Genomic DNA, 57,273 nt, shown 5'->3' with positions numbered 1-57,273 from the left:
GATGAGTGACTTCCCAGACGCCCTGCTCTCCGGAGGCCGCGAGTTCGGCGGCGAGGGGGCGGCCGAGCAGGGCGCAGCACCGGTCGCGCTTGCCGTTCGTGCACACCAGCGCCAGCGGGGCGCCCGTGTGCGGTGTGCCGAAGCCGCCGTGGTCGCCCGCGCTGAGCGCCGCGAAGTCCAGGTCGAGCAACTGCCGCGGGTCATCCAGGACGTGGGTGCGCAGCCAGGCGTTTCCGGGGGAGGTGTGCGCCACGTACACCTGGTGCCGCGCGGGCGTGTGGCAGTCGGCGTGGCGCCCGGGGCGCCGGATGAGCGCCACGCGCACTCCGGTGGGCTCCGCGGCGCTCTCCAGGGCGCGGCCGACGTCCGGGTCCAGATGGCTGGATGTGAGCGCTTTGGCGCCCCAGGGGCCGGGCTGTTCCAGGAGTAGCCATGTCCTGGCGGTGGCCGCGGTGCCCGCGAGAGGTTCGTTCAGGTCCCGCGAGGCGGTCGCGCACGTACTCACGGAGGCGAGCCTAACCCGCGTCCGCTCCGGCACGGTTCACGTGGCCGGTCCGGCGGATCCTCAGCTCGGCCGTGCCGGGAGGGTGTCGGCTCACGCCTCGCGGGCGCCGGGGACGTCAGGGGTGCTTGGAACGGCGGGCAGCGGCTGTGGTGGGCGCAGCCCGACGTACTGGCCGACGGGGCGCATCCGCATCGGCCGCTCCTCGTACTCCTCCAGGGCGTGCGCGATCCAGCCCGCCGTGCGGGCCACCGCGAAGATGGTCTCGCCCGCTTCCTCGCGCATGCCGGACGACACGGTCAGGACAGCGAGGGCCAGGTCGACGTTGGCGCGCAGGTCGGTGTGGCGGGCGGTGGTGGCCACCACGTCGCGCGCGGCCGCCAGGGCGGGCCCGGCCTTCGGCATCACTTCGAGGAGACCGAACAGCGCCTGGGCGCGTGGGTCCTCACCGGTGTAGACGCGGTGGCCGAGCCCGGGGACGCGACGACCGGCGCGCAGCTCCTCCGCGACGACGGGGGCGGCGCTGCCGCGTTCGAGGACCTCCAAGAGCATCCGGTGGGCGAGGCCGCTCGCGGCGCCGTGCAGGGGGCCCTCCAGGACGCCGAGACCGGCCGAGACCGCCGCGTACGGGTGGGCGCGCGCCGACGCGGCGACGCGGACCGCCAGCGTGGACGCGGCCAGGTCGTGGTCGACGAGCAGGGCGAGCGCCGTGTCCAGCGCGTGGAGCGACGCCTCGTCGGGCGTGTGCCCGCTGAGGCGCCCCCACAGGCGCCCGGCGAGCGGGCCGCCGTCCCGGTGCGTGGGCAGCAGGGGAGGCAGCGCGGCGACCAGGGTGGGGATCAGGGTGCGGGCCGTGCCGACGACCGCTTCTTCGGAGAGGTCGAACCGCAGCGGGTCGGCGGCGGCCGCGGCGATGGCGGCCACCCGCAGCCGGTCCGTGGGCCCGGCGTGCGCGGGGAGGGCGCGCACAGCCAGCCGCGCCGAACCGGCCGCCTCCGGGGGTGCCGTGAAGTGGATACCGGGGCGCAGGACTCCGGTCCACAGCCATTCGGCCACCTCTTCGTAGGAGTGGGTCAGGGCCAGCTGGGCCGCGTCCACACCGCGGAAGTAGTAGCGGTCCTTGTCGATCAGCGTGATGCGGGTCCGTACGGACAGTTCGTTGGCCGACACCGGGGCGGCGCGCTCGCGGCGGTTCCTGCGGGCGAGGGCCTCGACCTCCTTGGGGTCGAAGGTGCTGCCCCGGCCGCCAGGGCCGCGGCGGCTGCTGAGCTGACCGCGGCTCACATACGCGTACACGGTCTCGGGTTTCACGCCGAGCAGTTCCGCGGCCTCTTTGGTGCTGATCCGTCGGGTGCCGTGGGCGGACGTGCCCGCTGCTTGATCGGTCATGGGCGTCACCGTATCCGTGTCCCGATGCCTGGATTTCCTGGATGCATATATTGATTCAATCAATATTGACAGGCTACGAGTCAAGCATGGACAGTCGAATCAAGTCCAGGGAGGAAGTCGAGGAACACCATGCCGATCAATGGCTCCGCCACCACCCCCAGCGCCCCCGTGGAGGTCCCCCGCGGCCTCGCGGGTGTCGTCGTCACCGAGACCCACCTCGGCGACGTCAGGGGGTACGAGGGCTTCTACCACTACCGCCAGTACTCCGCCGTGGAGCTCGCGCAGACCCGCAGCTTCGAGGACGTGTGGCACCTGATGTTCCACGGGGCGCTGCCGGACGCCGCTGAGCGCGTCGCGTTCGCCGAGCGGACGGCCGCGCTGCGGCACCTGCCCGAAGAGGTGCGGGCGGCGCTGCCCGCGATCGCCCGGGCCAGCGCGCTCTCCGGGCCGCTGTCCGGGCTGCGCACCGCCCTGTCGCTCTTCGGGGCCTCGCGGGGCTTCCGCCCGGTGTACGACATCGACGCCGAGCAACGCCGGGCCGACGCGCTGGCCGCGTCCGCCGTCGTACCGACCCTGCTGACCGCGCTGTACCGGCTCGGCCAGGGGCTCGACCCCGTGGAGCCGCGCGACGACCTCTCATACGCGGCCAACTACCTGTACATGTTGACCGGTGCCGCACCGGACGAGGCCCGTGCGCGGGCGGTCGAGCAGTACTTGATCTCCACCATTGACCACGGTTTCAACGCGTCCACCTTCACCGCCCGCGTCATCACGTCCACCGGGGCGGATGTCGCCGCCTGCCTCGTCGGGGCCGTGGGCGCGCTGTCCGGTCCGCTGCACGGCGGTGCGCCCAGCCGCGCCCTGGACACGCTCGACGCCATCGGCACGCCCGAGCGCATCGACTCCTGGATTCGGGAGCGGGTCCTCGCGGGTGAGCGCATCATGGGGTTCGGGCACCCCGTCTACCGCACGGAGGATCCCCGCTCGCGCATGCTCCGGGGCATCGCCCAGGGGTTCGGCGGTGAGCTGGTGGAACTCGCCGTCGAGGTGGAGCGGCAGGTCGAGGAGATCCTCGCGGAGCTGAAGCCCGGCCGCGAACTCCACACGAACGTGGAGTTCTACGCGGGCGTGGTCATGGAGCTCTGCGGGCTGCCGCGCGAGATGTTCACCCCGACGTTCGCCTCCGCGCGGGTCGTGGGCTGGAGCGCCAACATCCTGGAGCAGGCGGAGGACTCGAAGATCATCCGCCCGGCGGCGCGGTATGTGGGGCCGGTGCCGCCGGTGGCGGTGCCGCCCGTGGGCTGAGGTACCCGTGGACTGAGGCGCCTGTGGGCCGAGGTGCCCGCTGGCTGCGCGCACAGCTGAGGTCCGGCGCCGGTCTGGCGCCGGACCTCACACGTTGTGGGGGCGGGCGGAGGTTCTCGTCATCCGGAGGTGGCCTCGACGGGGTGTCCGGAGGCGGCCTCGACGGGGAGAAGCGCAGGGGACGGACGATGGTGCGTCCCGCTTCCGCGCCGTGGGGCACACGGGGTGACGGCGACGCGGTCGTTGCGGGCAGTCACGGCCTGGCGGCCGTTCTGCGGCCCGGCGCCGACACGACACGGGCTTCAGGTCCGGGGGATGTCCGCCCTGGCCCGGATCAGGGTCTCGCGGCTGATGACGACGATGCGTTCGTCGGCCGCGCGCGCGGCGTCATGGGGGAGCTCGCTGTCGAGCGCCGCGGTGGCCTCTGTCCCGATGACCGCGAAGTTGCCGTCGCTGAGCTCGAAGATGTCGGGGCAGGTATCACCGGCGAGGCTGCCACGTTCGCGTGGAGACGCACCGATGCGGCGCACGATCTTCAAAGTGGATCCCTGTCCTTGAGAGTGAGGGTGGGTAGGGGGAACGGGGGAAAGCAGAGCCAGCCGCCGCCTGAAGGGACAGGCGGCGGAGTGGGGACAGGGTAGTCGTTGATTGTTACGCGCTCGTTCCGGGGCCTGCTCCAACTGGGCCTATTCCGGGGGTGGTTCCCCCACCACCCACCATTCGTCGGAGTCGGCCTCGTCCAGATCGTGGATCAGCGAGTCCATCATCTGGCCTACCCGGGCTTCGTCCGAGGCGTCCTTCAGGCTGGCGCGCTGGTGGCGGGTCGCCTGCCAGTACGTGCGGAAGATCGGGTTCTGGCAGATCCAGCGGAGGTGGCCGTGCAGTTCCTCCCAGCTGACGATGCCGCTCCGGTAGGCCAGGAGGGTGTTGGTGTAGAGCGCGTTGGCGAACAGGAACTGGCGCTGCTGCGTCGGGGACTCCGCCTCGGCGATGCTGTACACGGCAGCGAGGTCCGGGTCGTCGATGGCCTTGTTCAGCAGGTAGCGCTGAAGGCCCTGCTGCTCCGCCAGCATCGCGCGCCGCCAGTCGGCGCGCTCCGCGCGCTCGGCCCGCGAGCGCAGCTCCGCGTACCTGCGCTGCTGCGCGATCAGGAGGACGACGCACCCGGCCGCGAAGGCGATCCCCGCCCCGGCCGCGGAGCGAAGCTCCCGTATCCCGAAGTTCTGACTGACCATGTCTACCCCCGATCCAGGCGACCGTCCGCCGGTCTTCGGGCATGGAGGCGACAGGGTGCGGACCGGCGAGCGATGGGCGGCGCTGCCGTCTCCCAGGGTGCCGAGCGGCTCTGATCGGCTGGAAGGCGGAGAAGAGGCGCACGGAAGCACGGCGGGCAACAGGGCTGAGGTCTCCGGGCGCCGTGACCAATGTGTGCCCCGCAAGCGCGGCTAACAATCGTTCACCTAGCGGCGCGTCTACGCGCACATATCCTGGAGCGGTCTTCACTCGCCGTACATGGTCCTGCCCGCGACCTGTATGCGCGGTGTGGGCCTGGTCCGTGCGGACGCGTGGACGTGATCCATGCGGACGTGATCAGTCTTGAACAGTGTTGATCCACCTTGACGTGAGTTGATGGCGAGGGGCGTACGTGCTTGAGCGGCAGATTCCGGTCGTGGTTCTCACGGGCTTCCTGGGGTCCGGCAAGACGACCTTGCTGAACCATCTGCTGCACCGCAGCGGCGGCAGCCGGATCGGCGCGATCGTCAATGACTTCGGGTCCATCGAGATCGACGCCATGGCCGTGGCCGGACAACTCGGCGACTCCACGGTCTCGCTCGGCAACGGCTGCCTGTGCTGTGCCGTGGACGCCAGTGAACTCGACACCTATCTGGAGCGGCTCGCCCGGCCGTCCGCCCGCATCGACGTCATCGTCATCGAGGCGAGCGGGCTCGCCGAGCCGCAGGAACTCATGCGGATGGTGCTGGCCAGCGAGAATCCGCACATCGTGTACGGCGGTCTCGTGGAGGTCGTCGACGCCGCCGAGTTCGGCGCCACCAGGGAGCGGCACCCCGAGGTGGACCGGCACCTGGGCATCGCCGACCTCGTCGTCGTCAACAAGGCGGACCGCGTGAGCGACGCGGAGCGCGAGCGGATCCTCGCCGAGGTGCGCCGCCACACCGACCGGGCCGCCGTGGTCGCCGCCTCCTACGGTCGCGTCGACGTGGAGCTCCTCCTGGACCGCAAGCCCCTGGAGGAACGCGTCGGGCAGCTCTCCTTCGACGACCTGCACGACCACGGCGAGGCGGCGCACGGCAGGGACGCCGACGGCGACTGCCGGTGCGGCGACCCCGGGCACGCCCATCTGCACACCGGCTACGAAAGCCTCTCCTTCACCTCCGAAGCGCCCCTGAACCCCCGTCGGCTCATGGCGTTCCTCGACAGCAGGCCCGAGGGGCTCTACCGCATCAAGGGGTACGTCGACTTCGGTGCCGCCGACGCCCGCAACCGGTACGCCGTGCACTCCGTAGGGCGGTTCCTGCGCTTCTACCCCGAGCCGTGGGACGCCGGGGAGAAGCGGCTCACCCAGCTCGTCCTCATCGGCTCCGGCATCGACGTACCGGCGCTGCACGAGCAGCTGAGCCGGTGCCAGGAGGGCGACGAAGACGCCCCGCACGCGGATGAGTTCGGCATGTGGGGGGTGCTGCGGTATGTGCGGGAGCCCGAGCCGGAGACGGGCCGTGAGGGGACGGGCGATCCCGAGCTGGGCCTCGGCGTCGGCGACGGTTCGGCCATGGATCCCGCCTTGGACCTCTACGCCGACCCTGACGCGGACGCTGAGCCCAGCCTCTAAGGGGAGCGCGCCGACGTCTGCGCGGCTCGGCACGAACGCGCCCACGGGGCATCTCGGGCAGGGCCAGTGCGCAGCCGCCTGCCCCTGCCCGGGCTCGTCGGCTCCCCGCAGGCCGTCCGCCTACAGGGGCGCCTTGCCCGGTGCGCCGTGAGCCCGCCCCCGCCCCGGCGAGGGCACCCCACCCCCTAAGGGGCGCACGGGGTGCCACGGACGGCGCACGCCCAGAAGGGGGCGCCCCATCCACCCTCGGCGCCCCCTGCCCACGTCACACCCGCCCCGCCAGTGTCACGCCGGACCGGACACCGGTGCCACGCCCAGCCGGACACCAGTGCCACGCCCGGCCGGACACCGGCGTCACACCCGGCCGGACACCGGCGTCACACCGGACCGGCCACCGCCGCCACCGGCTTCGCCAGGGACACCCCGGAGCCGTCCCGGCGCGGGTCGGGCTCCGGAAGCTCGGCGGGCAGGCCGTTGCGCTGGGCCGCGCGCGGGGGCGTCGGGCCCGCCCAGGCGAAGCTCAGGCAGTCCTCGCCCTTCAGGAACCGCTGCACGCGGACACCGCCCGTGGCCCGGCCCTTGCGCGGATACTGGTCGAACGGCGTGAGCTTCGCCGTCGTCTGCACCGAGTCGTCGAGCGTGCCGCGCGAGCCCGCGACCGTGAACACCGCCGCGTCCGCCGCCGGGTCGACCGCGGTGAAGGAGATGACCTTCGCGCCCTGCGCGAGCTTGATGCCCGCCATGCCGCCCGCCGGGCGGCCCTGCGGACGGACCTGCCCCGCCTGGTAGCGCAGCAGCTGCGCGTCGTCCGTGATGAAGACCAGGTCCTCCTCGCCCGTGCGCAGCTCGACCGCGCCGACGACGCGGTCGCCGTCCTTGAGCGTGATGACCTCCAGCTCCTCCTTGTTGGCCGGATAGTCGGGGACCACGCGCTTGACGACGCCCTGCTCGGTGCCGAGCGCCAGGCCCGGCGAGGACTCGTCGAGCGTGGTCAGGCAGACCAGCTTCTCGTCCGCCTCCAGGGTGAGCAGCTCCGCGACCGGGGCGCCGCCGGAGAGGTTGGGCGCGGACGCCGTGTCCGGCAGCTGGGGCAGGTCGACCACGGCGAGCCGCAGCAGCCGTCCCGCCGACGTCACCGCGCCGACCTCGCCGCGGGCCGTCGAGGGCACCGCGGAGACGATCACGTCGTGCTTGACGCGCTTGCCGCCGCCTTCGGAGAAGGGCTCGCCATTGGCCGTACGCGCGAGCAGGCCCGTGGAGGACAGCAGGACGCGGCACGGGTCGTCGGCGACCTGGAGGGACACCGCGGGGGCCGGGGTGCCGGAGGACTCCAGGAGGACCGTGCGCCGCTCGGTGCCGAACTTCTTGGACACGGCGGCCAGTTCGGAGGAGACCAGCTTGCGCAGCTCCGCGTCCGACTCGAGGATCCGGGTCAGCTCCTCGATCTCCGCGTTCAGCTTGTCGCGCTCGGACTCCAGCTCGATGCGGTCGTACTTGGTGAGGCGGCGCAGCGGGGTGTCCAGGATGTACTGCGTCTGGACCTCGCTCAGGGAGAAGCGGTCCATCAGGCGCTGCTTGGCCTGCGCGCTGTTCTCGCTGGAGCGGATGAGGCGGATGACCTCGTCGATGTCCACGAGGGCGACGAGCAGGCCCTCCACCAGGTGCAGCCGGTCACGCTTCTTGCCGCGGCGGAACTCGCTGCGGCGGCGCACCACGTCGAAGCGGTGGTCCAGATAGACCTCGAGCAGCTCCTTGAGGCCGAGGGTGAGGGGCTGGCCGTCCACCAGCGCCACGTTGTTGATGCCGAAGGACTCCTCCATCGGCGTGAGCTTGTACAGCTGCTCCAGGACGGCTTCCGGGACGAAGCCGTTCTTGATCTCGATGACCAGGCGCAGGCCGTGCTCGCGGTCGGTGAGGTCCTTGACGTCGGCGATGCCCTGGAGCTTCTTGGAGCCGACCAGGTCCTTGATCTTGGCGATCACCTTCTCCGGGCCGACCGTGAAGGGCAGTTCGGTGACGACCAGGCCCTTGCGGCGCGGCGTCACGTTCTCCACGGAGACCGTGGCGCGGGTCCTGAAGGTGCCGCGGCCCGTTTCGTACGCGTCCCTGATGCCGGACAGGCCGACGATCCGGCCGCCCGTGGGCAGGTCCGGGCCCGGGACGAACTTCATCAGCGTCTCCAGGTCGGCACCCGGGTGCTTGATGAGGTGGCGGGCGGCGGCGATGACCTCGCTCAGATTGTGCGGCGGCATGTTGGTCGCCATGCCCACGGCGATGCCGGACGAGCCGTTCACCAGGAGGTTCGGGTAGGCCGCCGGGAGGGCGACGGGCTCCATCTCCTGGCCGTCGTAGTTCGGCGTGAAGTCGACCGTGTCCTCGTCGATCGACTCCGTCATCAGGGACGTGGCGTCGGCCATGCGGCATTCCGTGTACCGCATCGCGGCGGGCGGGTCGTCGTTGCCCAGGGAGCCGAAGTTGCCGTGGCCGTCGACCATGGGCAGGCGCATGGAGAAGGGCTGCGCCATGCGCACCAGGGCGTCGTAGATCGACGCGTCGCCGTGCGGGTGCAGCTTGCCCATGACCTCGCCGACGACGCGGGCACACTTGACGTACCCGCGCTCGGGGCGCAGGCCCATCTCGTTCATCTGGTAGACGATGCGCCGCTGGACCGGCTTCATGCCGTCACGGGCGTCCGGCAGGGCGCGGGAGTAGATGACCGAATAGGCGTACTCGAGGAAGGAGCCCTGCATCTCATCCACGACGTCGATGTCGAGGATCTTTTCCTCGAAGTCGTCGGGCGGCGGGGTCTTCGTGCTGCGGCGGGCCATCGCTGCTGCGGCTCCTTCACCAACAAGTGCGGGATCTGACGCCGACCATTGTGGACCGTCCCACTGACAACCCCGACCACGACCCGGGCCCGGACGCGCCGCAACCAGGCGGTCGGCCGCCTCGGCGGGCGCCGTGCCGAGGGGGTGCGTCACCCTGGGGGAGCGCCTTGGGAGGGAGCGCCACGCCCAGCTTGGGGGAGCCCCCTGTAGCCCGGGGGCGCGCCACCCGCGGAGGGCGATCGCGCCCGCGCCCGCCCCTGCGCCCCCCATTCGTCAGCCCGCGCCCGCCCCCGCGCCCCCATCCGTCAGCCCGCCCCCGCCCCCGTCACCCCCGCGCGGTAACACGATCACGCCCACGGCGAACGCCGACTACGCCGAGGGCGGAGCGGGAACTTCGCCAGGTGTCAGCACGCTTGCTTACAGTGGCAGGACTGGCAGCACCTACTGAGGATTCAGCGATCGAAGGGACGTACATGCCCATGGGTCACACGGCCACGGCCGAAGCCGGCTCCGGCGGCCTGACAGCGACCGAGCACCGGCTGGCCAACGGCCTGCGCGTGGTGCTCTCCGAGGACCACCTGACCCCGGTCGCCGCGGTCTGCCTCTGGTACGACGTGGGGTCGCGCCACGAGGTGGAGGGCCGCACGGGCCTTGCCCACCTGTTCGAGCACCTGATGTTCCAGGGCTCGAAGCAGGTGCACGGCAACGGCCACTTCGAGCTGGTACAGGGCGCGGGCGGCTCGCTGAACGGCACCACCAGCTTCGAGCGCACCAACTACTTCGAGACGATGCCCGCCCACCAGCTGGAGCTCGCGCTCTGGCTGGAGGCCGACCGCATGGGCTCCCTCCTGTCGGCGCTCGACGAGGAGTCGATGGACAACCAGCGCGACGTGGTGAAGAACGAGCGCCGCCAGCGCTACGACAACGTTCCGTACGGCACGGCGTTCGAGAGGCTCACCGCCCTGTCGTACCCGAAGGGCCACCCCTACCACCACACGCCGATCGGCTCCATGGCCGACCTGGACGCCGCCACCCTCGACGACGCCCGGCAGTTCTTCCGCACGTACTACGCGCCGAACAACGCCGTCCTCTCCGTAGTGGGCGACATCGACCCGGAGCAGACGCTCGCCTGGATCGAGAAGTACTTCGGCTCCATCCCGTCGCACGACGGCAAGCAGCCCCCGAGGGACGGCTCGCTGCCCGAGCGCATCGGCAAGGAGCTGCGCGAGGTCGTCGAGGAGGACGTCCCGGCCCGCGCCCTGATGGCCGCCTACCGCCTCCCCGAGGACGGCACCCGCGCGTGCGACGCCGCCGACCTGGCGCTCACGGTCCTCGGCAGCGGCGAGTCCTCCCGGCTCTACAACCGCCTGGTGCGCCGTGACCGCACGGCCGTGACCGCGGGCTTCGGCCTGCTGCGGCTCGCCGGGGCGCCCTCGCTCGGCTGGCTCGACGTGAAGACCTCCGGCGACGTCGAGGTCCCCGTCATCGAGGCCGCCGTCGACGAGGAGCTGGCCCGGTTCGCCGAGGAGGGCCCCACTCCGGAGGAGATGGAGCGCGCCCAGGCCCAGTTGGAGCGCGAGTGGCTCGACCGGCTCGGCACGGTGGCGGGCCGCGCCGACGAACTGTGCCGGTTCGCCGTCCTGTTCGGCGACCCGCAGCTCGCCCTGACCGCCGTCCAGCGCGTCCTGGACGTCACCGCGGAGGAAGTCCAGGAGGTCGCCAAGGCCCGCCTGCGCCCCGACAACCGCGCGGTCCTGGTCTACGAGCCCGTGGCCGCCGAGGCCGCCGCCGACGAGACCGAGCAGGAAGAAGAGGAGGCGGCGAAGTGACCGAGACGGAGACGCCCGTGACGATGGAGTTCCACCCCCAGCCCCAGGCGGGCGCCGCCAAGCCCTGGGCGTTCCCGGCCCCCGAGCGCGGCGCTCTGGACAACGGCCTGACGGTGCTGCGCTGCCACCGCCCCGGCCAGCGGCTCGTGGCCGTCGAGGTCCACCTCGACGCGCCCCTGGACGCCGAGCCCCAGGGCCTCGACGGCGTCGCCACGATCATGGCGAGGGCCTTCTCCGAAGGCACCGACAAGCACTCCGCGGAGGAGTTCGCCGCCGAGCTCGACCGCTGCGGCGCCACGCTCGACGCCCACGCGGACCACCCCGGCGTCCGCGTCTCCCTGGAAGTGCCCGTCTCCCGCCTGCCCAAGGCGCTCGGCCTGCTCGCCGACGCCCTGCGGGCGCCCGCCTTCGCGGACAGCGAGATCGAGCGCCTGGTGCGCAACCGCCTGGACGAGATCCCGCACGAGACCGCCAACCCCGCGCGCCGCGCCGCCAAGGAGCTGGCCAAGCAGCTCTTCCCGGCGACCGCCCGCATGTCCCGCCCGCGCCAGGGCACGGAGGAGACGGTCACCGCGATCGACTCCGCCGCCGTCCGCGCCTTCTACGAGAAGCACGTGCGCCCCGCGGCGGCCACCGCCGTCGTCGTCGGCGACCTCACGGGCACCGACCTGGACGCCGTCCTCGCCGACACCCTCGGCGCCTGGACCGGCGGCCCGGCCGAGCCGCGCCCGGTGCCCCCGGTGACCGCCGACGACAGGGGCCGGGTCGTCATCGTGGACCGCCCCGGCGCCGTGCAGACGCAGCTCCTCATCGGCCGCGTCGGCGCGGACCGGCACGCCCGCGTGTGGCCCGCCCAGGTCCTCGGCACGTACTGCCTGGGCGGCACCCTCACCTCGCGCCTCGACCGCGTCCTGCGCGAGGAGAAGGGGTACACATACGGGGTGCGCGCCTTCAGTCAGGTGCTGCGCTCCGCGCCGGACGGCTCCGGCAGCGCCATGCTCGCCATCAGCGGCTCCGTGGACACGCCCAACACGGGCCCGGCGCTCGACGACCTGTGGAAGGTGCTGCGCACCCTCGCCGCGGAGGGCCTCACGGACGCCGAGCGCGACGTCGCCGTGCAGAACCTGGTGGGCGTGGCCCCGCTGAAGTACGAGACGGCCGCGGCGGTCGCCGCCACCCTCGCCGACCAGGTCGAGCAGCACCTCCCGGACGACTTCCAGGCCCATTTGTACCGGCAGTTGGCCGAGACCGGCACCGTCGAGGCCACCGCGGCCGTCGTCAGCGCCTTCCCGAGCGACCGCCTGGTGACGGTCCTCGTGGGTGACGCGGCGCAGATCGCGGAGCCCGTGAAGGCGCTCGGCATCGGCGAGGTGACGGTCGTCACCGGCTGAGCGGCGGGCCCGCCGCCACGCGCATGGCCGGGCCCGCCGCCACGCGCATGGCCGGGCCCGCCACTGCGCGCATGGCCGGGCCCGCCACTGCGCGGGCCGACAGGCCCGCCGCCACCCCCGCCAAGCAGGTTCGGCACCGCCCGGACAAACCGGCACCAACACCGCGTAACTCAAGGGACCCCGGAGGCTCAAGAAGCCCCTGGGGTCCCTGCATGCCGCCATATGTCCGAATTGACAGGGAGGTTGGGTGTCTGCCGTGTGGCGTGCGCTACAAAAGCCGGGATCCGTTTGTCGATTGAAAGAAGAGCCGTTTAGCGTCGATCCGGCTGTCCGTCAGGCAGTACGCCGCGTCCGCGGCACCGGACAGTCATCGCCGAGTCCCCGTACGGCGCGAGCCAGGGGAGCCGGGGACCCAAGTCCCCTGGGGTGAATCGGACGCCTTGCCGCGCGGCGAGGAGCCCGTAGGAGACCTTCCTGCTCCGAACCCGTCAGCTAACCCGGTAGGCGAGAAGGAAGGAAAGGACCAGCCGCTTCATGGCGCTCATCCGCCCGACCGGCAAGCACCGCCGCCCGAGCCGCCTCACGCGCACCACGGCCAGCGCCGCCGGTGTCGCCGCGCTCACCACCACCGGCGTCATCTCGGGCCTCGCCGCTCCGGCGCTCGCCGCCGACGCGCCCGCCGACCACGCGACCACCGGCCTGACCCCGGCCATCTCCGTCGGCGACTCCCTGGCCAGCGAGATCGACACGCAGGCCGCCGTGCAGAAGCAGGCCGCCATCGACGCCGCGGCGCAGAAGCAGGCCGAGGAAGCGGCGCGCCAGAAGGCCGCCGAGCAGAAGCGCCGTGCGGAGGCCGCCGCGAAGGCCAAGGCGGAGGCCAAGGCGAAGAAGGAGCGCGAGGCCCGTGAGGCCCGCGAGGCCAAGGAGCGCGCCGCCCGCGACGCCGAGCGCAAGCGCCTGAACGCCTACGTGGCCCCGGTCAGCGGCTCGTACGTCTCCACCGCCTACAAGGCGGGCGGCGGCATGTGGTCCTCCGGCAGCCACACCGGCATCGACTTCCACGCCGCGTCCGGCACCTCGGTCAAGGCCGTCGGCGCGGGCACCGTCGTCGAGGCGGGCTGGGGCGGCGCCTACGGCAACAACGTCGTGATCAAGATGAACGACGGCACGTACACGCAGTACGGCCACCTGTCCTCCCTCAGCGTCACCGTCGGCCAGACCGTGACCCCCGGCCAGCAGATCGGCCTGTCCGGCTCCACCGGCAACTCCTCCGGCCCGCACCTCCACTTCGAGGCCCGCACCGGCGCCGACTACGGCTCGGACATCGACCCGATCGCGTACCTGCGCTCCCACGGCGTCAACGTCTGACCCGGCACGCGTCGCCCTCGACGCGACCTCACCGTACGAAAGCCGTACGAAAGCCCCGGCTCCCCGTGCCGGGGCTTTCGGCGTCACGGGACCGGAAGCCCGAAGTCCGAAGCGCAATCCCCCCCCGGGAGCCCAATGCCCGGGGCCGAGGCTCGTCCGGCCCGAGGCCCGACCGGCCCATACCCCGGGACCTGGGACCTGTGGCCAAAAGATATCCATGGAATCCGCGCACCGTCGGAAAACCCGGCCCCCTGCCATAGAGTCCGTAGAGCCCATAGAGCCCTTGGCATCCAAAGAGCCCTCGGGCATAAGGGGAATTGACGCGGAGGTCCGTCATGCGTATTCCCGCACACTCGGTGTGCACGGCCATCCGGGACGACATCGTCGCCGGTGTCTACGAACGCGGCACGCGCCTCACCGAAGAACTGCTGGCCCGACGCTACGGAGTCTCCCGCGTCCCCGTGCGCGAGGCCCTGCGCACCCTGGAGGCGGAGGGCTTCGTCGTCACGCGCAGGCACGCGGGCGCATGCGTCGCCGAGCCCACCGAGCAGGACGCCGCCGACCTCCTCGAGGTCCGCACGCTCCTGGAGCCGCTGGCCGCCGCCCGCGCCGCGCAGCGGCGCACGGACGCCCATCTGAAGGTGCTGCGCGGCCTCGTGCGGCTCGGCCAGGAGCGGGCCCGGCGCGGCGGCGGCGAGGAACTGCGCTCGCTCGACGCCTGGTTCCACGAGACGCTCGCCCAGGCCTCCGCGAGCCCGGGCCTGATCGCCCTGCTCACGCAGTTGCGCCACAAGATGGCGTGGATGTACGTGGAGCAGGTCCCGGCGGTGCCCGAGCGGACCTGGGCGGGGCACGCCGCGGTCGTCGACGCCGTCGCCCGCCGCGACATGGAGCGCGCGCGGGCGCTCACCACCCTGGACGCCGAGCGCGCGGCGTCCGCCTGCCGTCCCCGTATCGCGGGTACCGCGGGCCGCGCCGGACGTGTGAGGGATTCGCAACACGCCGTCAACAGAGTGGGCGTACGGAATTAACGGCGGCGCCGTACACAAGGAACGGGGAAAGGCGCGCCGCCGAGTTTCAGAGCGTGCGGGCGTCCAGTGCTTCCGGTATTCCCTTTCCGTGCCCGGCGCGTCTCGTCGTACCAGGTAATCCCGAATGATTTCCGGGCGCCCGGCGCCGCCGTGGCGCACTCGGGAAGACAGCCGTGGCGCACTCGGGAAGACATAAGCGCGGGCACGCCCTTGAAGAACGCGAAAACGGCGGAGCCGCGTGGACCCAGAAGGGGCCCGCGCGGCTCCGCCGTACGGTGTCCGACAGTGTCAGACGGTCTCCGGAAGCTCCTCAAGGCCCTCCGCGACCAGCTTCGCCAGGCGGTCGAGGGCGGCGTCCGCACCCTCGGCGTCCGAAGCGAGGACGATCTCCTCGCCGCCCTGCGCGCCCAGGCCGAGCACCGCGAGCATGGAGGCGGCGTTCACCGGGGTGCCGCCCGCCTTGGCGATGGTCACGGGGACGCCCGCGGCCGTGGCCGCACGGACGAAGATGGAGGCGGGCCGGGCGTGGAGGCCCTCGGCCCAGCCGACGTTGACGCGGCGCTCAGCCATGTGTTGCTGCCCTTCCAGGTGTCTCACACTTGTCTAGACCAGTGTCTCATGCCGACCCGGATGCTCCTGGTCGGACCACCGCCGCGGCCACGTCCGGCTCTCTCGCGCCGCCGGGCCGCCTCGTGACCCCTCCACCTTGCCCCGGCCCCCACCGCACCGCGACCCGTACCCTGGGCCCCATGCAGACCCCGCCGGACCGGCACGCGTACCCCTCGCACTGGGAGGCCGACGTGGTCCTGCGCGACGGCGGCACCGCCAGGATCCGCCCCATCACCGCCGACGACGCCGACCGGCTGGTCAGCTTCTTCGAGCAGGTCTCCGACGAGTCGAAGTACTACCGCTTCTTCGCCCCGTACCCCCGCCTGTCCGCCAAGGACGTGCACCGCTTCACCCACCACGACTACGTGGACCGCGTGGGCCTCGCCGCCACGGTCGGCGGCGAGTTCATCGCCACCGTCCGCTACGACCGCATCGACGCTCAGGGCCGCCCCGCCTCCGCGCCCGCCGACGAGGCCGAGGTCGCCTTCCTCGTCCAGGACGCCCACCAGGGCCGGGGCGTCGCCTCCGCCCTGCTCGAACACATCGCGGCCGTCGCCCGCGAGCGGGGCATCCGCCGCTTCGCCGCCGAAGTCCTGCCCGCCAACACCAAGATGGTCAAGGTCTTCACCGACGCCGGGTACCAGCAGCAGCGCAGCTTCGAGGACGGCGTCGTCCGCCTCGAACTGGACCTGGAGCCCACCGACCGCTCCGTCGCCGTCCAGCGGGCCCGCGAGCAGCGCGCCGAGGCCCGCTCTGTCCAGCGGCTCCTCGCCCCCGGCTCCGTCGCCGTCATCGGTGTCGGCCGCGGCGAGGGCGGCGTCGGCCGCGGCATCCTGCGCAACCTCCTGGCCGCGGGGTTCACCGGCCGCCTGCACGCCGTCAACGCCGCCTTCGCCGACGGGACCGAGGTCGACGGCGTCCCCGCCCACCGCTCCGTGCGCGACATCCCCGAGCCCGTGGACCTGGCCGTCGTCGCCGTCGCCGCCGAGCGCGTTCCGCAGGCCGTCGCCGACTGCGGCGACCACGGCGTGCAGGGGCTCGTCGTGGTCTCCGCCGGATACGCCGAAAGCGGCACCGAGGGCCGCGAGCGGCAGCGCGCCCTGGTGCGCCAGGTCCGCTCCTACGGGATGCGCCTGATCGGACCCAACGCCTTCGGAGTCATCAACACCTCTCCGGGGGTGCGGCTGAACGCCTCCCTGGCGCCCGCGATGCCCGCCGCCGGGCGCATCGGCCTGTTCACCCAGTCCGGCGCCATCGGCATCGCCCTGCTGTCCCGTCTGCACCGGCGGACCGCGGGCCTGTCGGGCCTGTCCACGTGCGTCAGCGCCGGGAACCGCGCGGACGTGTCGGGCAACGACGTGCTCCAGTACTGGTACGACGACCCGGACACGGACGTCGCCCTCATGTACCTGGAGTCCATCGGCAACCCCCGCAAGTTCACCCGCCTCGCCCGCCGCACCGCCGCCGTCAAACCGCTCGTCGTCGTCCAGGGCGCCCGGCACAGCGGCATCGCGCCCACCGGCCACGCGGACGCCGCCACCCGCCTGCCGCACGCCACCGTGTCCGCCCTGCTCCGCCAGGCCGGAGTGATCCGCGTCGACACGGTCACCGAACTCGTCGACGCCGGTCTGCTGCTCGCCGGACAGCCCCTCCCCGCGGGCCCCCGCGTCGCCGTCCTCGGCAACTCCGAGTCCCTCGGCCTGCTCACGTACGACGCCTGCGTCGCCGAGGGCCTGCGCCCGCTGCCGCCGCGCGACCTCACCACCGCCGCCACTCCGGAGGACTTCCGCACCGCCCTCGCGGGCGCCCTCGCCGACGACGGCTGCGACGCCGTGGTCGTCACCGTCATCCCCTCCCTGGGGGAGTCGAGCCGCCGGGACACGCCCCCCGGAGAGACGGGCCACCAGAGCGCCCTCTCCGTAGGCACGGGCCACCAGAGCGGACCCCCCGTAGAGACGGACTCCCGGCCCGCCCCTTCCGGAGAGACGGCCCACCAAAGCGGACCTCCCGTAGAGACGGCCCACCAAAGCGGACCTCCCGTAGAGACGGTCCACCAAAGCGGACCTCCCGTAGAGACGGACTCCCGGCCTGCCCCCTCCGGAGAGGCGCACCCCCAGGGTGAGGGCGAAACGCTCGCCGCCGCCCTCCGCGCCGCCGCGGCCACCTGCCCCACCAAGCCCGTCACCGTCGTCCACGTGGAGCTGGGCGGCCTCGCCGAAGCCCTCTCCGTAGCGGCCAGCACCGGCCCCCGCGCCACCCCCGCCCCGCCCCCGCACCCCACGGCCCCCGACGCCGCCACCCCACCCCAGGCGCCGGACCCCCAGCAGCCCCCCGAGCGCACCCGCATCCCCGCCTACCCCGCCCCCGAGCGCGCCGTCCGCGCCCTGGCCGAGGCCGTCAAGTACGCCCAGTGGCGCCGGGACCTCGCCGACACCGGCAAGGTCCCCGAGTACGACGACATCGACGAACACGGCGCCGCCGACCTCGTCGCACGCCTGCTCTCCAAGAGCGACGGCACCCACGGCGTCACCCTCGGCCCCGCCGACGCCCACGACCTGCTCGCCCGCTACGGCATCCGCGTCCACCAGGCCCTGCCCGGCCCCGACGCCGACGCCGCCGCCCGCGCCGCCGACCGGCTCGGCTACCCCGTGGCGCTCAAGACCACCGCCCCGCACCTGCGCCACCGCCCCGACCTCGGCGGCGTACGCCTCGACCTCTCCGACGAGGACCAGCTGCGCCGCGCCTACCGCGAGCTCACCCACACCCTCGGCAGGCCCGCCGAGCTGCGCCCCGTCGTCCAGCGCATGGTCGCCCGCGGCGTCGACACCGTCGTGCGCGCCGGACACGACGCCGCCGCCGGAGCCGTGCTGTCCTTCGGGCTCGCCGGAGCCGCGTCCGACCTCCTCGGCGATGTCGCGCACCGTCTGATTCCGGTCACCGACCGCGAGGCCAGGCAGCTCGTCCGATCCATCCGGACGGCCCCGCTCCTGTTCGGCTGGCGCGGCTCCGCCCCCGTCGACACCCCCGCCCTCGAAGAGCTCCTGCAGCGCCTGTCCCGGCTCGTCGACGACCACCCCGAAGTCGTCTCCGTCTCCCTGGAACCAGTGGTCGTCGCCCAGGACGGCCTCTCCGTCCTCAGCGCCTCCGTGCGGCTCGCCCCGCCACCGGCCCGCGACGACCTCGGCCCCCGCACCCTGCCCGCCTACTGACCCGCCGCGCCCCGGCCCGCGCCCACGCCGCCCCGGGCGCCGGGTGCGGACGCGGCCACTGCGCACCTGCGGCCATGCGCCGGGTCGTAGGATGGGCCGCATGGCGAAGACCGGTACGACGACCCAGGGGCTGCGAGCGGCGATCGAGCGCAGCGGCTACTACCCGGCCCTCGTGGCCGAGGCGGTGGAGGCCGCGATCGGCGGCGAGACCATCGGGTCGTACCTGGTCCACCAGGAGACCACCTTCGACGCCAATGAAGTGCGCCGCCACGTGACGGTCCTCGTCCTCACGGACACCCGCTTCATCGTCAGCCACACCGACGAGCAGGCGGCCGACAGCACCTCCCCGACCCCGTACGCCACGACGTCCACGGAGTCCGTGAAGATCGGCCGGATCTCGTCGGTCGTCGTCAGCCGCGTCGTCGCCAATCCCGAGAAGTACGTGCCGGGCTCGCTGCCCCGCGAGGTCGTCCTCACCATCGGCTGGGGCGCGGTCTCCCGCATCGACCTCGAACCGGCCGCCTGCGGCGACCCGAACTGCGAGGCCGACCACGGCTACACGGGCAGCTCCACCGCCGACGACCTCAGCCTGCGCGTCAGCGAGGCGGGCGACGGCCCCGACACGGTGCGCCAGACCCTGGCCTTCGCCCAGGCGCTCTCCGAGGCCACCGCGGCCACGGCGGCCGGTACGGACGCCCGCCGCTGATGGTCACGGCCGACTGGGACGAAGCGGAACCCCTCGCCCTCGCGACCGCGCCCCTGCCCGCGTACGGCACGGCGTCGCTCGCCGACCTGCTGCCGACCCTCGTCGCGCACCAGGAGGTCGACGGCTTCGCGCCCGTCATCCCCGAGCTGGCCCCCGCCGACCGCGCCTGCGTCTTCCTCATCGACGGCCTCGGCTGGGAGCAGCTGCGCGCGCACCCCGCCGAAGCGCCCTTCCTGCACTCGCTGCTCGGCTCCTCGCGCGGCGGCACCGGCCAGCCCCTCACCGCGGGCTTCCCCGCCACCACGGCGACGTCCCTCGCCTCCGTAGGCACGGGCCTGCCCCCGGAGCGCACGGCCTGCCCGGGTACACGGTCCGCGACCCGGACACCGGTGAGCTGATGAACCAGCTCCGCTGGAAGCCGTGGACCGACCCGCACGCCTGGCAGCCGTACCCCACGATCTTCCAGCGCGCCCACGACGCGGGCGTCCACACCGCCCAGGTGTCCTCACCCGCCTTCGAGCACACCCCGCTCACCAAGGTCGCCCTCAGCGGCGGCACGTTCCGCGGCCGCCTCTCCGGAGAGGACCGCGTCGACCTCGCCGCCGAGCAACTGGCGGCCGGGGACCGCTCGCTGGTCTACACGTACTACGCGGAGGTCGACGGCAAGGGCCACCGCTTCGGCGTCGACTCCGACGCCTGGCGCGGCCAGCTCATGTACGTGGACCGGCTCGCCCAGCGCCTCGCCGAGCAGCTGCCGCCGCGCAGCGCGCTGTACGTCACCGCCGACCACGGCATGCTCGACATCCCCTTCGACGACGACTCCCGCATCGACTTCGACGAGGACTGGGAGCTGCGCGCCGGAGTGGCGCTGCTCGGCGGCGAGGGCCGCGCCCGCCACGTCTACGCGGTGCCCGGTGCGCGGGCCGACGTGCTCGCCGTGTGGCGCGAGGTCCTGGGGGACCGGTTCTGGGTCGCCGGGCGCGAGGAGGCCATCGCGGCCGGGTGGTTCGGGCCGCGCGTCGACGAGCGCGTGCACGGCCGCATCGGCGACGTGGTGGCCGCCGCCCACGACGACGTCCTGATCATCGCCTCGCGGACCGAGCCCCACGAGTCCGCGATGGTCGGCAACCACGGCTCCATGACGCCCGTCGAGCAACTCGTGCCGCTGCTCGAAGTGCGCTCCTGACCGCGCCCCTCACACCTCCGCCGCTCCCGCGGCGCCCTACGCCCCCTCCTCCTTCGAAAGGCCTTCGACGTCCCATGCCCGAGCTGGTGTTCTTCTCCGGAACGATGGACTGCGGAAAGAGCACCCTCGCTCTCCAGATCGAGCACAACCGCTCGGCCCGCGGCCTCGCGGGGCTGATCTTCACCCGCAACGACCGCGCGGGCGAGGGCAAGCTGTCCTCACGCCTCGGTCTGGTCACCGACGCCACGGAGACGGGCGACGACTTCGACTTCTACGCCCACCTCGTCGAGCACCTCTCCCAGGGCGGCCGCGCCGACTACCTGATCGCGGACGAGGCGCAGTTCCTCACTCCGGAGCAGGTCGACCAGCTCGCCCGCGTCGTCGACGACCTGGACATCGACGTCTTCGCCTTCGGCATCACCACGGACTTCCGCACCAAGCTCTTCCCCGGCTCGCAGCGCCTGGTCGAACTCGCCGACCGCGTCGAGGTGCTCCAGGTCGAGTCGCTGTGCTGGTGCGGCGCCCGCGCCACCCACCACGCGCGCACCGTCCGCGGCGAGATGGTCGTCGAGGGCGCCCAGGTCGTCGTCGGCGACGTCGACCGGACCCCCGACGAGGTCGGCTACGAGGTGCTGTGCCGCCGTCACCACCGGCGCCGCATGACGGCCGCGTCGGCCCGCGCCGCCGCCCTGTCGCCGGACGTGCTGCCGGTCGACGCCACGGTGCCCGCGCCCGGCGCCGATGCCACGGGGCCCGCGCCTAGTGGGGCCGCTCCGTCCGCACGAGCGTGAACAGCGCCCCTTCGGGGTCGGCGACCGTGGCGATCCGCCCGTGCGCCCCGGCCCTCGCGGGTCTGACGACATGGCCGCCGAGCGCGGTCGCCCGGGCCACGGAGGCGTCCACGTCGGCCGTCTCGAAGTACGTCATCCAGTGCGCGCCCCGGTCCCGGGGGAGCGCCTGCCCGACGCCGTGCACCGACGCCACGGCCTGCCCGTCCAGGAACAGGGTCAGATAGTCCTCGTCCGAGCCGACGGCCGCCTCCTCGGTGTAGCCGAAGAGCGTCCGGTAGAACTTGGAGACCTCCACCGTCTCGCGCGTCACCAGCTCGTTCCAGGCGGGCGTGCCGGGCAACCCGGCGACCGCCATGCCCAGGTGCGAGGCGGCCTGCCAGATGCCGAACACCGCGCCCGCGGGGTCCGACGCGATCGCCAGGCGCCCGGCCTCGGCCGCGTCCAGGGGGCCGACGCCGACCGTGCCGCCGCAGTGCCGGGCCGTCTCCGCGGTGGCGTCCACGTCGTCCGACGCCAGGTACGGGGTCCAGGCGATCGGCAGGTGCCGGTCGGGCGGCAGCTGTCCGATCCCTGCCACCTCGCAGCCGTCCAGGAGGGCCCGCACGTAGGGGCCGAGCTGCTCGGGCCCGGGTTCGTACGCCCAGCCGAAGAGCTCCGCGTAGAACTCCTGGGTGGCGCCCAGGTCGTGCGCCATCAGGCTCACCCAGCAGGGCGTGCCGGGTGTGCGCCGCGCGGTCCGTTCGCGTCGGCCGACCGGCCACCGTGCCTCGGTCATCGTCACTCTCTCCTCGGGCCCTCGTGGCGCCCGCAGTCGGCGGCGGCCGGGGCGGCCTTCGGCAGGCGCGGAACGTCCCTGGTCCGTCGCCTGTGATCCGTCGGTCGCCGTCCGTCACCGCCTGTGCTGCCGCTGCCACTCCGCTTCGATTCGCCTTACGCACGCGCGTACCCAGATCGCGCGCATGCCCGCCCGTGCAGATGCTCGCACCAGACGCCGCCCGGCGCTTCCTGGCCGCGCCGCCGTGCGCGGCTTCCTGGCGAGGATGCCCGGTATGCCATGGCGCATCCGTTAACGCGTGATTGCCGAGTCGCGTCTGTCTGCGATACACGGTGTGCCCGGATCTGTACGCCGCGTGTCCGGGTGTGTCCGGCCGAGCAGGCTATCCGGAGCCGAGCGCGGCGACCACCCCGTACGCAAGGATGGACCCTATGAATGTCATCATCTCCGCAGCCGAACTCGCGAGCGACTTGGATGGCGGGAATCCGCCGGTGCTGCTCGACGTCCGTTGGCAGCTCGGCGGCCCGCACCAGCGGCCCGCCTACCTGGAGGCGCACATCCCGTCCGCGGTCTTCGTCGACCTGGACGCGGACCTCGCGGGTCCCGCCGGTGCCGCGGGGCGGCATCCGCTGCCGGACGTGGACCGCTTCGGCGAGGTGATGCGGGCGGCGGGCGTGTCGGGGGACCGGGGCGTGGTCGTGTACGACGGCGGGCAGGGCTGGGCGGCGGCGCGCGCCTGGTGGCTGCTGCGCTGGGCGGGGCACCCGTCGGTGCGGGTGCTGGACGGTGGCCTGCCCGCGTGGACGGGGGAGCTGGAGTCCGGGGACACGCGTCCGGCGGCCCCGGGCGCGTTCGTGCCCGCGCCGGAGTCCGCGGCTCGCCTGGACGCGGACGGCGCGGCCGCCCTGGCCCGCGCGGGCCTCCTCCTGGACGCCCGCGCCGCCGAGCGCTACCGGGGCGACGTGGAGCCCATCGACCGCGTCGGCGGCCACATCCCGGGCGCCGTGTCGGCGCCCACGGCGGAGAACGTCACGGAGGATGGCCGGTTCCGTCCGCCCGCGGAGCTGGCGGCCCGCTTCAAGGCCCTGGGCGCGGCCGACGCGTCCGAGGTCGGCGTCTACTGCGGCTCGGGCGTCTCGGGCGCCCACGAGGTCCTCGCCCTCGCGGTGGCGGGCATTCCGGCGGCGCTGTACGTGGGCTCGTGGTCGGAGTGGTCCGCGGACCCGACGCGTCCGGTGGCCACGGGGGCGGAGCCGGGGTGACGCACGGGGTGCCCGGGGCGTGCGGGGCGCACGGGGGCGTGACCGCGGGGTGATGCGCCGGGCCGCTTCAGGGGCCTGGCAGGCCAGACGGCAGCGCGTTGTGAAGGGCCCGTGCGGATCTTGCGTACGGGCCCTTCACAACGCCTCGCGGGCGGGCGCGCCCGCGCCTACTCCTGCTTCTTGCGCCGCGTGCCGAACACGATCTCGTCCCAGCTGGGGACGGCGGCACGGCGGCCGGGTCGGACGCCGTCGGCCTCGGCCTGGCGGTCGGTGGAGCCGACGAGGCGCTCGCGGTGGCTGGCCACGGCGCGCGGCATCAGGACGTCCGCGTACGCCGAACCGGCCGACGCGGCGGTCGCCGGGGGCTCCTCGGCCTCCGCCTCCTGCTCGGGCTCCTCCTGCTGCGCGGCGGACGGCAGCTCGGCGGGGGCGGTGGTGGGGCGCTCCGGGACGACCATGTCGCCCCGGAAGCTCGGCACGGCCTCCAGGAGGCTGGTGAGCGAGTCGCGTTCCTGCTCGGCGATGGTGCTGCCCGGGCCGCCGGTCTCCTCGGCGGGGTCCGGCGCGGACGCGGGCCGGTCGGCGGCGCGGTCCACCGGCCGCTCGCGCGGCAGCCGGGCGATGCGCGGCACGAACGGGAAGCTGGGCTCGGGCGCCGCGATGTCGTCGGTCTCGCCGATCAGGGCGCGGGCCTCGTCGTCCACGGCCTGGACGAGCCGCCGGGGCGGGTCGTACGTCCAGCTCGCGGAGTGCGGCTCGGCGGCGACGCGGTAGACGAGCAGGACCTCCCAGGTGCCGTCGTCGCGGCGCCAGGAGTCCCACTGGACGGAGTCCTTGTCGGCGCCGCGCAGCAGCAGCCGCTCCTGGACGGCCTCGCCGAGCTGGGGTCCGGTGTTCTCGCCGGGGCGGCGCACGGGGGTCTTCCGGGCGCGCTCCGCCATGAAGGCGCGCTCGGCGAGCACGGGTCCTTCGAAGCGGCGGACGCGGTCGACGGGGATACCGGCGAGCGAGGCGACTTCTTCCGCGCTGGCTCCGGCGCGTATACGTGCCTGGATGTCGCGGGGACGGAGGTGGCTCTCCACCTCGATCTCGATCTGGCCGAGCCGGGGCCGGTCGCCGCGCACGGCGGCGCGGAGCCGTTCGTCGATCGGAAGCGTGTACTCCGTGCTGTCCGCAGCCTTCAGCACCAGCCGTGTGCCGTCGTTGCTGACGGCCACGACACGCAGTTCGGGCATGGGGACCTCCCGGGTGGTGCCTGCCGACGTCACGTGCGTCGCTGCTTCCGCTAGTCGAGTGTGGCCTGCCCGGGTGCAGCCTGCCACAACCTTGCCGAGTTGCCCGGCGTGTCGGGCATGGGCCCTGGATCGCCGTTATGGCACGGTTACCTATTCGCAACGCTAAGTGACCAACTTGGTCACCCTGTGCATCGAGCCCCCTCCCGGCGGTCCTGGCTGGCCCCGGGCACCCTGGCTGGAGACCGGACCCAGGGCTCGCAACACTACTCCATTCGGGCCACCCGGGTGGACCGGCACGCCACCGAACTTCTCCCGGGGGAAGGGAGTTGGCTCCGGCGGGCGCCGTAGACCGCCTGCGTGAGGGTGGCGCTCTTCACGTAAACGCCAGAAACGGAACTATTCGCTTCGGGCGTACGTCCCTCTCTCATGTGACTCGCGCAGCTCGTGGGGTGTCGCGTAGTTCAGGTGCCTACGCGTGAGTCATGCGTTGAGGCGAGACACATCGGATAAGACCGGTTCATCCGGGTTCGCTCGGGGTTTCGCCAGGCTGAGCAGAGTTGGGCGAATCGAGTAGGGGAAGGCAGGCAAGGTTCGGACATGCGGGGAAAGCCGGATACCGGCGCGCGGTCGCAGGACACGTCGAGGAGCGCGCCCACGGGGGCGCCGGAAGGCACGCCGGAGGACGAGCCGACCAAGAAGCGCCTCGATCTGAGCGTGCCGCAGGTGGCGGGCAGCGCCGTGGCCGCCGTGCTGGCCGCGAAGCTGGCGTCCAGCTTCGGCGTCTACGGGACGATCCTCGGCGCGGGCGTGGTCAGCGGCATCGCCACCTGCGGCGGCACGGTCTTCCAGCACTTCTTCAAGCGCACCGGCGAGCAGATACGCGACGTCGCGGTGCAGGCCAAGCCGAAGGCGCAGCAGGTGCCGGTGACGCCGGACACACCGGTCCCGGAGGCGTTCCGGGCCGCACCGCCCGTGCCGCCCGCGCCGAGCGCCGCCGGGTACGCCACCGGCACGGGCCCGGTGACCACGACGTGGGGCAGGCAGCACCCGCGGGACGCCGACCCGACCACGGCACTTCCGTACGCGGGCGACGCCGACCCCACGGCGCTGCTGCCGCAGGCCGGTGCGGCCGACCCCACGACGCTCCTGCCCCGGGCGGGTGCCGCCGACCCCACGATGGCGCTGCCCCAGGCCGCCGCAGCGGACGCCGACCGGACTCAGGTGCTGGGCGCCGTGGACGCCACGCGGATGCCGCCGCGCGACCAGGAGACCCAGCTGCTGCGCGCGACGCCGCCCACGGGCCCCGGTGTGCCGCCGCTCCCGTCGGACGAGTTCACCGAAGGGACGACGCACCGCGCCCGGGTCACCAGCTGGAAGCGGCCGCTGATCGCCGCCGCGGTGGTCTTCGGCGTGGCGCTCACCGGAATCACCACGTACGAGCTGGTCAGCGGCGAGAGCTTCAGCGGGGACGGCAAGAGCACGACGATCAGCGACGCCTTCAAGGGCCGCAACTCCTCGTCCTCGTCCGACGAGAAGCCGTCGACCGGCGACACCGACCGGCCCTCCTCAGACACCACCCCCGGCCAGGACGACGGCTCGCGGCAGGGCGACGGCACGGCCGACCGCCCGAGCGGCACGCCCTCCCCGGGCGACGGCACCGGCTCCGACCCCGGCAAGGACCAGGGCGGCAAGCCCGACACCGGCGGCGACAAGGACGGCGACAAGGGCGACGGCGGCTCCAGGCCCACCCCGACGCCCACCCCGACGCCGACCCCCACTCCCACGCCGACCCCGACGCCCACGCCCTCCAGCGGCACCGACAACGGGGTGCAGGAGCAGCAGCAGTCCCCGGAGCAGTGACTCCGAAGGGGGCGCTCAGTCGCCGAGGACGCGCCGCAGGTAGGCGTTGGCGAACACGCGGTCCGGGTCGAGCCGGTCGCGCAGCGCCGTGAACTCGGCGAAGCGCGGATAGGCCGAGGCGAAGTACGCGGCGTCGCGGGAGTGGAGCTTCCCCAGTGGGGCCGCCCGTCATGGGCGACGAAGATCCGCTCCGCGGCGCTGAAGTACGTACGGAAGGGCGTGCCCTTGTACATGTGCACGGCGATGTACGCGCTGTCGCGGCCGGACGCCGTGGACAGGGTGATGTCGTCGGCGGGGGCCGTGCGGACCTCCACGGGGAAGCTGACGCGCAGCGGGGAGCGGTCGATCATCGACCGCAGCTCCCGCAGGGCCGGGACGAGCGCCTCGCGGGGCACGGCGTACTCCATCTCCACGAAGCGCACCCGGCGCGGGCTGGTGAAGACCTTGTACGGGATGTCCGTGTAGGTGCGGGCGGACAGGGCCTTGCTGGAGACCTTGGCGATGGCCGGGATGGTGGCGGGCACGGCCCTGCCGAGCGAGTTGACCACCTGGAAGAGGCCGTTGGAGAGCAACTCGTCCTCTACGAAGGCGCTGATCGCGCCGGGCGGGGCGGCGGGGCCGAGGCTGCGGTTGTTGCGCTTGGTGTTGCAGTTGCCCGTGTGGGGGAACCAGTAGAACTCGAAGTGCTCGTTCTCGGCGACGAGTTCGTCGAACGACGAGGTGACCTGGTCGAAGGTCATCGGTTCCTCGCGCGCCCTGAGGAAGAAGAGCGGCTCTACGGAGAAGGTGATCGCGGTGATGACGCCGAGCGCTCCGAGGCCGACCCGGGCGGCGGCGAAGACGTCGGGGCGCTCGTCCCGGGAGCAGGTGAGGACCTCGCCGTCCGCGGTGACCAGTTCGAGGGCGGTGATCTGCGCGGCGAGGGAGGCCGAGTCGCGGCCGGTGCCGTGCGTGCCGGTGCTGACGGCGCCCGACACCGTCTGCTCCATGATGTCGCCCATGTTCGTCAGGGACAGGCCCTCGCGGGCGAGCGCCGCGTTCAGCCGCTTCAGGGGGGTGCCCGCCTCCACGGTCACCGTGCCCGCGGCGCGGTCGATCCGGCGGATGCCGGTGAGCAGGTCCGGGCGGAGCAGCAGGCCCTCTGTGGCGGCGGTGGCCGTGAAGGAGTGACCGGTGCCGACGGGCTTGACCGTCAGGCCGTCGGCCCGGGCGCCGCGGACGGCGGCGACGAGCTCGTCGACGGACGCGGGGGTGGCCTCGCGCGCGGGCCGGGCGCTGACGTTGCCCGCCCAGTTACGCCACGCCGCTCGACTCCTCGCGATGGTCGCTGTCGTGCCCCTGCCCGCTCCCGTGCCCGTTCCCGTGCTCATGGGTCCCTCCCCGTCGCGGATCCGGCCGCTTCAGCCGGCGGTAGCCCAGGAGTCCGACCGCCACCGCGACCGCCCCGGACACGCCGGGCACCGCGTACCCGGCACGCGGGCCCGCGGCGTCGATCACCCAGCCCGCCACGGAGGAGCCGAGGGCGACCCCGACGGCGAGCCCGGTGCTGACCCAGGTCATGCCCTCGGTCAGCTTCGCGCGGGGCACGTGCTCCTCGACGAGGGCCATGGTGGTGATCATCGTCGGTGCGATGGACAGGCCCGCGAGGAACAGCGCCGCGGCCAGAAACGGCAGGTTCCCGACCAGTTGAAGCGGGATCATACTCACGGCCATCGCGCAGAGGCCCACCAGCCAGCGCCGCGCGGGCGCTCCGGCGAAGTGCACCAGGCCGAAGGCGACGCCCGCGAGGCACGAGCCGAGCGCGTACACCGCGAGGACTAGGCTCGCCGCGCTCTTGTGGCCCTCCTCCTCGGCGAAGGCCACCGTGACCACGTCCACCGCTCCGAAGATGGCGCCCGTCGCCACGAAGGCGCCGACCAGCACCTGGAGGCCCCCGGAGCGCAGCGCCGAGCCGCCGGTGTGGTGCTCGCGCGGGTGCGGCACCGGCTCGGTGGCGCGCTGCGCGGTCAGCCAGAAGACACCGACGGCCAGGAACGCGGCGGCGAGCAGCGGCCCCGCCTCGGGGAACCACACCGTGGACAGGCCGATGGAGATGATCGGCCCGAAGATGAAGCAGACCTCGTCGACCACGGACTCGAAGGAGTACGCGGTGTGCAGCTGCGGGGTGCCGTGGTAGATCGCCGCCCAGCGCGCGCGGACCATGGAGCCCACGCTGGGCACGGCGCCGACGAGCCCGGCGAAGACGAACAGCGTCCAATCCGGCAGCTCGAACTTCGCGGCCAGCAGCAGCCCCGCCACCGCGGCGAGCGACACCAGGGTCGCGGGTCTGAGCACCCGGCGCTGGCCGTGCCGGTCCACCAGCCGGGAGATCTGCGGGCCGATGGCCGCGGCGGACAGCGCGACCGTCGCCGAGAGCGCGCCCGCGAGGCCGTACCGGCCGGTGAGCTGGGAGATCATCGTCACGATGCCGATGCCCATCATGGACAGCGGCATCCGGCCGATGAGACCGGCGGCCGAGAACCCCCTGGTGCCGGGGGCGGAGAAGATGGCGCGGTAGGGGCTCGGCACGTGGACTCCGCGGGACTGCCGGAGCGGTCGGCTCTGCCGAGCGGCTCCGGTAAGGCGTCTAGATGGCTGATACAGATTACGGCCGTCGGCCCCGAAACGCATGGGGGTATTCCCGGAGGGGACCCGGGTCCCGCCCGGCGCCGCGCGGGGGACCGCGGTTGCCCGGTTGTCAGTGGTGAGTGGCAGGATCAAAGACATGTCCGACGCGCAGGCTCCCACGCTCGATCCCACTCCGTACGACGCCCTGCTGCTGCTCTCGTTCGGCGGCCCCGAGGGCCCGGACGACGTCGTCCCGTTCCTGGAGAACGTGACGCGCGGCCGCGGCATCCCCAAGGAGCGCCTGAAGGAGGTGGGGCAGCACTACTTCCTCTTCGGCGGCGTCAGCCCCATCAACGACCAGAACAGAGCGCTGCTCGACGCCCTGCGCAAGGACTTCGCGGAGCACGGCCTCGACCTGCCGGTCTACTGGGGCAACCGCAACTGGTCGCCGTACCTGACCGACACCCTGCGGGAGCTGGTGCGCGACGGCCGCCGCCGCGTCCTGGTGCTCGCCACCAGCGCGTACGCGTCGTACTCGGGCTGCCGCCAGTACCGCGAGAACCTGGCCGACGCCCTCGCCACCCTCCAGGAGGAGGGCCTCGACCTGCCCCGCGTCGACAAGTTGCGGCACTACTTCAACCACCCGGGCTTCGTGCGCCCCATGGTCGACGGCGTCCTGAAGTCGCTCGCCGACCTCCCCGAAGAGGTGCGCGACGGCGCCCACCTGGCGTTCACCACGCACTCCATCCCCACCGCCGCGGCCGACACGTCGGGCCCCGCCGAGGACCACGGCGACGGCGGCGCCTACGTGAAGCAGCACCTGGACGTGGCCCGCCTCATCGCCGACGCGGTGCGCGCGGAGACCGGCGTCGACCGCCCCTGGGAGCTGGTCTACCAGTCGCGCAGCGGCGCCCCGCACATCCCGTGGCTCGAGCCCGACATCTGCGACCACCTTCAGGAGCGGCACGCGGCCGGGGCCCCCGCCGTGGTGATGGTCCCCATCGGCTTCGTGTCGGACCACATGGAAGTGCTGTACGACCTCGACACGGAGGCCACGGCGAAGGCGGCGGAGCTCGGCCTGCCGGTCCGCCGCTCGGCCACGGTCGGCGCCGACCCGCGGTTCGCCGCCGCCGTGCGCGAGCTGGTCGTGGAGCGCGCCGCCACCGAGAGCGGGCGCCCGGTGGCGCCCTGCGCCCTGGGAGCCCTGGGCGCCAGCCACGACCTGTGCCCGGTGGGCTGCTGCCCGGCGCGCACGCCCAAGCCCGCCGCCGCGGGCGCCGACAGCCCGTTCGTGTGAGGAGCCCCCTCGTGACCGACCCCGCCGCCCAGGACCCCCTGAGGGCCGAACTGCTCGCCGTCGCCCTGGAGGCCGCGCGGCGGGCCGGTGAGCTGCTGCGCGACGGCCGCCCGGACGACCTGGGCGTCGCCGCCACCAAGTCCAGCGCCGTCGACGTCGTCACGGAGATGGACCTCGCCTCCGAGAAGCTGATCACGGCGTTCCTCGCCGACCGCAGGCCCGACGACGGCGTGCTCGGTGAGGAGGGCGTCAGCTTCGAGGGCACCAGCGGTGTCCAGTGGGTCATCGACCCGATCGACGGCACGGTCAACTACCTGTACGGCCGCCCGGACTGGGCGGTGTCCATCGCGGCCCGCAAGGACGGCGAGACCCTCGTCGGCGTCGTCCACGCCCCCGCGCGCCGGGAGACGTACCACGCGGTCCTCGGCGGCGGCGCCCACCTCGACGACCGGCCCCTCAGGGTCCGCCCCGCGCCCCCCTTCGAGCAGGCCCTGATCGGCACGGGCTTCGGGTACGTGGCCGAGCGCCGGGCCCGGCAGGCGGAGGTCGTCCGGCTGCTGCTGCCGCGCGTGCGGGACATCCGGCGGGGCGGCTCGGCGGCCATCGACCTGTGCGACGTGGCGGCGGGCCGCCTGGACGCGTACTACGAACGGGGCCTGAACCCCTGGGACTTCGCCGCCGGAGACCTCGTCGCCCGGGAGGCGGGCGCGCTCACCGGCGGGCGCCCCGGCCAGGCCCTGTCCGGGGAGCTGACGGTGGCGGGCCCGCCCGGCCTCTTCGAGCCCCTCCAGGCCTTCCTGGAGGAACAGGGCGCCTGGCACGACTGACCCGGGGCAGCCCCGGGCGTCCCCCACCTGGCGGGGCCCCGGCACGCCTGGCCCGGGGCAGCCCCGGCGCGACCGGCCCGCGACGGCATCGGCACTCCTGGCCCAGGGCACCCGCCACGACCGGCCCGCGGCGGCATCGACACGACAGGCCGACGGCGGCATCGGCACGACTGATCCACGAGGCTCCGGGCACCCGGACGCACGAGAGGCCCCGGCACCCAGGGACGTGGGTGCCGGGGCCCTCTCGTGCTGAGCGGGGTCGGTCAGGAGCTCGGGGCGGCGACCTCCACGCCGTGCTCGGCGGCCAGGCGGTGGAGGTCCTCCAGCTCGCCCAGCTCGACCTCGGCCAGGAAGTCGTCGCCCGTCTCGCGGGCACGCGTGAGGTCGGACTCCGTGGCCTTTATGCGCTGCAGGAGACCTGCGGTGAATGCGTCCATGGTTGCGCCCCCTCGGCTGGGTCGTGGATCGGTGGCACGGGGGTGTGCCGTGGGAAGGGGCGATCACGTATGACGCCGCCGCTGCGTGATGCAGGTCGTGGCGCGTCACGTACGAAGCGTGATCGCGGGTGTAAGGCCGTCCTCCCCGGGCCCCTTCCGGGGAAACCTCAACGCGGTGAGAAAATCCCGCATTCCTGGGGCCCACAGCCGCCTTACAGCCGGTTTATGGCCGAAAGGGGCAGGATGGAGGTCCGAACCCCATGCTCAACCCCATGCGAGAGACCTGCCCCGCCACGACCGTGCGCGGGTGCGCGGAGGAAGGACAGCGACGTGCGTGTACTCGTCGTCGAGGACGAGCAGCTGCTCGCCGATGCGGTGGCCACCGGACTGCGCCGGGAGGCCATGGCCGTCGACGTCGTGTACGACGGCGCGGCCGCCCTGGAGCGCATCGGAGTGAACGACTACGACGTGGTCGTCCTGGACCGCGACCTGCCGGTGGTCCACGGCGACGACGTCTGCCGCAAGATCGTCGAGCTGGGCATGCCCACGCGCGTGCTGATGCTCACGGCGTCCGGCGACGTCAGCGACCGCGTCGAGGGCCTGGAGATCGGCGCCGACGACTACCTGCCCAAGCCGTTCGCGTTCAGCGAGCTGACGGCCCGGGTGCGGGCCCTGGGGCGGCGCACCAGCGTGCCGCTGCCGCCCGTCCTGGAGCGCGCCGGAATCAAGCTCGACCCGAACCGCCGCGAGGTGTTCCGCGAGGGCCGCGAGATCCAGCTCGCGCCCAAGGAGTTCGCCGTCCTCGAAGTGCTGATGCGCAGCGAGGGCGCGGTGGTCTCCGCCGAGCAGCTCCTGGAGAAGGCCTGGGACGAGAACACGGACCCGTTCACCAACGTCGTCCGGGTCACGGTCATGACCCTGCGCCGCAAGCTCGGTGAGCCCGCCGTCATCGTGACCGTGCCGGGCTCCGGCTACCGGATCTGACGCCGGTGGCCGCGACCCCGGCGCCGCCCGCGGCGCCCCCGAAGCCGACCTGGGACCCCAGGAAGGTCGAGCCGCCCTTCCCGTGGCTGCGCCCCACGATCCGCATAAGGCTCACCCTGCTGTACGGCGGGATGTTCCTGATCGCGGGCATCCTGCTGCTGTCGATCATCTACCTCCTGGCCGCGCAGGCGCTGAACACGGGCAACGAGCCCCTGTTCAAGATCGTCGGCGGCCGCGAGATCAAGGTGACCAGCGACAACTGTCCGCAGGCCGCTTCGGGCAACCTGACGCTCTCCGAGTTCAACTCCGCGATCAGCGCGTGCACGGACCACCAGCGCCAGGTCGCCCTGGACAACCTGCTGAGCCGCTCGCTGCTCGCCCTTCTCGGCCTCGCCGTGATCGCCTTCGCCTTCGGTTACGCGATGGCGGGCCGCGTCCTGTCCCCGCTCGGCCGCATCACGCGCACCGCGCGCCGCGTGGCGGGCACGGACCTGACGCGCCGCATCGAACTGGACGGCCCCGACGACGAGTTGAAGGAGCTCTCCGACACCTTCGACGAGATGCTGGACCGCCTGGAGCGCGCCTTCACGGCCCAGCAGCGGTTCGTCGCGAACGCCTCGCACGAGCTGCGTACGCCGCTGGCGATCAACCGCACCCTGCTCGAAGTGCAGCTCTCCGATCCGCACGCGCCGCCGGAGCTCCAGCAGCTCGGCAAGACCCTGCTCGCCACGAACGAGCGCAGCGAGCAGCTCGTGGAGGGCCTGCTGCTGCTCGCCCGCAGCGACAACCAGATCGTCGAGCGCAAGCCCGTGGACCTGGCCGAGGTGGCCAACCGCGCCGTGGACCAGGCGCGGGCCGAGGCCGAGGAGAAGGGCGTGGAGATCCGCGGCGAGCGCGGCCTCGCGGTCGTCCAGGGCAACGGCGTCCTGCTGGAGCGCATCGCCCTGAACCTGGTCCAGAACGCCGTTCGCTACAACGTCAAGGAACAGGGCTGGGTCGAGGTGACCACGGAGTCCCAGCACGGCCAGGCGGTCCTGGTGGTGACCAATACGGGCCCGGTGGTGCCCGCGTACGAGATCGACAACCTCTTCGAGCCCTTCCGCAGGCTCCGCACGGAGCGGACCGGAAGCGACAAGGGAGTGGGTCTCGGCCTGTCCATCGCCCGGTCGGTGGCGCGTGCCCACGGGGGCCGTATCATCGCGGAGCCGCGCGAGGGGGGTGGGCTCGTGATGCGAGTCACCCTGCCGATCTGACATGCTTCCGCCGACACGGCAGGATGTTCGCTTTGCGCGGAATTTTCGGGATCTGTTCCCGGAGATTTCGTGTGTGATCGATCACAGGAGCGAATTTTCGGCCATCTACTCTCCGTGACCGCGAAAGTCGTCGGAAAGCCGGGAAAATCCGGGTTTTCGGGGGTCTTGATCACGGGAAGTACACGGGGTGGCGCCCGTGAAGTGCGACATTCGGACCGTGTACGGTCCCGATCGCCATCCAAACCGATCACCTCTTCAGGGGTGCGGTTGGGTGTCGATTGAGTAACAGACCTTGATGTGAGGCAAAATCTCCGCCTCAGGTCGGGCACAAGTCCGGCCTCTCACGCGTTACGTGCGCTGAGACACCGCAGACACCCAGAGGGGGAGAGCGACATGGCAACGGACTACGACACCCCACGCAAGACCGACGACGACGTCGACTCGGACAGCCTTGAAGAGCTGAAGGCCCGGCGGAACGACAAGTCCGCCTCGGCCGTCGACGTCGACGAGTTCGAGGCCGCGGAAGGCCTGGAGCTGCCCGGCGCGGACCTGTCCAACGAGGAGCTCGCCGTGCGCGTGCTCCCCAAGCAGCAGGACGAATTCACGTGCATGAGCTGCTTCCTGGTGCACCACCGCAGCCAGCTGGCCCGCGAGAAGAACGGCCAGCCGATCTGCCGCGACTGCGACTGAGGCAGGGTCGGCCGTGACTGGCTCGACCCCGCCTTGGAAGAACCGCTTCGGCGACGACGGAGCGGACGCAGCGGTGCCCGACGGCGCGACGGACGGTGAGCGAGGCCCCACGGCCTCGCTCAAGCCCGCCGACGCGCCCCAGGACCCCTCGAACGGCATCCAGAACGGCACGGGCCCCTCGAAGGCCCAGGACGCCGCTGAAGCGGCGTACGAAGCGGTTCCGGCCCTGGTGCACGGAACCGCCGTGGAGCGGTCGCAGCGCGCCGCCGTGGCGCCCCCCGAAGGCGCCACGACGGACGACGGCTCGACGGCGTACGAAGCGGGACCCACGACCAGGGGCCGCCGCCTCGCCACCGTCGCCAGCGGCCTGAAGAACGGGGTGCGCCGCGGTGGCCGCGGCGCCAAGGCGGGCATCGGCTACCTCGCCGACCGCATCATCGAGAACGCCCCGCGGGTCCCCGTCCGGGACCTGGCCACCCTCCGCAAGCAGTTCCCGGGCCTCGGCCCCGAGGAGCTGGCGGACAAACTCATCGCGGGCGCGGCCAACGCGTCCTCCACGGTGGGCGCCGGAGTCGGCGCGGCGGCCATGCTGCCGGTGCCGCCCGCCATGCCCGCCGAGCTCGCCGCCGAGATCACCGGCGTCGCCGCGATCGAGCTGAAGCTCATCGCCGAGCTGCACGAGGTGTACGGACGCCGTCCGCCCGGCACCCTGAAGGAGCGCAGCACCGCGTACCTGCACTCCTGGACCGAGGAGCGCGGGATCGACGTCGCCAAGCCGATGTCGATCAATGCCGCGCTCGGCGGGCAGATGAAGCGCGAGCTGCGCCAGCAGATCATGAAGCGGATGGTGCGGAACCTGCCGAACCTGATGCCCTTCATGGTCGGCGCCGCCGTCGGCGCCTTCATGAACCGGCGGGACACCAAGAAGCTCGCGGAGCGCGTGCGGGCCGACCTGCGCCGCACCCAGGTGCCCTGGAGCGCGCTGGAAGGGCTGCCGCCGCTCACCGGCCCCGGTTCCAAAGAGCGCGGCTCCGCCTCCAGACGGCTCGGCCCCGGCTCCGCCGAGCCGAAGAGCTGACACCCCCGCGACGCCCCCGTCACGCCCTGCGGCCCGCCCCCCGGGGCCCCGGCTAAGCCGTCCGCACGGACTCCAGCGCCGCCGCCAGACGCTCCGGGTTCCTCGTCGACACGTACACGTACGGCGTCGGGTCCTCCGGATCCGTCACTTCCACGCGCAGGGCCGTCGGGATGTAGCTGCGCAGGACCATGAACGCGCGCGGGTCCGCCTTGTGCGTGCGCCAGGCGCGGGCCTCCGCCTCGTCCAGGGGCTCCGGCACCCCGAGCGCCGCCACCGGGATCCGCGCGTCGCCCGCCACCAGGGAGTCCGCCACCACCCGGATCCGCACCGAGCCGTACGAACTGGTGAGCACCGCCGCGAGCGCCGTGCCGCCGACCAGGCCGCCGAGCAGCGGCAGGGTGCCGAAGGGCAGCAGCGTCAGGCCCACGGCGATGCCGACGAGGACCGAGACGAGCCACCACGAACGGGGCGCGGTCAGGCGTTCTTCGTAAGGCTGCATGAACCCAAGCTTGGCATGGTGCGCGACCGGCGCTGACGCGGAGGTAAGGTCTGCGCCTGTGAGTGGTACATCAGCAGCCCTGACGCCTCCGGCCGACGCGATAGCGCCCGTCCGCCACCCTGAGGCGCCCGTGCCCGGCGAACTCATCGGCGCGCACTACGCGCACTGCTTCGGATGCGGCGAGGGGCAGGCCCACGGGCTGCACCTCCAGGCGCGCGCCGGGGACGGCGTGGCGATCACCGCCGAGTTCACGGTCCGCGAGGAGCACCAGGGGGCCCCCGGCCTCGCGCACGGCGGGGTGCTCGCCACCGCGCTCGACGAGACCCTCGGCTCCCTGAACTGGCTGCTGCGGGTGATCGCCGTGACCGGACGCCTGGAGACCGACTTCGTGCGGCCGGTGCCGGTGGGCACCGTGCTGCACCTGGAGGCGGAGGTCACCGCCGTCGCCGGGCGGAAGATCTACTCGACGGCCACCGGGCGGATCGGCGGCCCCGACGGACCCGTCGCCGTGCGCGCCGACGCCCTCTTCATCGAGGTGAAGGTGGACCACTTCATCGACAACGGCCGCCCCCAGGAGATCCAGGCGGCCATGAACGACCCGGACCAGATCCGCCGTGCCCGCGCCTTCGAGGTGAACCCGTGACCGACCGTGCCCCTGTGAACGTGCTCATCCGGCGCGTCGACCCGGACGTACCGCTGCCGACGTACGCCATGCCCGGCGACGCCGGAGCCGATCTGCGCACCACCGAGGCGTACGAACTCGCCCCGGGGGAGCGGGTGGTGCTGCCGACCGGGGTTTCCATCGCCCTGCCCGAGGGGTACGCGGCCTTCGTGCACCCGCGGTCCGGCCTCGCCGCCCGCTGCGGTGTCGCCATGGTGAATGCCCCGGGGACGATTGATGCCGGGTACCGTGGGGAGATCAAGGTGATCGTGGTGAATCTCGACCCGCGCGAGAGTGTGCGGTTCGAGCGCTTCGACCGGATCGCCCAACTGGTCGTCCAGCAGGTCGAGAAGGTGCGCTTCCAGGAGGTGGCGGAGCTTCCCGGCTCGGCGCGGGCCGAGGGGGGATTCGGATCCACCGGCGGCCATGCCGCCGTGGGCGTCAGCTCGGGTGAACCAACGGGTGGGAATCGATACGCGTCGGTCGTATCCGACCGGGAAGGACAGTGACGTGTTCGGACGTCGCAAGAAGAGTGGTGCCGCCGGGGACGCGGCGGGCGAGGCCGAGCAGGTCGTCGACAGCGCCGAGAGCGAAGACGTGACGCCGCAGCGCGTGCGCCTTGAGCCGGAGCCGCGGCCCGACGGGCCCTGGGACGTCTCCGAGGTCCGGGAGCCCGGCGAGGGCCGGGTCGACCTGGGCGGTCTGTTCGTGCCGGGCGTCGAGGGCATGGAGCTGCGCGTGGAGGTCGCCGGTGACGCGATCGTCGCGGCCACCGTCGTCCTCCAGGACAGCGCCATCCAGCTCCAGGCCTTCGCCGCGCCCAAGCGGGAGGGCATCTGGGGCGAGGTCCGCGAGGAGATCGCCTCCGGGATCACCCAGCAGGGCGGTGTCATCGACGAGGTCGAGGGCCCGCTCGGCTGGGAGCTGCGGGCGCAGGTGCCGGTGCAGCTGCCGGACGGCACGAGCGGCTTCCAGGTGGTCCGGTTCGTCGGCGTGGACGGTCCGCGCTGGTTCCTGCGCGGGGTGATCTCCGGGCAGGGCGCGGTGCAGCCCCAGGCCGCCGGGCTGCTCGAGCAGATCTTCCGGGACACGGTCGTGGTCCGCGGCGACGGCCCGATGGCCCCGCGCGACCCGATCGTCCTCAAGCTGCCGAACGACGCGCAGATGGTGCCGGAGGGCGTCCAGCAGGAGGACCAGGAGACCTCGCGGTTCTCCGGTGGCATGGGCCAGCTCGCGCGCGGCCCGGAGATCACCGAGGTGCGCTGACCCGCGATCCGCCGCCCGCCGCCGCGGGCGGCGGCGCCCGCACCCGGCCTGGCGGAGACAGGCGCGAACACAGGGCGCCCACCCAAGCGGAGTGACCGCTTCAATCAGGCCGCCGCCGGGCTCGGCGGACCACGGCCACGGGAACGCCACAGCCGTCACAGAGGCCACAAATACGGCGCGCCGATGGGCCGCATCCCCTTACGGGGGTGCGGCCCATCGGCGTTTTCGCTGGTCCGCGCAGAAGCCGTAAGAGATTCGTCAACGCGACGCCCCTGCCCGTATGGGAGACGTCAACGGCGATCGAAACCCGCCACCGACGCGGTTTCCTCAACTCGTCAGCAATTCCGAATCTCATCTAGGAGCACACGATGGCCGACGTGGCCTTCGTCGTCACCACGATTGCGGTCTTCGCGCTGGTGGCCCTCGTCGCCAAGGGGGTGGCGAAGCTGTGACCGCCGAAAACATCGTCGGCCTCGTCGTGGCCGTCGCCCTGCTGGGCTATCTCGTCCTCGCCCTCGTGTTCCCGGAGAGGTTCTGAGTCCTCATATGAGTCCCGTCCTCGCTGGTGTGCTCCAACTGCTGGCGCTCATCGCCGCGCTGGCCCTCGCCTACCGTCCCCTCGGCGACTACATGGCCGCCGTCTACTCCTCCGACAAGCACCTGCGCGTCGAGAAGTGGATCTACAAGGGCATCGGCGCCAACCCCGGCACCCAGATGCGCTGGCCCGCCTACCTCCGCGGCGTCCTGGCGTTCTCCGCGGCCAGCCTGCTGTTCCTGTATCTGCTCCAGCGGATCCAGGGCTCCCTGCCGGGCTCGCTCGGCTTCAAGGCGATCGACCCCGACCAGGCCTTCAACACCGCCGCCTCCTTCGTCGCCAACACCAACTGGCAGTCGTACTCCGGCGAGCAGGCCATGGGCCACGTCGTGCAGACCGGCGGTCTCGCGGTGCAGAACTTCGTGTCCGCGGCCGTCGGCATCGCCGTCGCCGTCGCGCTCGTACGGGGATTCGCGCGTTCGCGCACGGGGAACTCGGCAACTTCTGGGCCGATCTGGTGCGCGGTGTGGTCCGCGTTCTCCTCCCGATTTCCGTGATCGGCGCGCTCGTCCTGGTCGCCTGCGGCGCCATCCAGAACTTCTCCGGCATTCACGAGGTCGGCCAGTTCCTGGGCGGAAAGCAGGAGTGGAACGGCGGCGCGGTCGCCTCGCAGGAAGTCATCAAGGAACTGGGCACGAACGGCGGCGGATACTTCAACGCCAACTCCGCGCACCCGTTCGAGAATCCGAATCCGATCTCCAATCTCTTCGAGATCTTCCTCATCCTGGTCATTCCGTTCGCCCTGACCCGGACCTTCGGCACGATGGTCGGCTCGGTCAGGCAGGGCTACGCGATCCTCGCCACGATGGCGACGATCTGGATCGGCTTCACCGCCCTGATGATGTGGACCGAGTTCCACCACGGCGGCCCGGCGTTCGACCTCGCGGGCGGCGCGATGGAGGGCAAGGAGACCCGCTTCGGCATCGGCGGCTCGTCGCTCTTCGCCACGACCACCACGCTCACCTCGACCGGCGCCGTGAACTCCTTCCACTCCTCGTACACCGGCTTCGGCGGCGGCATCACCATGCTCGGCATGCAGCTCGGCGAGATCGCGCCCGGCGGCGTCGGCTCCGGCCTCTACGGCATGCTCATCATGGCGATCATCGCGGTCTTCATCGCGGGCCTGATGGTCGGCCGTACGCCCGAGTACCTGGGCAAGAAGATCGGCACCCGGGAGATCAAGCTCGCGGCCTGCTACATCCTGGTCACGCCCGCCCTGGTCCTCGGCTTCACCGGCGCCTCGATGGCGATGGACACGCCGAAGAACTCCATGCTCAACGGCGGCGCGCACGGGTTCTCCGAGGTCCTGTACGCCTTCACGTCCGGCGCCAACAACAACGGCTCGGCCTTCGCCGGTCTGACCGCGGACACGCAGTGGTTCAACACCACCATCGGCCTCGCGATGCTCCTCGGCCGCTTCCTGCCGATGGTGTTCGTCCTCGCGCTCGCCGGTTCGCTCGCCGAGCAGAAGCCGGTCCCGGCCACGGCGGGCACCCTCCGCACGGAGAAGCCGCTGTTCACCGGCCTGCTGGTCGGCACCATCATGATCATCACCGGTCTGACCTACTTCCCGGCGCTCGCGCTCGGGCCGCTCGCCGAGGGCCTCGCGTCATGACCACCCACACCAAGCAAGAGGAGCCCGGCTCCATGACCACCGCTACCCCCACGCGCGCGCCGCACCAGGACGTGCCGACCGGCCACAAGCCGGAGGACGGCAAGGTCGGCGGAGGCCTCTTCGATCCGGCGCAGCTGCTGAAGTCCTTCCCGGACGCCCTGCGGAAGCTCGACCCGCGGGTGATGGTCAAGTCGCCCGTGATGTTCGTGGTCCTGATCGGCTCGGTGCTCACCACCGTGCTCGCCGTCAAGGACCCGGGCGACTGGTTCGGCTGGGCGATCACCGCGTGGCTGTGGCTGACCACGGTCTTCGCGAACCTCGCGGAGGCGGTCGCCGAGGGCCGCGGCAAGGCCCAGGCCGACACCCTGCGCAAGGCCAAGACGGACACGGTCGCCCGGCGCCTGGCCGCCGACGGCACGACCGAGGAGCAGGTGCCCGGCACCGCCCTGAAGATCGGTGACCTGGTCGTCTGCGAGGCCGGTGACGTCATCCCCGGCGACGGCGACGTCGTCGAGGGCGTCGCCAGCGTCGACGAGTCGGCGATCACCGGCGAGTCGGCGCCCGTCATCCGCGAGTCCGGCGGCGACCGGTCCGCGGTCACCGGCGGCACCAAGGTCCTCTCCGACCGCGTCGTCATCAAGATCACGACGAAGCCCGGCGAGACCTTCATCGACCGGATGATCAACCTGGTCGAGGGCGCGGCCCGGCAGAAGACGCCCAACGAGATCGCGCTGAACATCCTGCTCGCCTCGCTGACCATCGTCTTCCTGCTCGCGGTCGTCACACTCCAGCCGTTCGCGGTGTACGCCGGTGCCGAGCAGTCCATGATCGTGCTCTGCGCCCTGCTGGTCTGCCTCATCCCGACGACCATCGGCGCGCTGCTCTCCGCCATCGGCATCGCGGGCATGGACCGCCTGGTCCAGCGCAATGTCCTCGCGATGTCGGGCCGCGCGGTCGAGGCCGCCGGTGACGTCTCCACGCTGCTGCTCGACAAGACCGGCACCATCACGCTCGGCAACCGCCAGGCCGCCGAGTTCGTGCCGGTGCGCGGCACCACCGAGGCCGAGGTGGCCGACGCCGCCCAGCTGTCCTCGCTGGCCGACGAGACGCCCGAGGGCCGCTCCATCGTCGTACTCGCGAAGGAGAAGTACGGGCTGCGCGAGCGCCACCAGGGCGAGCTGGTGGACGCCGAGTGGATCGCCTTCACCGCCCAGACCCGCATGTCGGGCGTGGACGTCGACGGGCGCAAGGTCCGCAAGGGCGCGACCGGTTCGGTCGTCGCCTGGGTCAAGGAGCGCGGCGGCACCGTCTCCGACGAGGCCCAGGAGCTGACCGACAGGATCTCGCAGGCGGGCGGCACGCCGCTGCTCGTGGCGATCGAGGACACCGACGGCGCCCGCGTCCTCGGCGTCATCCACCTCAAGGACGTCGTCAAGGAGGGCATGCGGGAGCGGTTCGACGAACTGCGCCGCATGGGCATCAAGACCGTCATGATCACGGGGGACAACCCGCTGACGGCCAAGGCGATCGCCGACGAGGCGGGCGTGGACGACTTCCTCGCCGAGGCCACCCCCGAGGACAAGATGGCGCTCATCAAGCGCGAGCAGGCCGGTGGCAAGCTCGTCGCGATGACGGGCGACGGCACCAACGACGCCCCGGCGCTCGCGCAGGCCGACGTCGGCGTGGCCATGAACACCGGCACCTCGGCCGCGAAAGAGGCCGGGAACATGGTGGACCTCGACTCCAACCCGACCAAGCTGATCGAGATCGTCGAGATCGGCAAGCAACTGCTGATCACCCGGGGCGCGTTGACGACGTTCTCGATCGCCAACGACGTCGCGAAGTACTTCGCGATCATCCCGGCGATGTTCGCGGTGGTCTACCCGGGCCTGGACAAGCTCAACGTCATGGACCTGTCCAGCCCCAAGTCCGCGATCCTGTCGGCCGTCATCTTCAACGCGCTGATCATCGTGGCCCTGGTGCCGCTGGCCCTCAAGGGCGTGCAGTACCGGCCGATGAGCGCCGACCGGATGCTGCGGCGCAACCTCGGGATCTACGGCCTCGGCGGCCTGGTCGCGCCGTTCATCGGCATCAAGCTCATCGACCTGCTCATCTCTCTGATCCCTGGCATTGGGTGACTTGGCATGAATAACTCCGTGGGAAACACCGCCCGGTTGCTGGGCGCGGGCCTGCGCGCCGTGCTCGTCCTGACCGTGGTCTGCGGCGTGATCTACCCGCTCGCCGTCACCGGCGTCGCCCAGGCCCTCTTCAACGACAAGGCCAACGGCTCCGAGATCAAGGACGGCGGCAAGGTCGTCGGCTCCGAACTCATCGGCCAGCGCTACGACCTGCCCCTGAAGAAGGGCCAGGAGACCCCGGACCCGGACCTGAAGTGGTTCCAGCCCCGGCCCTCCAACGGGCTCGGCACCAACAGCGTGAACACCCAGTACAAGCTGCTCCTGTCCGGCGCCACCAACCTCGCGGGCGACTCCGGGGCCGTGAAGGACAAGGACGGCAACGAGGTCTGCGACCCCCAGGCCGAGGACGGGCTGTGCGCCCAGGTGAAGGCCGCGAGGGACGCCGTCATCAAGGACAACTCGACGGCCGACTTCAAGGTCAAGCCCTCGGACATCCCGGCGGAGGCCGTGACGTCCTCGGGCTCGGGCCTCGACCCGCACATCTCGCCGGAGTACGCCGACCTCCAGGCGCACCGCGTCGCCGAGAAGAACGGCCTAGACGTCAAGGACGTCGAGAAGCTCGTCGACGACCACACCGACGGCCGCACCCTCGGCTTCATCGGCGAGCCCCGGGTGAACGTGCTGAAGCTCAACATCGCGCTGAAGCACCTGGTCGCCGAGAAGGGCTGACACCCCCCGGCTGACGCCCTCGCGGGCACTCCCACGGGCGCGCCCGCAGGTACGTACGTACGAAGGTTCGTGGGCCCCGGTTGACCCCGGGGCCCACGGGCCTTCTCGCCGTTCTGCCAGGAGCCCGGGTGCCGAGGGGCACAGGAACCCGGGTGCGAGGGGCACAGGAACCCGGGTGCCCAGGAGCCCCGGCACCTCCGGGCGCCCCGTCCGCGGGCCGGGAACGACCGAAAACCGCACGTCCTCGGCAGAGCGTACGGCGTCCCCCGGCGCCCGCGCGGGCACCGGGGGCCATCAGAGGCATCGCAGAGGCGTCGCAGAGCATCAGGGTTACGTCAAGGACCCCCCAGAAGGTCACCCTCATCCCTTTTGTCGTAATTGTTGGACGTAAGGTCGACGCTGCGTACACAGCAGTTTCAGGAAGACAATGAGGCCATGGCACGCGGCAAGCTTCGGATCTACCTCGGTGCGGCACCGGGCGTGGGCAAGACCTACGCGATGCTGTCCGAGGCGCACCGCCGTATCGAGCGCGGCACCGACTGCGTGGTGGCCTTCGTGGAGCACCACAACCGCCCGCGCACCGAAGTGATGCTGCACGGCCTGGAGCAGGTCGACCGCAAGGACCTGGAGTACCGCGGGGCGGTCTTCACCGAGATGGACGTCGACGCGGTGCTGCGCCGCGCCCCCGCCGTCGCGCTCGTCGACGAACTGGCGCACACCAATGTGCCCGGCTCGCGCAACGCCAAGCGCTGGCAGGACATCGAGGAACTGCTCGAAGCGGGCATCGACGTCATATCCACCGTCAACATCCAGCACCTGGAGTCCCTGGGCGACGTCGTCGAGTCGATCACGGGCGTCCGGCAGCGCGAGACCGTCCCGGACGAGATCGTGCGGCGCGCGGACCAGATCGAGCTGGTCGACATGTCGCCCCAGGCGCTGCGCCGCCGCATGGCGCACGGCAACATCTACAAGGCCGACAAGGTCGACGCGGCCCTGTCCAACTACTTCCGCCCGGGCAACCTCACCGCCCTGCGCGAGCTGGCCCTGCTGTGGGTCGCGGACCGCGTCGACGAGTACCTCCAGCAGTACCGCGGCGAGCACAACATCCGCACCACCTGGCAGGCCCGCGAGCGCATCGTCGTCGGCCTCACCGGCGGCCCCGAGGGCCGCACCCTGATCCGGCGCGCCGCCCGCATGGCGGCGAAAGGTTCCGGCAGCGAGATCCTCGCCGTCTACATCGCCCGCAGCGACGGCCTGACCTCCGCCTCCCCCAAGGAGCTGGCCGTCCAGCGCACCCTCGTGGAGGACCTGGGAGGAACGTTCCACCACGTCATCGGCGACGACATCCCCTCGGCCCTGCTGGAGTTCGCCCGCGGGGTCAACGCCACCCAGATCGTCCTCGGCTCCTCGCGCCGCAAGACCTGGCAGTACATGTTCGGGCCGGGCGTCGGCGCGACCGTCGCCCGCGACTCGGGGCCCGACCTGGACGTCCACATCGTCACCCACAGCGAGGTCGCCAAGGGCCGCGGCCTGCCCGTCGCGCGCGGGGCGCGCCTCGGCCGCTCCCGGCTCATCTGGAGCTGGCTGGTCGGCGTCGTCGGCCCCGCGCTGCTCACGCTGCTGCTCACGCACATCGACGTCGACCTCGGCCTCGCCAACGACATGCTGCTGTTCCTGACCCTCACGGTCGCGGCGGCGCTGCTCGGCGGCATGCTCCCGGCGCTGGCGTCCGCGGCGGCCGGTTCGCTGCTGCTCAACTACTACTTCACGCCGCCGCTGCACCTGTGGACGATCTCCGACAACAAGAACATCGTCGCGATCGCCGTCTTCGTGTCCGTCGCGGTGTCCGTGGCGTCCGTGGTCGACTTGGCGGCCCGCCGCACCCACCAGGCCGCCCGGCTGCGCGCCGAGTCGGAGATACTGTCCCATCTCGCGGGCAGCGTCCTGCGCGGCGAGAACAGCCTGGAGTCCCTTCTGGAGACCGTCCGCGAGACCTTCGCCATGGAGGCCGTGGCGCTCTTGGAGCGGGAGGGCGACGTGGCGCCCTGGACCTGCGCGGGCAGCGTCGGCACCCGCGCGCACGTGCTGCGCCCCGAGGACGCCGACGTGGACGTCCCCGTCGGTGACCACATGGCGCTCGCCCTGTCCGGCCGGGTGCTGCCCGCCGAGGACCGGCGGGTGCTCGCCGCGTTCGCCGCGCAGGCCGCCGTGGTCCTCGACCGCGAGCGCCTGAAGTCGCAGGCCGCCGAGGCGCGGGCGCTCGCCGAGGGCAACCGCATCCGCACCGCGCTGCTCGCCGCCGTCAGCCACGACCTGCGCACCCCGCTCGCGGGGATCAAGGCCGCCGTGTCCTCGCTGCGCTCCGAGGACGTGGAGTGGTCGGAGGAGGACCAGGCCGAGCTGCTCGAAGGCATCGAGGCGGGCGCCGACCGGCTCGACCACCTCGTCGGCAACCTTCTGGACATGTCCCGCCTCCAGACCGGCACCGTCGCCCCGCTGGTCCGCGAGATCGACCTCGACGAGGTGGTCCCGATGGCGCTCGGCGGCGTGCCCGACGGCAGCGTCGACCTCGACATCCCCGAGGACCTGCCGATGGTCGCCGTCGATAAGGGGCTCCTGGAGCGGGCCGTCGCCAACATCGTGGAGAACGCCGTCAAGTACGCGCCCGAGGACGCCCCCGTGCTCGTCGCGGCCAGCTCCCTGGCTGACCGTGTGGAGCTGCGCGTGGTCGACCGGGGGCCAGGCGTCCCGGATGAGGCCAAGGACCGCATCTTCGAGCCGTTCCAACGCTACGGTGACGCTCCACGTGGTAGTGGTGTCGGCCTCGGCCTGGCGGTCGCCCGCGGCTTCGTGGAGTCCATGGGAGGCACGCTCAACGCCGAGGACACCCCCGGCGGCGGCCTGACCATGGTGCTCACGCTGAAGGTGGCGGCCGGGCGGCCGCCCGTGGTGCCCGACCTGTCCGCCCAGATGACCTCGTGACCGCCACCGCCAGCCGCGCACGTGGCACCGACCGCCGCGCGAGCGGCGCTGACAAGCCCGAAAGGCAGGTAGGAATGACCCGGGTGCTCGTGGTCGACGACGAGCCGCAGATCGTACGCGCCCTCGTGATCAACCTGAAGGCACGCAAGTACGAGGTGGACGCGGCCCCGGACGGCGCCACCGCCCTCCAGCTCGCCGCCGCCCGCCACCCCGATGTGATCGTGCTCGACCTCGGTCTGCCCGACATGGACGGCGTGGAGGTCATCAAGGGCCTGCGCGGGTGGACGCGCGTGCCGATCCTGGTCCTCTCGGCCCGGCACAGCTCGGACGAGAAGGTCGAGGCCCTCGACGCGGGCGCCGACGACTACGTCACCAAGCCCTTCGGCATGGACGAGCTGCTCGCCCGGCTGCGGGCGGCGGTGCGGCGCGCCGAGCCCACCGGGGCCGGTGAGGACGACGTGACGATCGAGACGGACGACTTCACGGTGGACCTCGCCGCGAAGAAGGTGAACCGGGGCGGGCGGGACGTGCGCCTCACGCCCACCGAGTGGCACCTCCTGGAGGTGCTGGTGCGCAACGCGGGGCGGCTGGTCAGCCAGAAGCAGCTGCTTCAGGAGGTGTGGGGGCCGTCCTACGGGACGGAGACCAACTATCTGCGGGTGTACATGGCGCAGCTGCGGCGCAAGCTTGAGGCGGATCCGGCGCATCCGCGGCACTTCATCACGGAGCCGGGGATGGGGTACCGCTTCGAGCGGTAGGGGACCCTGCCGGGTGGCCCCCAATCCCGCCCCTTCACCGAAACCATGGGGCTCCGCCCCCTGGCACCCCCGTTGATCGGCCTTCGGCCTCGTCCTCAAACGCCGGACGGGCTTATGCCCCGCCCACCCGCCCCCTCCAGGGGGCGGGTGGGCGGGGAACATCCGCCGCGAAGCGGCGGATCACGGAAAGCCGACGACGGCGAGTACCGCAGGCTCCAGCCCGTCCGGCGCTTGAGGACGAGGCGCGAAGCGCCGATGGGCGGTGCGGGGCGCCCCCGCCCGGGAGCGCGGCGATCAGGGCGGTGCGGGGCCGTCGTGGGGACCGGTACGCTGCGGGTATGAGTGCTGATCCTGGTGCCGGTAAGCCGACGAGCCGCTTCCGGCGCATGCTCGACCGGCTGTCGTCCTCCCAGCAGGACCTGGACTCGCAGGAGCTGCGCGAGGACGCGGAGACCACCGGCTGCACCCGCATCGGGGACTGCCGGGACCGCCAGATCGTCACGGTGACTGGTACGTTGCGCACGGTCACCCTGCGCCCCCGCGCCGGTGTGCCCGCGCTGGAGGCGGAGCTGTTCGACGGCACCGCCGCCCTGGACGTCGTATGGCTCGGCAGGCGCTCCATCGTGGGCATCGAGCCGGGGCGGCGGCTGATCGCGTCGGGCCGGATCTCGATAGACCGGGGCCGCAGAGTGCTCTTCAACCCCAAGTACGAACTCAGACCGCTCGGACGGGAGTAGCCGGTGACGTCAGTCGACAAGCCGACCGACCAGGCCGCGGGGGCGCCCCCGGCCCTGACGGCGCGGACACGAGGGCTCTGACGCAGGCCGCGCTCTTCGACGCCTTCGGCGGCATCCGCGGCACGGTCGAGACGATGGTGCCGGGCCTGCTGTTCGTGCTGATCTACACGATCAACAAGGACCTGCACATGTCGGCGATCGCGGCCCTGGCCGTGGCGCTGGTGCTGGTCGCGGTCCGCCTGGTGCGCCGGGACACCGTGAAGCACGCCTTCAGCGGTGTCTTCGGGGTGGCCTTCGGCGTGGCCTTCGCCATGTTCACGGGCAACGCCAAGGACTTCTACCTGCCGGGGATGATCTACGGCGTCGGACTCGGCGCCGCGTTCTTCCTGTCCGCGCTGGTGGGCTACCCGCTGCTCGGCCTGCTCCTCGGTCCGGTGTTCCGGGAGAACATGTCCTGGCGCACCCGCAACCCCGGCCGCAAGAAGGCGTACACGAAGGCATCGCTCGCCTGGGGCCTGATCTTCCTCGCGAAGTACGCGATCCTCTTCCCGCTGTACTGGTGGGCGGACACCGAGCAGCTCGGCTGGGTCCTGATCGCCCTGAAGCTGCCGCCGATGGTCCTCGCGGTGTACTTCACCTGGATCTTCCTCGCCAAGGCCCCGCCGCCGATCGACGTCTTCGCGGAGATGGAGGCCGAGGAGAAGGCGGAGGCCGAGCGCAACGCCGCACGCGGCTAGCCGCAGGCTTTACGCAGGTGGGGGCGCCCGGAACTCTCCGGGCGCCCCCACCTGCGTCGCCGTTCATCGGCCCTTCGGGCCCTGCCCTCAATCGCCGGACGGGCTTCAGTCCCGCCGGGCGGACAGAAGGTCCTCCAACTGCTCCTCGCGCGCCTGCGCCGCCACGAACAGCAGCTCGTCGCCCGCTTCCAGGGAGTCGTCCGGGGTGGGCGTCAGGACGCGCGTACCGCGGATGATCGTGACGAGCGAGGTGTCCTCGGGCCACTGGACGTCGCCGACGCGGGTGCCCGCGAGGGCGGACTCCGGCGGCAGCGTCAGCTCGACCAGGTTGGCGTCGCCGTGGCTGAAGCGCAGCAGGCGCACCAGGTCGCCGACGCTGACGGCCTCCTCGACGAGCGCGGACATCAGGCGCGGCGTGGAGACCGCGACGTCGACGCCCCAGGACTCGTTGAAGAGCCACTCGTTCTTCGGGTTGTTGACGCGGGCGACGACGCGCGGGACGCCGTACTCGGTCTTGGCCAGGAGGGAGACGACGAGGTTCACCTTGTCGTCGCCCGTCGCGGCGATGACCACGTTGCAGCGCTGCAGCGCCGCCTCGTCCAGCGAGGTGATCTCGCAGGCGTCGGCGAGCAGCCACTCGGCCTGCGGCACGCGCTCCACGGAGATGGCCGTCGGCGCCTTGTCGACGAGCAGCACCTCGTGCCCGTTCTCCAGCAGCTCACCGGCGATGGAGCGGCCCACCGCGCCCGCTCCGGCAATGGCGACCCTCATCAGTGACCGCCCTCCTCGGGGCCCTCGGCGAAGGCCGCCTCGACCTTCTCGACATCGTCGGTGCGCATCATCACGTGCACCAGGTCGCCCTCCTGGAGCACCGTCTGCGAGGTGGGCAGGACCGCCTCGCCGAGCCGGGTCAGGAAGGCCACGCGCACGCCGGTCTCCTCCTGGAGGCGGCTGATCTTCTGGCCGATCCAGGCCTGTGAGGCGTGCACCTCGGCGAGCTGCACGCCGCCGGTGGGGTCGCGCCACAGCGGTTCGGCGCCGGAGGGCAGCAGACGGCGCAGCATCTGGTCGGCGGTCCAGCGGACCGTGGCGACCGTGGGGATGCCCAGGCGCTGGTAGACCTCCGCGCGGCGGGGGTCGTAGATGCGGGCCGCGACGTTCTCGATGCCGAACATCTCGCGGGCCACGCGGGCGGCGATGATGTTCGAGTTGTCGCCGCTGGAGACGGCGGCGAAGGCGCCCGCGTCCTCGATGCCGGCCTCGCGCAGGGTGTCCTGGTCGAAGCCGACGCCGGTCACGCGACGGCCGCCGAAGCCGGAGCCCAGGCGGCGGAAGGAGGTGGGGTCCTGGTCGACGACGGCGACCGTGTGCCCCTGCTGTTCCAGGGTCTGCGCGAGGGCGGAACCGACCCGCCCGCAGCCCATGATGACGATGTGCACGTGGCTACCCCGCGCTCCTCATGGCCCACTTGACCTGCGTAAATGCCCTACTCATGACTCTCTTCTCGGCGCGCTGCGCCGCCGTGGCGGCACTGTCCGCCCTGCGGCTCGCGGTGCGGGGCGCTCTCGATGGCCCGGGGCGTCTCCCGGTGCGCTTGCAGAGTCCACGGTAACGGCTTTCGTACGCGGGTCGGAGCCCGAGTGCGCCCTCGCTCCGCCCCGTGCGCTCACCCGGGCGGACCCGCCGCGCCCTCCCGCGGGCGGAACCCCGGGCCGGACGGGGCCGGGTGCGGGCCGGTCGGCCTAGTCGACCGAGCGCAGCATGCTTTCCATGGACTTGACCCGGACGTTCAGCTCGGTGAGCTGGGTGCGCACCGCGTCGGACTCGGCGCGGGCCGCCTCCACCGCCTGGCGGTAGCCCTCCATCGCCTCCGCGTACGCCCGGTCGCGCTCCCGGCCGCGCTGGGTCTGGAAGTACGCGACGGCGACGATGGCACCGGCGAGGATCACGAAGAAGGCGATCGGGATGATCGCGTCGCTCATTGGGGCGTCCCCTCAGAAGAGTGCTGTCCGGCCTCGCTCGCCCCGTCCCGCTGGGCAGCAGCCAGAATCGTATCCACGTTCAACTGCACGTCAAAGGGCGCCAGTTCGAAGTACTTGAGGGCCTTGCCGTCGTCGGACAGCTCCAGGCGGCTCGCCACCAGGCCCGCCTTCTCCAGGCGCTCCAGGTGCATATAGAGCAGCGGCCGGGAGACGCCGAGGCGGCGGGCGAGCTCGCTGACGTACATCGGACCGGGGGCCAGCTCCGTGATGATCCGCAGGCGCTGCGCGTGGCCCACCGCCGAGAGGAAGGCAAGCAGCTCCTCGCTGTTCATGGCCCGCCTCTGTGCCGTCCCGAAACCTGTTGGCCAAGGCTTACGCATGGCTTGAACCACTGTCAAACCCTCCGACGGGCCCGCTGCGGTCGCTCCGCGGTCGCTCCGTGGTCTGGAGTTCCGTGTTCCAGTCTGACAGTTGACTCCTTGATCCTTCACCTGTAAGTCTGCTCTTACATGTGAAGGATGTGAAGGGGGCAGTCGCCATGACGAGCGGGCCGGACGACGTGGAACGGCGAGGGTGGCGAGGACGGGGCGGCCCGGACGGCGGGGACGGCGGGGGCGGGCGGTCGGTGACGGTGCGGGTGGCGCGGTGGAGCGCGCTGCACCCGGGGCGGGCGATCGCGGGCTGGCTGGTGTTCGTGGCGCTGTGCCTGGCGGGCGGCCTGGCCGCCGGGACGAACGCCGCGACCTCGGCGGACTTCGGCGTGGGCGAGGCGGGCCGCGCCGAGGCGATGGCCGCGGAGGGCGGCCTCCAGACCAGGTCGACGGATCAGGTGGTGATCCGCTCCCGGTCCGGCCCGCTGGACCGCCCGGCGGCCGACCAGGCGGCGCGGGACGTCACCGCCCGCATGAGGAAGCTGCCCGAGGTGGCCGAGGTCGAGCCGCCGGTCCTCGCCGCGAACGGCAGGGCCCTGCGCGTACAGGTGGCCCTGGAGGGCGAGGAGCAGGACGACCGCGAGAAGGTGCCCGCGCTGCTCGCCGTGACCGAGCGGGTGCAGCGGGACCATCCGCGGCTGAGCGTGACCGAGGCGGGCAACGCCTCGGTGAGCAAGGGCGTCGAGGACCAGCGCGACGCCGACCTCGCCTTCTCGGAGAAGATCACGCTTCCGGTCACGCTGATCACGCTGGCCCTGGTCTTCGGCTCCGTGGTGATGGTGGGCGTGCCGCTGCTGCTCGCCCTCACCTCGATCGCGGCGGCGATGGGCCTGGCCATGGTCGCCTCGCACCTGGTGCCGGACACCGGCGTCGGCATGAGCATGATCCTGCTGATCGGCATGGCCGTCGGCGTCGACTACACCCTCTTCTACCTCAAGCGCGAGCGCGAGGAGCGGGCCCGCGCGGGCGGGCGGCTCCGCCCCGAGGCGGTGGTGGAGGCCGCCGCCGCGACGGCGGGCCGGGCCATCGTGATGTCGGGCCTCGCCGTGGCGGTGTCCACCGTGACGCTCTACTTCGCCGGGGACGTGATCTTCTCCTCGCTCGCCACCGGCACCATCCTGGTCGTGGCCGTCGCCGTCGCCAGCTCCGTGACGGTGCTGCCCGCGCTCCTCGCCAAGCTCGGGCAGCGCGCCGAGCGCCGCTCCGCACGCCGCGTCGCCCGGGGCAAGCCCCCCGTGCCGTACGCCTCATACACCTCGGACGCCTCGGATGCCTCGTACGCCGACAAGGGCGCCGGAAGGCTCTGGACGGCCCTGCTCGCCCCGGCCCGCAAGCACCCCGTCGCCACGCTCCTGACCGGCGTGCTCGCCCTGCTCGCCCTGGCGCTGCCCGCCCTGGACATGCGGCTCAAGGACCCCTCGCGGGACAGCTTCTCCCGGGAGATCGCCGCGATGCGCGACTACGACCGGCTGCTCGCCGACTTCCCCGACCTGCGCGTCCGCCACCAGGTCGTGGTCCGCGCCGACGCCGCCAAGGCCCCCGAGGTCGGCCGCGCGCTGCGGAAGCTGGACGCCAGGGCCCAGGCCGACCCGCTCTTCGCGCACCACCGGGGCGAGCCGCGCATCCGGGTCTCCGACGACCGCCGCGTCACCACCCTCGAACTGTTCGCCCCGCACGCGACGCACTCGAAGGACGCCGTCCGCTCCCTCGACCGCGTCCGCGACACCTATCTGCCCGCCACCGTCGGGGCCGTGCCCGGCGCCGAGGTCGCCGTCAGCGGCGACATCCCGCGGGGCGTCGACTACGTGGCCCACCAGAACGAGGCGATGCCCCTCGTCCTCGGGCTGCTGCTCCTGGCGACCTTCGCGATGACGGTGTATGCGTTCCGCTCCGTGGTGCTCGGCCTGCTCGGCGTCGTGCTCAACCTGCTCTCCGCCGCCTCCGCGCTCGGGGTGCTCGTCCTGGTCTTCCAGGGGGAGTGGGCCGAGGACCTGCTGTCCTTCATCTCGCTCGGCGGCATCTCCTCGCGCGTACCGCTGTTCCTCTTCGTAATCCTCTTCGGCCTGTCGATGGACTACCAGGTCTTCGTCGTCAGCCGGATCCGCGAGGCCGCGCTCGCGGGCGTGCCCACGCGGCAGGCGGTCCTGGACGGCATCGCGTCCTCCGCGAAGGTTGTCACCAGCGCCGCGATCGTCATGGTCACCGTGTTCGCCAGCTTCGTGATGCTGCACATCCTGGAGATGAAGCAGATGGGCTTCGTCCTCGCGGTCGCCGTGCTGGTCGACGCGTTCGTGATCCGCGTCATGATCCTGCCCGCGGCGCTGCTGCTGCTCGGCCGGGCCACGTGGTGGCCGTCCAGGGCGGTGCGGCGGGCGGAGGAGAGCCTGACGCGGCAGGCGCGTCAGGCGCGGGCGTACGGGGCCGCCGGGGGCGGCGGCGCGGACGCCGGGGGCGGGGAACCGCCGGTCACCGGGCCCGTGGGGGCCGGGGCGGCGCCCGGGCGGTGAGCGCGGGACGGGGCGCGCGCACGAGCGCGCGCCCCGGAGCGGTCCGGCCACTGCGCTCCCCGGCGGTCCGGCCACTGCTTCCCCCGGCGCACCCACCGGCCGGGCCGCGCTCCCGCGTACGCACGACACCGATCCGCGCAAGGCTTGAACATCTTTTTAACTTACGGACCGGGAACCCTTGACAAAGCGTGGGTACTGGGTGGGCGGCACCCTGAGGGAGCGCTTACGATCCTCTGCGTGTCCAAACTGACCGACGTGCCCAAACGGATCCTCATCGGGCGCGCACTGCGCAGCGACCGGCTCGGAGAAACGCTCCTGCCGAAGCGCATCGCCCTCCCCGTGTTCGCGTCCGACCCGCTGTCCTCCGTCGCGTACGCGCCCGGCGAGGTGCTGCTCGTCCTGTCCATCGCGGGCGTGTCGGCGTACCACTTCAGCCCCTGGATCGCCGTCGCGGTCGTCGTGCTGATGTTCACCGTGGTCGCCTCCTACCGGCAGAACGTGCACGCGTACCCGAGCGGCGGCGGCGACTACGAGGTGGCCAACACCAACCTCGGCCCCAAGGCGGGCCTGACCGTCGCCAGCGCCCTGCTCGTCGACTACGTCCTGACCGTGGCCGTGTCGATCTCCTCGGGCATCGAGAACCTGGGCTCGGCCGTGCCCTTCGTCGTGGAGCACAAGGTGCTCTGCGCGATCGGCGTCATCGTGCTGCTCACCCTGATGAACCTGCGCGGCGTGAAGGAGTCCGGCAAGCTCTTCGCGATCCCGACGTACGTGTTCGTCGCGGGCGTCTTCATCATGATCGCCTGGGGTGCCTTCCGCGGCTTCGTCCTCGACGACGCCATGAAGGCCCCGACCGCGGGCTACGAGATCAAGGCCGAGCACGAGGGCCTCGCGGGCTTCGCGCTCGTCTTCCTCCTCCTTCGCGCCTTCTCCTCCGGCTGTGCCGCGCTCACCGGCGTCGAGGCCATCAGCAACGGCGTCCCCGCCTTCCGCAAGCCGAAGTCCAAGAACGCGGCGACCACCCTCGCCCTGATGGGCGCCCTCGCCGTCACCATGTTCTGCGGCATCATCGGCCTGGCCATGGCGACCGACGTCAAGATGGCCGAGAACCCCGCCAAGGACCTCCTGGACAAGGGCGTGCCCGTCGGCGGCGACTACGTCCAGAACCCGGTGATCTCCCAGGTCGCCGAGGCCGTCTTCGGCAACGGCAGCTTCCTGTTCATCGTGCTCGCCGCCGCCACCGCCCTCGTCCTCTTCCTCGCCGCGAACACCGCGTACAACGGCTTCCCGCTGCTCGGCTCGATCCTCGCGCAGGACCGCTACCTGCCGCGCCAGCTCCACACCCGCGGCGACCGCCTGGCGTTCTCCAACGGCATCGTGCTCCTCGCGGGCGCCGCGGCGCTGCTGGTGTGGATCTACGGCGCGGACTCCACCCGCCTCATCCAGCTCTACATCGTCGGCGTCTTCGTCTCCTTCACGCTCAGCCAGATCGGCATGGTCCGCCACTGGAACCGCCACCTCGCCACCGAGCAGGACCCGACCAAGCGCCGCCACATGATCCGCTCCCGCGCGATCAACACCTTCGGCGCCTTCTTCACCGGTCTGGTCCTGATCGTCGTCCTCGTCACCAAGTTCACCCACGGCGCCTGGGTCGCGCTCCTCGGCATGGTGATCTTCTACGCGACGATGACGGCCATCCGGCGCCACTACGACCGCGTCTCCGAGGAGATCGCGGCCCCCGAAGGCCCCTCCGACGACAGCGTCCGCCCCTCCCGCGTGCACTCCATCGTCCTCGTATCCAAGATCCACAAGCCGACGCTGCGCGCCCTCGCGTACGCCAAGCTGATGCGCACGGACACCTTGGAGGCCCTCAGCGTCAACGTCGACCCGGCGGAGACCAAGGCCCTGCGCGAGGAGTGGGAGCGCCGCCACATCAGCGTCCCGCTGAAGGTCCTCGACTCCCCGTACCGGGAAATCACCCGCCCGATCATCGAGTACGTGAAGTCCCTGCGCCGGGAGAGCCCGCGCGACGCGGTCAGCGTGATCATTCCCGAGTACGTGGTGGGTCACTGGTACGAGCACCTCCTGCACAACCAGAGCGCGCTGCGCCTGAAGGGCCGCCTGCTCTTCACGCCGGGTGTGATGGTCACCTCCGTCCCCTACCAGCTGGAGTCCTCCGAGGCCGCGAAGAAGCGGGCCCGCAGGCGGCAGGAGTGGAACGCGCCGGGGTCGGTGCGGCGGGGGCCGGTGGAGAAGCGGGCGAAGGAGAAGAGCGGGCGGGGCTGAGCGGGGGCTGGCCCCTGGGCCCTGGGCGGGGGCCGCCCCCCTTGGCCTTCCGGCCACGTTCCGGCCGCCGCGGGCGCGGGGATGGCCCTGGCGGGCGGCCGGACCGTACCCACGTAGACTGGTGGGCTGTTGTCCGGCCGCTGACCGGTGGCCGCTGCGGCCATCCGGCCGACGGCCGCTCCGGCCGCTTACCTCTGACGTTGTGGAGTCACCCCGCCATGCAGGCAGAACCGAAGAAATCGCTGGTGGGGGAGGAGTACGAGGTCGAGGTCGGCCCCGTCGCCCACGGTGGCCACTGCATCGCCCGTACGCCGGAGGGCCGCGTCCTCTTCGTACGCCACGCCCTGCCGGGTGAGAAGGTCGTCGCCCGGGTCACGGAGGGCGACGAGTCCTCCCGCTTCCTGCGCGCCGACGCGGTGACGGTCGTGGCGGCGTCGAAGGACCGCGTCGAGGCGCCCTGCCCGTACGCGGGCCCCGGCCGCTGCGGCGGCTGCGACTGGCAGCACGCGAAGCCGGGCGCGCAGCGCCGCCTGAAGGGCGAGGTCATCGCCGAGCAGCTCAAGCGCCTCGCGGGCCTCACCCCCGAGGAGGCGGGCTGGGACGGCACGGTCATGCCCGCGGAGGGCGACAAGCTCCCGGCGGGGGAGGTCCCGGCGTGGCGCACCCGGGTGCAGTACGCGGTGGACGCCGACTCGGGCCGCGCGGGCCTGCGCCGCCACCGCTCGCACGAGGTGGAGCCGGTCGACCACTGCATGATCGCGGCGCCGGGCGTCAGCGAACTGGGCGTCGAGTCGCGCGACTGGACGGGCATGGAGTCGGTGGAGGCGATCGCGGCGACGGGCTCCCAGGACCGCCAGGTGATCCTGACCCCGAGGCCCGGGGCCCGCCTTCCCCTCGTGGAACTGGACAAGCCGGTCTCGGTGCTGCGCGTGGGCGAGAAGGACGGCGGCGTCCACCGCGTCCACGGCCGCCCCTTCGTCCGCGAACGCGCCGACGGCCGCACCTACCGCGTCGGCAACGGCGGCTTCTGGCAGGTCCACCCCAAGGCGGCGGACACCCTGGTGACGGCGGTCATGCAGGGCCTGCTGCCGCGCAAGGGCGAGACGGCGCTCGACCTGTACTGCGGCGTCGGCCTCTTCGCGGGCGCGATCGCGGACCGCGTCGGGGACGAGGGCGCGGTGCTCGGCATCGAGTCGGGCAAGGGGGCCGTCGAGGACGCCCGCCACAACCTCGCCTCCTTCGACCGCGTCCGCGTCGAACAGGGCAAGGTCGAGTCGGTCCTCCCGCGCACCGGCATCACCGAGGTCGACCTCATCGTCCTCGACCCACCCCGCGCGGGCGCGGGCAAGCAGACGGTCCACCACCTGTCCGGCCTCGGCGCCCGCCGCATCGCCTACGTGGCCTGCGACCCGGCCGCACTGGCCCGGGACTTGGGGTACTTCCGGGAGGGCGGCTACCGGGTGCGGACGCTGCGGGCGTTCGATCTGTTTCCGATGACGCATCATGTGGAGTGCGTGGCGATCCTTGAACCTGCTGGGAAGGGCCGCTGACCTGCGGTTTCACCTGGTGGGCATGATGTGCGCCGTGGGCGCTATGGGCGATATCTTGACGCTTGTTCGACGCACGTGACGCACATTTGACGCACGTTCTGATGAGCGTTTGGTGGGCGTTCGTGCTGGTGACGATGCGTCGGGTGCGGTCTGTCGGGGCCCGTTCCTTACTGTCTCTTGGTGAAAACCCGTGGGTTGTGGCCCACTTTGGGGCTCAGTAGGCGCGGGGGCCGTAGGGGCTCCAGTGGCCGAGGAACGGCTTGAGGTCGTCGCCACTGGGCTCGGGTGGGCTGGGCAGCTTCGGTGCTGAGGCGGAGTCGGCGAGGTGCTGAAGGTGGGCGTCTGCGAACGCCAGCCACGCCTCGATCTCGGTCCTTTCTTGACCAGGCGGCAGTGACGTGACCTGGTTGCGTACTGCTGTGACGTACTCGGTCAGGCGCTTGGCCTGGTGCCAGGCGTCTGCCTGTTCTCCGAGGTACTTGACGCGGTAGGCGTGGGCGTAT

Annotated in this window: 45 protein-coding genes, 4 pseudogenes and 1 riboswitch (2 of these 50 only partly in view); of the genes and pseudogenes, 32 read left to right on the top strand and 17 right to left on the bottom strand. The window is 72.2% G+C overall.

The annotated features are described in order from the left end of the window. Positions 1–505, bottom strand: the 5' portion of a protein-coding gene (locus ACOBQU_RS09955) for a sucrase ferredoxin (protein WP_423625890.1). It extends 467 nt beyond the left edge of the window; only the first 505 of its 972 coding nucleotides appear in the window; its start codon is at positions 503–505; its stop codon lies off the left edge, out of view. A 90-nt stretch (positions 506–595) separates the two neighbouring features. After that, complete coding sequence (locus ACOBQU_RS09950) at positions 596–1,891, bottom strand: citrate synthase (protein WP_423625888.1); 1,296 nt, start codon at positions 1,889–1,891, stop codon at positions 596–598. A gap of 129 nt (positions 1,892–2,020) precedes the next feature. Between ACOBQU_RS09950 and ACOBQU_RS09945 the strand changes: the two genes are divergently transcribed. Further along, positions 2,021–3,196, top strand: coding sequence for a citrate synthase (locus ACOBQU_RS09945; RefSeq protein ID WP_423625886.1), 1,176 nt, complete (start codon positions 2,021–2,023; stop codon positions 3,194–3,196). A 302-nt stretch (positions 3,197–3,498) separates the two neighbouring features. Here ACOBQU_RS09945 and ACOBQU_RS09940 read toward each other — a convergent pair whose 3' ends face one another. Together ACOBQU_RS09940 and ACOBQU_RS09935 are read right to left on the bottom strand one after the other, a co-directional pair. Then, positions 3,499–3,735: a hypothetical protein gene (locus ACOBQU_RS09940; RefSeq protein WP_423625884.1), complete on the bottom strand. Its 237-nt coding sequence runs from the start codon at positions 3,733–3,735 to the stop codon at positions 3,499–3,501. 147 nt (positions 3,736–3,882) lie between these two features. Further along, positions 3,883–4,431 carry a DUF6082 family protein gene (locus tag ACOBQU_RS09935; protein WP_423625882.1) on the bottom strand — a complete coding sequence of 183 codons (549 nt, stop codon included), beginning with the start codon at positions 4,429–4,431 and terminating at the stop codon, positions 3,883–3,885. A gap of 410 nt (positions 4,432–4,841) precedes the next feature. Between ACOBQU_RS09935 and ACOBQU_RS09930 the strand changes: the two genes are divergently transcribed. Beyond that, the gene (locus tag ACOBQU_RS09930; protein ID WP_423625880.1) at positions 4,842–6,044 is read left to right on the top strand and encodes a CobW family GTP-binding protein; all 1,203 of its coding nucleotides are present in this window, start codon (positions 4,842–4,844) and stop codon (positions 6,042–6,044) included. A gap of 377 nt (positions 6,045–6,421) precedes the next feature. Here ACOBQU_RS09930 and ACOBQU_RS09925 read toward each other — a convergent pair whose 3' ends face one another. Further along, on the bottom strand, positions 6,422–8,872 hold the full coding sequence (locus ACOBQU_RS09925) for a DNA gyrase/topoisomerase IV subunit A (RefSeq protein ID WP_423625879.1): 2,451 nt from the start codon (positions 8,870–8,872) through the stop codon (positions 6,422–6,424). A gap of 473 nt (positions 8,873–9,345) precedes the next feature. Between ACOBQU_RS09925 and ACOBQU_RS09920 the strand changes: the two genes are divergently transcribed. The 4 genes from ACOBQU_RS09920 (at position 9,346) to ACOBQU_RS09905 (ending at position 14,491) form a co-directional block, all read left to right on the top strand. Next, positions 9,346–10,701 (top strand): M16 family metallopeptidase, encoded by a 1,356-nt coding sequence (locus ACOBQU_RS09920; protein WP_423625877.1) that lies wholly within the window; start codon positions 9,346–9,348, stop codon positions 10,699–10,701. A gap of 23 nt (positions 10,702–10,724) precedes the next feature. Beyond that, on the top strand, positions 10,725–12,092 hold the full coding sequence (locus tag ACOBQU_RS09915; protein WP_423634378.1) for a M16 family metallopeptidase: 1,368 nt from the start codon (positions 10,725–10,727) through the stop codon (positions 12,090–12,092). A gap of 361 nt (positions 12,093–12,453) precedes the next feature. Next, a riboswitch (cyclic di-AMP (ydaO/yuaA leader) is annotated at positions 12,454–12,613 on the top strand. A 13-nt stretch (positions 12,614–12,626) separates the two neighbouring features. Continuing rightward, complete coding sequence (locus tag ACOBQU_RS09910) at positions 12,627–13,460, top strand: M23 family metallopeptidase (protein WP_423625875.1); 834 nt, start codon at positions 12,627–12,629, stop codon at positions 13,458–13,460. A gap of 335 nt (positions 13,461–13,795) precedes the next feature. Beyond that, positions 13,796–14,491 carry a GntR family transcriptional regulator gene (locus ACOBQU_RS09905; protein ID WP_423625873.1) on the top strand — a complete coding sequence of 232 codons (696 nt, stop codon included), beginning with the start codon at positions 13,796–13,798 and terminating at the stop codon, positions 14,489–14,491. Positions 14,492–14,779: 288 nt separating this feature from the next. On the opposite strand, the gene ACOBQU_RS09900 is transcribed toward ACOBQU_RS09905, so the two are convergent. Next, positions 14,780–15,061, bottom strand: a complete 282-nt coding sequence (locus tag ACOBQU_RS09900; protein WP_006136411.1) for an HPr family phosphocarrier protein — start codon at positions 15,059–15,061, stop codon at positions 14,780–14,782. A gap of 179 nt (positions 15,062–15,240) precedes the next feature. Between ACOBQU_RS09900 and ACOBQU_RS09895 the strand changes: the two genes are divergently transcribed. From ACOBQU_RS09895 to ACOBQU_RS09880, 4 genes and pseudogenes are all read left to right on the top strand, one after another. Further along, on the top strand, positions 15,241–18,309 hold the full coding sequence (locus tag ACOBQU_RS09895; RefSeq protein WP_423625870.1) for a GNAT family N-acetyltransferase: 3,069 nt from the start codon (positions 15,241–15,243) through the stop codon (positions 18,307–18,309). Between the two features lie 100 nt (positions 18,310–18,409). Then, positions 18,410–19,015, top strand: a complete 606-nt coding sequence (locus tag ACOBQU_RS09890) for a DUF5998 family protein (RefSeq protein WP_423625868.1) — start codon at positions 18,410–18,412, stop codon at positions 19,013–19,015. Further along, positions 19,015–20,201: pseudogene (locus tag ACOBQU_RS09885) on the top strand (alkaline phosphatase family protein). The gene ACOBQU_RS09890 and the pseudogene ACOBQU_RS09885 overlap by 1 nt, the downstream one beginning before the upstream one ends. A 74-nt stretch (positions 20,202–20,275) precedes the next feature. Then, entirely contained in the window at positions 20,276–20,992 is a 717-nt protein-coding gene (locus ACOBQU_RS09880; protein WP_423625866.1) for a thymidine kinase, read from the top strand. Here the strand turns inward: ACOBQU_RS09880 and ACOBQU_RS09875 are convergent. After that, a complete protein-coding gene (locus tag ACOBQU_RS09875) occupies positions 20,961–21,767 on the bottom strand; it encodes a VOC family protein (protein WP_423625865.1) in 807 nt (268 codons plus the stop codon). The two genes, ACOBQU_RS09880 and ACOBQU_RS09875, sit on opposite strands and share 32 nt — an antisense overlap. Before the next feature lie 431 nt (positions 21,768–22,198). Between ACOBQU_RS09875 and ACOBQU_RS09870 the strand changes: the two genes are divergently transcribed. Beyond that, positions 22,199–23,029 carry a sulfurtransferase gene (locus tag ACOBQU_RS09870; RefSeq protein ID WP_423625863.1) on the top strand — a complete coding sequence of 277 codons (831 nt, stop codon included), beginning with the start codon at positions 22,199–22,201 and terminating at the stop codon, positions 23,027–23,029. Between the two features lie 167 nt (positions 23,030–23,196). Here ACOBQU_RS09870 and sepH read toward each other — a convergent pair whose 3' ends face one another. After that, the gene (sepH, locus tag ACOBQU_RS09865) at positions 23,197–24,264 is read right to left on the bottom strand and encodes a septation protein SepH (RefSeq protein ID WP_423625861.1); all 1,068 of its coding nucleotides are present in this window, start codon (positions 24,262–24,264) and stop codon (positions 23,197–23,199) included. Between the two features lie 597 nt (positions 24,265–24,861). Here sepH and ACOBQU_RS09860 point away from each other — a divergent pair. Further along, positions 24,862–26,124: a hypothetical protein gene (locus ACOBQU_RS09860; RefSeq protein ID WP_423625859.1), complete on the top strand. Its 1,263-nt coding sequence runs from the start codon at positions 24,862–24,864 to the stop codon at positions 26,122–26,124. A gap of 15 nt (positions 26,125–26,139) precedes the next feature. On the opposite strand, the pseudogene ACOBQU_RS09855 reads toward ACOBQU_RS09860, so the two are convergent. Then, a pseudogene (locus ACOBQU_RS09855) lies at positions 26,140–27,494 on the bottom strand (D-arabinono-1,4-lactone oxidase). After that, positions 27,418–28,692, bottom strand: coding sequence for an MFS transporter (locus ACOBQU_RS09850; protein ID WP_423625858.1), 1,275 nt, complete (start codon positions 28,690–28,692; stop codon positions 27,418–27,420). Before ACOBQU_RS09850 ends, ACOBQU_RS09855 begins: the two are co-directional and overlap by 77 nt. A 196-nt stretch (positions 28,693–28,888) precedes the next feature. Between ACOBQU_RS09850 and ACOBQU_RS09845 the strand changes: the two genes are divergently transcribed. After that, on the top strand, positions 28,889–30,028 hold the full coding sequence (locus ACOBQU_RS09845) for a ferrochelatase (RefSeq protein ID WP_423625856.1): 1,140 nt from the start codon (positions 28,889–28,891) through the stop codon (positions 30,026–30,028). Positions 30,029–30,039: 11 nt separating this feature from the next. Continuing rightward, positions 30,040–30,855: an inositol monophosphatase family protein gene (locus tag ACOBQU_RS09840; protein ID WP_423625854.1), complete on the top strand. Its 816-nt coding sequence runs from the start codon at positions 30,040–30,042 to the stop codon at positions 30,853–30,855. A 263-nt stretch (positions 30,856–31,118) separates the two neighbouring features. On the opposite strand, the gene ACOBQU_RS09835 is transcribed toward ACOBQU_RS09840, so the two are convergent. Beyond that, a complete protein-coding gene (locus ACOBQU_RS09835) occupies positions 31,119–31,292 on the bottom strand; it encodes a hypothetical protein (RefSeq protein ID WP_423625852.1) in 174 nt (57 codons plus the stop codon). Positions 31,293–31,622: 330 nt separating this feature from the next. Here ACOBQU_RS09835 and ACOBQU_RS09830 point away from each other — a divergent pair, with 330 nt between their 5' ends. The 4 genes from ACOBQU_RS09830 (at position 31,623) to ACOBQU_RS09815 (ending at position 35,297) form a co-directional block, all read left to right on the top strand. Then, on the top strand, positions 31,623–32,276 hold the full coding sequence (locus tag ACOBQU_RS09830; RefSeq protein ID WP_138962241.1) for a response regulator transcription factor: 654 nt from the start codon (positions 31,623–31,625) through the stop codon (positions 32,274–32,276). A gap of 5 nt (positions 32,277–32,281) precedes the next feature. Next, complete coding sequence (locus ACOBQU_RS09825) at positions 32,282–33,529, top strand: sensor histidine kinase (RefSeq protein ID WP_423625851.1); 1,248 nt, start codon at positions 32,282–32,284, stop codon at positions 33,527–33,529. 393 nt (positions 33,530–33,922) lie between these two features. After that, the gene (locus ACOBQU_RS09820; RefSeq protein WP_003993510.1) at positions 33,923–34,219 is read left to right on the top strand and encodes a DUF4193 domain-containing protein; all 297 of its coding nucleotides are present in this window, start codon (positions 33,923–33,925) and stop codon (positions 34,217–34,219) included. Positions 34,220–34,232: 13 nt separating this feature from the next. Beyond that, the gene (locus ACOBQU_RS09815; RefSeq protein ID WP_423625849.1) at positions 34,233–35,297 is read left to right on the top strand and encodes a hypothetical protein; all 1,065 of its coding nucleotides are present in this window, start codon (positions 34,233–34,235) and stop codon (positions 35,295–35,297) included. Positions 35,298–35,349: 52 nt separating this feature from the next. Here ACOBQU_RS09815 and ACOBQU_RS09810 read toward each other — a convergent pair whose 3' ends face one another. Beyond that, positions 35,350–35,796, bottom strand: coding sequence for a DUF3093 domain-containing protein (locus ACOBQU_RS09810; protein WP_423625847.1), 447 nt, complete (start codon positions 35,794–35,796; stop codon positions 35,350–35,352). 58 nt (positions 35,797–35,854) lie between these two features. Between ACOBQU_RS09810 and ACOBQU_RS09805 the strand changes: the two genes are divergently transcribed. The 11 genes and pseudogenes from ACOBQU_RS09805 to ACOBQU_RS09755 all read left to right on the top strand — a co-directional run bounded on the left by ACOBQU_RS09805 (position 35,855) and on the right by ACOBQU_RS09755 (position 48,014). Continuing rightward, complete coding sequence (locus ACOBQU_RS09805) at positions 35,855–36,439, top strand: PaaI family thioesterase (protein ID WP_423625845.1); 585 nt, start codon at positions 35,855–35,857, stop codon at positions 36,437–36,439. Then, the gene (gene dut, locus ACOBQU_RS09800) at positions 36,436–36,966 is read left to right on the top strand and encodes a dUTP diphosphatase (protein WP_423625843.1); all 531 of its coding nucleotides are present in this window, start codon (positions 36,436–36,438) and stop codon (positions 36,964–36,966) included. Before ACOBQU_RS09805 ends, dut begins: the two co-directional genes overlap by 4 nt. Before the next feature lies 1 nt (position 36,967). Further along, a complete protein-coding gene (locus ACOBQU_RS09795; RefSeq protein WP_423625841.1) occupies positions 36,968–37,723 on the top strand; it encodes a DUF3710 domain-containing protein in 756 nt (251 codons plus the stop codon). A gap of 448 nt (positions 37,724–38,171) precedes the next feature. Then, positions 38,172–38,261, top strand: coding sequence for a K(+)-transporting ATPase subunit F (gene kdpF / locus ACOBQU_RS09790; protein ID WP_033264828.1), 90 nt, complete (start codon positions 38,172–38,174; stop codon positions 38,259–38,261). A gap of 8 nt (positions 38,262–38,269) precedes the next feature. Then, a pseudogene (gene kdpA / locus ACOBQU_RS09785) lies at positions 38,270–39,933 on the top strand (potassium-transporting ATPase subunit KdpA). Then, positions 39,930–42,071 carry a potassium-transporting ATPase subunit KdpB gene (gene kdpB / locus ACOBQU_RS09780; protein ID WP_423625840.1) on the top strand — a complete coding sequence of 714 codons (2,142 nt, stop codon included), beginning with the start codon at positions 39,930–39,932 and terminating at the stop codon, positions 42,069–42,071. The pseudogene kdpA and the gene kdpB overlap by 4 nt, the downstream one beginning before the upstream one ends. 6 nt (positions 42,072–42,077) lie before the next feature. Further along, positions 42,078–42,800: a potassium-transporting ATPase subunit C gene (locus ACOBQU_RS09775; RefSeq protein WP_423625838.1), complete on the top strand. Its 723-nt coding sequence runs from the start codon at positions 42,078–42,080 to the stop codon at positions 42,798–42,800. Between the two features lie 435 nt (positions 42,801–43,235). After that, positions 43,236–45,782 carry an ATP-binding protein gene (locus ACOBQU_RS09770; protein WP_423625837.1) on the top strand — a complete coding sequence of 849 codons (2,547 nt, stop codon included), beginning with the start codon at positions 43,236–43,238 and terminating at the stop codon, positions 45,780–45,782. Positions 45,783–45,856: 74 nt separating this feature from the next. Next, a complete protein-coding gene (locus ACOBQU_RS09765; RefSeq protein ID WP_423625836.1) occupies positions 45,857–46,540 on the top strand; it encodes a response regulator in 684 nt (227 codons plus the stop codon). A gap of 338 nt (positions 46,541–46,878) precedes the next feature. Next, positions 46,879–47,277: an OB-fold nucleic acid binding domain-containing protein gene (locus tag ACOBQU_RS09760; protein ID WP_423625835.1), complete on the top strand. Its 399-nt coding sequence runs from the start codon at positions 46,879–46,881 to the stop codon at positions 47,275–47,277. Between the two features lie 3 nt (positions 47,278–47,280). After that, a pseudogene (locus ACOBQU_RS09755) lies at positions 47,281–48,014 on the top strand (DUF3159 domain-containing protein). Between the two features lie 105 nt (positions 48,015–48,119). On the opposite strand, the gene ACOBQU_RS09750 reads toward ACOBQU_RS09755, so the two are convergent. From ACOBQU_RS09750 to ACOBQU_RS09735, 4 genes are all read right to left on the bottom strand, one after another. Continuing rightward, positions 48,120–48,785, bottom strand: a complete 666-nt coding sequence (locus ACOBQU_RS09750) for a potassium channel family protein (protein WP_190139791.1) — start codon at positions 48,783–48,785, stop codon at positions 48,120–48,122. Then, a complete protein-coding gene (locus ACOBQU_RS09745) occupies positions 48,785–49,453 on the bottom strand; it encodes a potassium channel family protein (protein ID WP_423625833.1) in 669 nt (222 codons plus the stop codon). Before ACOBQU_RS09745 ends, ACOBQU_RS09750 begins: the two co-directional genes overlap by 1 nt. A 303-nt stretch (positions 49,454–49,756) precedes the next feature. After that, positions 49,757–49,996, bottom strand: coding sequence for a hypothetical protein (locus ACOBQU_RS09740; protein ID WP_423625832.1), 240 nt, complete (start codon positions 49,994–49,996; stop codon positions 49,757–49,759). Beyond that, positions 49,993–50,328: an ArsR/SmtB family transcription factor gene (locus tag ACOBQU_RS09735; protein WP_423625830.1), complete on the bottom strand. Its 336-nt coding sequence runs from the start codon at positions 50,326–50,328 to the stop codon at positions 49,993–49,995. The genes ACOBQU_RS09740 and ACOBQU_RS09735 overlap by 4 nt, the downstream gene beginning before the upstream one ends. A 206-nt stretch (positions 50,329–50,534) precedes the next feature. Here ACOBQU_RS09735 and ACOBQU_RS09730 point away from each other — a divergent pair, with 206 nt between their 5' ends. The 3 genes from ACOBQU_RS09730 (at position 50,535) to ACOBQU_RS09720 (ending at position 56,770) form a co-directional block, all read left to right on the top strand. Further along, the gene (locus ACOBQU_RS09730) at positions 50,535–52,934 is read left to right on the top strand and encodes an MMPL family transporter (protein ID WP_423625828.1); all 2,400 of its coding nucleotides are present in this window, start codon (positions 50,535–50,537) and stop codon (positions 52,932–52,934) included. A gap of 237 nt (positions 52,935–53,171) precedes the next feature. Further along, complete coding sequence (locus ACOBQU_RS09725; protein WP_423625826.1) at positions 53,172–55,220, top strand: APC family permease; 2,049 nt, start codon at positions 53,172–53,174, stop codon at positions 55,218–55,220. Between the two features lie 218 nt (positions 55,221–55,438). Continuing rightward, positions 55,439–56,770: a class I SAM-dependent RNA methyltransferase gene (locus ACOBQU_RS09720; RefSeq protein WP_423625824.1), complete on the top strand. Its 1,332-nt coding sequence runs from the start codon at positions 55,439–55,441 to the stop codon at positions 56,768–56,770. A gap of 214 nt (positions 56,771–56,984) precedes the next feature. Here ACOBQU_RS09720 and ACOBQU_RS09715 read toward each other — a convergent pair whose 3' ends face one another. After that, positions 56,985–57,273 carry the end of a hypothetical protein gene (locus ACOBQU_RS09715; protein WP_423625822.1) on the bottom strand. Its footprint extends 1,100 nt past the window's final position, so only the last 289 of its 1,389 coding nucleotides appear in the window; its start codon lies off the right edge, out of view; it ends in the stop codon at positions 56,985–56,987.

The organism is Streptomyces sp. G45 (assembly GCF_049542095.1).
GTDB lineage: Bacteria > Actinomycetota > Actinomycetes > Streptomycetales > Streptomycetaceae > Streptomyces.
Note: the sequence above shows the minus strand (reverse complement) of the source record. Positions and strands in the feature narration are given on the sequence as shown.

Bases quoted from the DNA above. Each gene is read 5' to 3' on its own strand.
- ACOBQU_RS09950 (WP_423625888.1), bottom strand. From the start codon at position 1,891: ATGACCGATCAAGCAGCGGGCACGTCCGCCCACGGCACCCGACGGATC.
- ACOBQU_RS09945 (WP_423625886.1), top strand. From the start codon at position 2,021: ATGCCGATCAATGGCTCCGCCACCACCCCCAGCGCCCCCGTGGAGGTC.
- ACOBQU_RS09935 (WP_423625882.1), bottom strand. From the start codon at position 4,431: ATGGTCAGTCAGAACTTCGGGATACGGGAGCTTCGCTCCGCGGCCGGG.
- ACOBQU_RS09925 (WP_423625879.1), bottom strand. From the start codon at position 8,872: ATGGCCCGCCGCAGCACGAAGACCCCGCCGCCCGACGACTTCGAGGAA.
- ACOBQU_RS09920 (WP_423625877.1), top strand. From the start codon at position 9,346: ATGCCCATGGGTCACACGGCCACGGCCGAAGCCGGCTCCGGCGGCCTG.
- ACOBQU_RS09915 (WP_423634378.1), top strand. From the start codon at position 10,725: ATGGAGTTCCACCCCCAGCCCCAGGCGGGCGCCGCCAAGCCCTGGGCG.
- ACOBQU_RS09910 (WP_423625875.1), top strand. From the start codon at position 12,627: ATGGCGCTCATCCGCCCGACCGGCAAGCACCGCCGCCCGAGCCGCCTC.
- ACOBQU_RS09905 (WP_423625873.1), top strand. From the start codon at position 13,796: ATGCGTATTCCCGCACACTCGGTGTGCACGGCCATCCGGGACGACATC.
- ACOBQU_RS09900 (WP_006136411.1), bottom strand. From the start codon at position 15,061: ATGGCTGAGCGCCGCGTCAACGTCGGCTGGGCCGAGGGCCTCCACGCC.
- ACOBQU_RS09895 (WP_423625870.1), top strand. From the start codon at position 15,241: ATGCAGACCCCGCCGGACCGGCACGCGTACCCCTCGCACTGGGAGGCC.
- ACOBQU_RS09890 (WP_423625868.1), top strand. From the start codon at position 18,410: ATGGCGAAGACCGGTACGACGACCCAGGGGCTGCGAGCGGCGATCGAG.
- ACOBQU_RS09880 (WP_423625866.1), top strand. From the start codon at position 20,276: ATGCCCGAGCTGGTGTTCTTCTCCGGAACGATGGACTGCGGAAAGAGC.
- ACOBQU_RS09875 (WP_423625865.1), bottom strand. From the start codon at position 21,767: ATGACCGAGGCACGGTGGCCGGTCGGCCGACGCGAACGGACCGCGCGG.
- ACOBQU_RS09870 (WP_423625863.1), top strand. From the start codon at position 22,199: ATGAATGTCATCATCTCCGCAGCCGAACTCGCGAGCGACTTGGATGGC.
- sepH (WP_423625861.1), bottom strand. From the start codon at position 24,264: ATGCCCGAACTGCGTGTCGTGGCCGTCAGCAACGACGGCACACGGCTG.
- ACOBQU_RS09860 (WP_423625859.1), top strand. From the start codon at position 24,862: ATGCGGGGAAAGCCGGATACCGGCGCGCGGTCGCAGGACACGTCGAGG.
- ACOBQU_RS09845 (WP_423625856.1), top strand. From the start codon at position 28,889: ATGTCCGACGCGCAGGCTCCCACGCTCGATCCCACTCCGTACGACGCC.
- ACOBQU_RS09835 (WP_423625852.1), bottom strand. From the start codon at position 31,292: ATGGACGCATTCACCGCAGGTCTCCTGCAGCGCATAAAGGCCACGGAG.
- ACOBQU_RS09820 (WP_003993510.1), top strand. From the start codon at position 33,923: ATGGCAACGGACTACGACACCCCACGCAAGACCGACGACGACGTCGAC.
- ACOBQU_RS09810 (WP_423625847.1), bottom strand. From the start codon at position 35,796: ATGCAGCCTTACGAAGAACGCCTGACCGCGCCCCGTTCGTGGTGGCTC.
- kdpB (WP_423625840.1), top strand. From the start codon at position 39,930: ATGACCACCCACACCAAGCAAGAGGAGCCCGGCTCCATGACCACCGCT.
- ACOBQU_RS09775 (WP_423625838.1), top strand. From the start codon at position 42,078: ATGAATAACTCCGTGGGAAACACCGCCCGGTTGCTGGGCGCGGGCCTG.
- ACOBQU_RS09770 (WP_423625837.1), top strand. From the start codon at position 43,236: ATGGCACGCGGCAAGCTTCGGATCTACCTCGGTGCGGCACCGGGCGTG.
- ACOBQU_RS09765 (WP_423625836.1), top strand. From the start codon at position 45,857: ATGACCCGGGTGCTCGTGGTCGACGACGAGCCGCAGATCGTACGCGCC.
- ACOBQU_RS09760 (WP_423625835.1), top strand. From the start codon at position 46,879: ATGAGTGCTGATCCTGGTGCCGGTAAGCCGACGAGCCGCTTCCGGCGC.
- ACOBQU_RS09750 (WP_190139791.1), bottom strand. From the start codon at position 48,785: ATGAGGGTCGCCATTGCCGGAGCGGGCGCGGTGGGCCGCTCCATCGCC.
- ACOBQU_RS09740 (WP_423625832.1), bottom strand. From the start codon at position 49,996: ATGAGCGACGCGATCATCCCGATCGCCTTCTTCGTGATCCTCGCCGGT.
- ACOBQU_RS09735 (WP_423625830.1), bottom strand. From the start codon at position 50,328: ATGAACAGCGAGGAGCTGCTTGCCTTCCTCTCGGCGGTGGGCCACGCG.
- ACOBQU_RS09730 (WP_423625828.1), top strand. From the start codon at position 50,535: ATGACGAGCGGGCCGGACGACGTGGAACGGCGAGGGTGGCGAGGACGG.
- ACOBQU_RS09720 (WP_423625824.1), top strand. From the start codon at position 55,439: ATGCAGGCAGAACCGAAGAAATCGCTGGTGGGGGAGGAGTACGAGGTC.